The 55,235-nt window shown below is 59.1% G+C and carries 62 protein-coding genes and 1 pseudogene (2 of these 63 only partly in view); 8 read left to right on the top strand and 55 right to left on the bottom strand.

The window, feature by feature from the left end:
• Positions 1 to 1,732, bottom strand: partial view of a glycoside hydrolase family 94 protein gene (locus tag FPL22_RS14435; protein ID WP_144353692.1) — the 5' portion only. 668 nt of this gene lie to the left of the window's left edge; 1,732 of the gene's 2,400 nt are visible here — the first part of the coding sequence; its start codon is at positions 1,730 to 1,732; its stop codon lies beyond the left edge, outside the window.
• A gap of 396 nt (positions 1,733 to 2,128) precedes the next feature.
• On the opposite strand from FPL22_RS14435, the gene FPL22_RS14430 reads away from it, so the two are divergent.
• Positions 2,129 to 4,012, top strand: a complete 1,884-nt coding sequence (locus FPL22_RS14430) for a substrate-binding domain-containing protein (RefSeq protein WP_144353691.1) — start codon at positions 2,129 to 2,131, stop codon at positions 4,010 to 4,012.
• A 112-nt stretch (positions 4,013 to 4,124) separates the two neighbouring features.
• On the opposite strand, the gene FPL22_RS14425 is transcribed toward FPL22_RS14430, so the two are convergent.
• Positions 4,125 to 5,054, bottom strand: coding sequence for a UDP-glucuronic acid decarboxylase family protein (locus FPL22_RS14425; RefSeq protein ID WP_144353690.1), 930 nt, complete (start codon positions 5,052 to 5,054; stop codon positions 4,125 to 4,127).
• A gap of 66 nt (positions 5,055 to 5,120) precedes the next feature.
• Positions 5,121 to 6,257 carry a tRNA guanosine(34) transglycosylase Tgt gene (gene tgt / locus FPL22_RS14420; RefSeq protein WP_144353689.1) on the bottom strand — a complete coding sequence of 379 codons (1,137 nt, stop codon included), beginning with the start codon at positions 6,255 to 6,257 and terminating at the stop codon, positions 5,121 to 5,123.
• Between the two features lie 69 nt (positions 6,258 to 6,326).
• Between tgt and FPL22_RS14415 the strand changes: the two genes are divergently transcribed.
• The 6 genes and pseudogenes from FPL22_RS14415 to FPL22_RS14390 all read left to right on the top strand — a co-directional run.
• Complete coding sequence (locus tag FPL22_RS14415; protein ID WP_144353970.1) at positions 6,327 to 6,893, top strand: anthranilate synthase component II; 567 nt, start codon at positions 6,327 to 6,329, stop codon at positions 6,891 to 6,893.
• Positions 6,894 to 6,900: 7 nt separating this feature from the next.
• The gene (gene nrdR, locus FPL22_RS14410; RefSeq protein ID WP_144353688.1) at positions 6,901 to 7,368 is read left to right on the top strand and encodes a transcriptional regulator NrdR; all 468 of its coding nucleotides are present in this window, start codon (positions 6,901 to 6,903) and stop codon (positions 7,366 to 7,368) included.
• Positions 7,368 to 7,874 carry a hypothetical protein gene (locus FPL22_RS14405; protein ID WP_144353687.1) on the top strand — a complete coding sequence of 169 codons (507 nt, stop codon included), beginning with the start codon at positions 7,368 to 7,370 and terminating at the stop codon, positions 7,872 to 7,874. The genes nrdR and FPL22_RS14405 overlap by 1 nt, the downstream gene beginning before the upstream one ends.
• Positions 7,875 to 7,925: 51 nt before the next feature.
• Complete coding sequence (locus tag FPL22_RS14400) at positions 7,926 to 8,267, top strand: histidine triad nucleotide-binding protein (RefSeq protein WP_144353686.1); 342 nt, start codon at positions 7,926 to 7,928, stop codon at positions 8,265 to 8,267.
• 27 nt (positions 8,268 to 8,294) lie between these two features.
• Complete coding sequence (locus FPL22_RS14395; RefSeq protein ID WP_144353685.1) at positions 8,295 to 9,614, top strand: S8/S53 family peptidase; 1,320 nt, start codon at positions 8,295 to 8,297, stop codon at positions 9,612 to 9,614.
• Positions 9,615 to 9,638: 24 nt separating this feature from the next.
• Positions 9,639 to 10,355: pseudogene (locus FPL22_RS14390) on the top strand (hypothetical protein); the annotation flags it as partial.
• Here FPL22_RS14390 and dprA read toward each other — a convergent pair.
• The 5 genes from dprA to FPL22_RS14365 all read right to left on the bottom strand — a co-directional run bounded on the left by dprA (position 10,356) and on the right by FPL22_RS14365 (position 15,926).
• Positions 10,356 to 11,483 carry a DNA-processing protein DprA gene (gene dprA / locus FPL22_RS14385; protein WP_144353683.1) on the bottom strand — a complete coding sequence of 376 codons (1,128 nt, stop codon included), beginning with the start codon at positions 11,481 to 11,483 and terminating at the stop codon, positions 10,356 to 10,358.
• Positions 11,484 to 11,497: 14 nt separating this feature from the next.
• Positions 11,498 to 13,216 carry an NAD-dependent DNA ligase LigA gene (ligA, locus tag FPL22_RS14380; protein ID WP_238991448.1) on the bottom strand — a complete coding sequence of 573 codons (1,719 nt, stop codon included), beginning with the start codon at positions 13,214 to 13,216 and terminating at the stop codon, positions 11,498 to 11,500.
• Between the two features lie 66 nt (positions 13,217 to 13,282).
• Positions 13,283 to 14,746: an NAD(P)H-hydrate dehydratase gene (locus FPL22_RS14375; protein ID WP_144353681.1), complete on the bottom strand. Its 1,464-nt coding sequence runs from the start codon at positions 14,744 to 14,746 to the stop codon at positions 13,283 to 13,285.
• 11 nt (positions 14,747 to 14,757) lie between these two features.
• On the bottom strand, positions 14,758 to 15,138 hold the full coding sequence (gene acpS, locus FPL22_RS14370) for a holo-ACP synthase (RefSeq protein WP_343160876.1): 381 nt from the start codon (positions 15,136 to 15,138) through the stop codon (positions 14,758 to 14,760).
• Between the two features lie 38 nt (positions 15,139 to 15,176).
• Entirely contained in the window at positions 15,177 to 15,926 is a 750-nt protein-coding gene (locus FPL22_RS14365) for a pyridoxine 5'-phosphate synthase (protein ID WP_144353679.1), read from the bottom strand.
• Between the two features lie 98 nt (positions 15,927 to 16,024).
• Here FPL22_RS14365 and FPL22_RS14360 point away from each other — a divergent pair, with 98 nt between their 5' ends.
• Positions 16,025 to 16,747, top strand: a complete 723-nt coding sequence (locus FPL22_RS14360; RefSeq protein WP_144353678.1) for a VC0807 family protein — start codon at positions 16,025 to 16,027, stop codon at positions 16,745 to 16,747.
• A 90-nt stretch (positions 16,748 to 16,837) separates the two neighbouring features.
• Here FPL22_RS14360 and FPL22_RS14355 read toward each other — a convergent pair whose 3' ends face one another.
• From FPL22_RS14355 to nusG, 47 genes are all read right to left on the bottom strand, one after another.
• Entirely contained in the window at positions 16,838 to 18,130 is a 1,293-nt protein-coding gene (locus FPL22_RS14355; RefSeq protein ID WP_144353677.1) for a citrate synthase, read from the bottom strand.
• A gap of 172 nt (positions 18,131 to 18,302) precedes the next feature.
• Entirely contained in the window at positions 18,303 to 18,953 is a 651-nt protein-coding gene (gene hisH, locus FPL22_RS14350; protein WP_144353676.1) for an imidazole glycerol phosphate synthase subunit HisH, read from the bottom strand.
• 48 nt (positions 18,954 to 19,001) lie between these two features.
• Entirely contained in the window at positions 19,002 to 19,592 is a 591-nt protein-coding gene (gene hisB, locus FPL22_RS14345) for an imidazoleglycerol-phosphate dehydratase HisB (protein WP_144353675.1), read from the bottom strand.
• A complete protein-coding gene (gene hisC / locus FPL22_RS14340; RefSeq protein WP_144353674.1) occupies positions 19,577 to 20,677 on the bottom strand; it encodes a histidinol-phosphate transaminase in 1,101 nt (366 codons plus the stop codon). The genes hisB and hisC overlap by 16 nt, the downstream gene beginning before the upstream one ends.
• 22 nt (positions 20,678 to 20,699) lie before the next feature.
• Entirely contained in the window at positions 20,700 to 21,995 is a 1,296-nt protein-coding gene (gene hisD / locus FPL22_RS14335; RefSeq protein WP_144353673.1) for a histidinol dehydrogenase, read from the bottom strand.
• Positions 21,996 to 22,076: 81 nt separating this feature from the next.
• Complete coding sequence (locus FPL22_RS14330) at positions 22,077 to 22,844, bottom strand: hypothetical protein (RefSeq protein WP_144353672.1); 768 nt, start codon at positions 22,842 to 22,844, stop codon at positions 22,077 to 22,079.
• A 30-nt stretch (positions 22,845 to 22,874) separates the two neighbouring features.
• Positions 22,875 to 24,413 carry a glutamine-hydrolyzing GMP synthase gene (gene guaA / locus FPL22_RS14325; RefSeq protein ID WP_144353671.1) on the bottom strand — a complete coding sequence of 513 codons (1,539 nt, stop codon included), beginning with the start codon at positions 24,411 to 24,413 and terminating at the stop codon, positions 22,875 to 22,877.
• A 103-nt stretch (positions 24,414 to 24,516) separates the two neighbouring features.
• Positions 24,517 to 24,741: a hydrogenase nickel incorporation protein HypA gene (locus FPL22_RS14320; protein WP_144353670.1), complete on the bottom strand. Its 225-nt coding sequence runs from the start codon at positions 24,739 to 24,741 to the stop codon at positions 24,517 to 24,519.
• 118 nt (positions 24,742 to 24,859) lie between these two features.
• Positions 24,860 to 25,339 (bottom strand): 50S ribosomal protein L17, encoded by a 480-nt coding sequence (gene rplQ, locus FPL22_RS14315; protein WP_144353669.1) that lies wholly within the window; start codon positions 25,337 to 25,339, stop codon positions 24,860 to 24,862.
• A 104-nt stretch (positions 25,340 to 25,443) separates the two neighbouring features.
• The gene (locus FPL22_RS14310) at positions 25,444 to 26,451 is read right to left on the bottom strand and encodes a DNA-directed RNA polymerase subunit alpha (RefSeq protein WP_144353668.1); all 1,008 of its coding nucleotides are present in this window, start codon (positions 26,449 to 26,451) and stop codon (positions 25,444 to 25,446) included.
• Between the two features lie 39 nt (positions 26,452 to 26,490).
• A complete protein-coding gene (rpsD, locus tag FPL22_RS14305; protein WP_144353667.1) occupies positions 26,491 to 27,102 on the bottom strand; it encodes a 30S ribosomal protein S4 in 612 nt (203 codons plus the stop codon).
• 52 nt (positions 27,103 to 27,154) lie between these two features.
• Positions 27,155 to 27,760: a 30S ribosomal protein S11 gene (gene rpsK, locus FPL22_RS18185; RefSeq protein ID WP_144353666.1), complete on the bottom strand. Its 606-nt coding sequence runs from the start codon at positions 27,758 to 27,760 to the stop codon at positions 27,155 to 27,157.
• A 12-nt stretch (positions 27,761 to 27,772) separates the two neighbouring features.
• Positions 27,773 to 28,153, bottom strand: coding sequence for a 30S ribosomal protein S13 (gene rpsM, locus FPL22_RS14295; RefSeq protein ID WP_144353665.1), 381 nt, complete (start codon positions 28,151 to 28,153; stop codon positions 27,773 to 27,775).
• An 81-nt stretch (positions 28,154 to 28,234) separates the two neighbouring features.
• The gene (map, locus tag FPL22_RS14290) at positions 28,235 to 29,005 is read right to left on the bottom strand and encodes a type I methionyl aminopeptidase (protein ID WP_144353664.1); all 771 of its coding nucleotides are present in this window, start codon (positions 29,003 to 29,005) and stop codon (positions 28,235 to 28,237) included.
• Positions 29,002 to 29,370, bottom strand: coding sequence for a nucleoside monophosphate kinase (locus FPL22_RS14285; protein WP_144353663.1), 369 nt, complete (start codon positions 29,368 to 29,370; stop codon positions 29,002 to 29,004). Before FPL22_RS14285 ends, map begins: the two co-directional genes overlap by 4 nt.
• Before the next feature lie 115 nt (positions 29,371 to 29,485).
• Positions 29,486 to 30,988, bottom strand: a complete 1,503-nt coding sequence (gene secY / locus FPL22_RS14280) for a preprotein translocase subunit SecY (RefSeq protein WP_144353662.1) — start codon at positions 30,986 to 30,988, stop codon at positions 29,486 to 29,488.
• Positions 30,989 to 31,069: 81 nt separating this feature from the next.
• On the bottom strand, positions 31,070 to 31,516 hold the full coding sequence (rplO, locus tag FPL22_RS14275; RefSeq protein ID WP_144353661.1) for a 50S ribosomal protein L15: 447 nt from the start codon (positions 31,514 to 31,516) through the stop codon (positions 31,070 to 31,072).
• A gap of 71 nt (positions 31,517 to 31,587) precedes the next feature.
• The gene (gene rpsE, locus FPL22_RS14270) at positions 31,588 to 32,160 is read right to left on the bottom strand and encodes a 30S ribosomal protein S5 (RefSeq protein WP_144353660.1); all 573 of its coding nucleotides are present in this window, start codon (positions 32,158 to 32,160) and stop codon (positions 31,588 to 31,590) included.
• A 3-nt stretch (positions 32,161 to 32,163) separates the two neighbouring features.
• A complete protein-coding gene (gene rplR / locus FPL22_RS14265) occupies positions 32,164 to 32,526 on the bottom strand; it encodes a 50S ribosomal protein L18 (protein ID WP_144353659.1) in 363 nt (120 codons plus the stop codon).
• Between the two features lie 47 nt (positions 32,527 to 32,573).
• Positions 32,574 to 33,110: a 50S ribosomal protein L6 gene (rplF, locus tag FPL22_RS14260; protein ID WP_144353658.1), complete on the bottom strand. Its 537-nt coding sequence runs from the start codon at positions 33,108 to 33,110 to the stop codon at positions 32,574 to 32,576.
• A 16-nt stretch (positions 33,111 to 33,126) separates the two neighbouring features.
• Positions 33,127 to 33,519, bottom strand: coding sequence for a 30S ribosomal protein S8 (gene rpsH / locus FPL22_RS14255; protein ID WP_144353657.1), 393 nt, complete (start codon positions 33,517 to 33,519; stop codon positions 33,127 to 33,129).
• A 58-nt stretch (positions 33,520 to 33,577) separates the two neighbouring features.
• Positions 33,578 to 33,883, bottom strand: a complete 306-nt coding sequence (gene rpsN, locus FPL22_RS14250; protein WP_144353656.1) for a 30S ribosomal protein S14 — start codon at positions 33,881 to 33,883, stop codon at positions 33,578 to 33,580.
• A 12-nt stretch (positions 33,884 to 33,895) separates the two neighbouring features.
• Positions 33,896 to 34,489: a 50S ribosomal protein L5 gene (rplE, locus tag FPL22_RS14245; protein WP_144353655.1), complete on the bottom strand. Its 594-nt coding sequence runs from the start codon at positions 34,487 to 34,489 to the stop codon at positions 33,896 to 33,898.
• Between the two features lie 126 nt (positions 34,490 to 34,615).
• Entirely contained in the window at positions 34,616 to 34,885 is a 270-nt protein-coding gene (rplX, locus tag FPL22_RS14240) for a 50S ribosomal protein L24 (RefSeq protein WP_144353654.1), read from the bottom strand.
• 1 nt (position 34,886) lies between these two features.
• A complete protein-coding gene (rplN, locus tag FPL22_RS14235) occupies positions 34,887 to 35,252 on the bottom strand; it encodes a 50S ribosomal protein L14 (RefSeq protein ID WP_144353653.1) in 366 nt (121 codons plus the stop codon).
• Between the two features lie 27 nt (positions 35,253 to 35,279).
• Positions 35,280 to 35,612 carry a 30S ribosomal protein S17 gene (rpsQ, locus tag FPL22_RS14230; RefSeq protein ID WP_144353652.1) on the bottom strand — a complete coding sequence of 111 codons (333 nt, stop codon included), beginning with the start codon at positions 35,610 to 35,612 and terminating at the stop codon, positions 35,280 to 35,282.
• A 31-nt stretch (positions 35,613 to 35,643) separates the two neighbouring features.
• Complete coding sequence (rpmC, locus tag FPL22_RS14225) at positions 35,644 to 35,847, bottom strand: 50S ribosomal protein L29 (protein WP_144353651.1); 204 nt, start codon at positions 35,845 to 35,847, stop codon at positions 35,644 to 35,646.
• A 28-nt stretch (positions 35,848 to 35,875) separates the two neighbouring features.
• Positions 35,876 to 36,298: a 50S ribosomal protein L16 gene (rplP, locus tag FPL22_RS14220; RefSeq protein WP_144353650.1), complete on the bottom strand. Its 423-nt coding sequence runs from the start codon at positions 36,296 to 36,298 to the stop codon at positions 35,876 to 35,878.
• 44 nt (positions 36,299 to 36,342) lie between these two features.
• Complete coding sequence (gene rpsC, locus FPL22_RS14215) at positions 36,343 to 36,978, bottom strand: 30S ribosomal protein S3 (RefSeq protein WP_144353649.1); 636 nt, start codon at positions 36,976 to 36,978, stop codon at positions 36,343 to 36,345.
• Between the two features lie 9 nt (positions 36,979 to 36,987).
• A complete protein-coding gene (gene rplV / locus FPL22_RS14210) occupies positions 36,988 to 37,329 on the bottom strand; it encodes a 50S ribosomal protein L22 (protein WP_144353648.1) in 342 nt (113 codons plus the stop codon).
• Positions 37,330 to 37,396: 67 nt separating this feature from the next.
• Complete coding sequence (locus FPL22_RS14205) at positions 37,397 to 37,732, bottom strand: hypothetical protein (RefSeq protein WP_144353647.1); 336 nt, start codon at positions 37,730 to 37,732, stop codon at positions 37,397 to 37,399.
• 17 nt (positions 37,733 to 37,749) lie between these two features.
• A complete protein-coding gene (gene rpsS, locus FPL22_RS14200) occupies positions 37,750 to 38,028 on the bottom strand; it encodes a 30S ribosomal protein S19 (RefSeq protein ID WP_144353646.1) in 279 nt (92 codons plus the stop codon).
• Between the two features lie 18 nt (positions 38,029 to 38,046).
• Complete coding sequence (gene rplB / locus FPL22_RS14195) at positions 38,047 to 38,916, bottom strand: 50S ribosomal protein L2 (protein ID WP_144353645.1); 870 nt, start codon at positions 38,914 to 38,916, stop codon at positions 38,047 to 38,049.
• Positions 38,917 to 38,933: 17 nt separating this feature from the next.
• Positions 38,934 to 39,212 (bottom strand): 50S ribosomal protein L23, encoded by a 279-nt coding sequence (gene rplW, locus FPL22_RS14190; RefSeq protein ID WP_144353644.1) that lies wholly within the window; start codon positions 39,210 to 39,212, stop codon positions 38,934 to 38,936.
• Positions 39,212 to 39,847 carry a 50S ribosomal protein L4 gene (gene rplD, locus FPL22_RS14185; RefSeq protein ID WP_144353643.1) on the bottom strand — a complete coding sequence of 212 codons (636 nt, stop codon included), beginning with the start codon at positions 39,845 to 39,847 and terminating at the stop codon, positions 39,212 to 39,214. The genes rplW and rplD overlap by 1 nt, the downstream gene beginning before the upstream one ends.
• A 20-nt stretch (positions 39,848 to 39,867) precedes the next feature.
• Entirely contained in the window at positions 39,868 to 40,518 is a 651-nt protein-coding gene (gene rplC, locus FPL22_RS14180; protein WP_144353642.1) for a 50S ribosomal protein L3, read from the bottom strand.
• 123 nt (positions 40,519 to 40,641) lie between these two features.
• Positions 40,642 to 40,950 (bottom strand): 30S ribosomal protein S10, encoded by a 309-nt coding sequence (gene rpsJ, locus FPL22_RS14175; RefSeq protein ID WP_144353641.1) that lies wholly within the window; start codon positions 40,948 to 40,950, stop codon positions 40,642 to 40,644.
• Between the two features lie 21 nt (positions 40,951 to 40,971).
• Complete coding sequence (gene fusA / locus FPL22_RS14170; RefSeq protein ID WP_203235161.1) at positions 40,972 to 43,155, bottom strand: elongation factor G; 2,184 nt, start codon at positions 43,153 to 43,155, stop codon at positions 40,972 to 40,974.
• A 22-nt stretch (positions 43,156 to 43,177) separates the two neighbouring features.
• The gene (gene rpsG, locus FPL22_RS14165) at positions 43,178 to 43,651 is read right to left on the bottom strand and encodes a 30S ribosomal protein S7 (protein ID WP_144353639.1); all 474 of its coding nucleotides are present in this window, start codon (positions 43,649 to 43,651) and stop codon (positions 43,178 to 43,180) included.
• Between the two features lie 25 nt (positions 43,652 to 43,676).
• Positions 43,677 to 44,060 (bottom strand): 30S ribosomal protein S12, encoded by a 384-nt coding sequence (rpsL, locus tag FPL22_RS14160; protein WP_144353638.1) that lies wholly within the window; start codon positions 44,058 to 44,060, stop codon positions 43,677 to 43,679.
• 561 nt (positions 44,061 to 44,621) lie between these two features.
• Positions 44,622 to 48,761, bottom strand: coding sequence for a DNA-directed RNA polymerase subunit beta' (gene rpoC, locus FPL22_RS14155; RefSeq protein ID WP_144353637.1), 4,140 nt, complete (start codon positions 48,759 to 48,761; stop codon positions 44,622 to 44,624).
• Between the two features lie 48 nt (positions 48,762 to 48,809).
• The gene (gene rpoB / locus FPL22_RS14150; protein ID WP_144353636.1) at positions 48,810 to 52,604 is read right to left on the bottom strand and encodes a DNA-directed RNA polymerase subunit beta; all 3,795 of its coding nucleotides are present in this window, start codon (positions 52,602 to 52,604) and stop codon (positions 48,810 to 48,812) included.
• Positions 52,605 to 52,803: 199 nt separating this feature from the next.
• The gene (rplL, locus tag FPL22_RS14145; protein ID WP_144353635.1) at positions 52,804 to 53,184 is read right to left on the bottom strand and encodes a 50S ribosomal protein L7/L12; all 381 of its coding nucleotides are present in this window, start codon (positions 53,182 to 53,184) and stop codon (positions 52,804 to 52,806) included.
• Positions 53,185 to 53,328: 144 nt separating this feature from the next.
• Complete coding sequence (rplJ, locus tag FPL22_RS14140) at positions 53,329 to 53,820, bottom strand: 50S ribosomal protein L10 (protein WP_144353634.1); 492 nt, start codon at positions 53,818 to 53,820, stop codon at positions 53,329 to 53,331.
• 12 nt (positions 53,821 to 53,832) lie between these two features.
• Positions 53,833 to 54,528: a 50S ribosomal protein L1 gene (gene rplA, locus FPL22_RS14135; protein WP_144353633.1), complete on the bottom strand. Its 696-nt coding sequence runs from the start codon at positions 54,526 to 54,528 to the stop codon at positions 53,833 to 53,835.
• A 71-nt stretch (positions 54,529 to 54,599) separates the two neighbouring features.
• Positions 54,600 to 55,025 (bottom strand): 50S ribosomal protein L11, encoded by a 426-nt coding sequence (gene rplK, locus FPL22_RS14130; RefSeq protein WP_144353632.1) that lies wholly within the window; start codon positions 55,023 to 55,025, stop codon positions 54,600 to 54,602.
• A gap of 65 nt (positions 55,026 to 55,090) precedes the next feature.
• A protein-coding gene (gene nusG, locus FPL22_RS14125) for a transcription termination/antitermination protein NusG (RefSeq protein ID WP_144353631.1) crosses the window boundary here: on the bottom strand, positions 55,091 to 55,235 show its end. Its footprint extends 431 nt past the window's final position; the window shows 145 of its 576 coding nt (coding positions 432-576); its start codon lies off the right edge, out of view — the gene reads right to left on this strand; it ends in the stop codon at positions 55,091 to 55,093.

The raw sequence follows: 55,235 nt of genomic DNA, 5'->3' as shown, positions 1-55,235 counted from the left end.
AGCACTGCGTATTCAAATAAATGCGACCCTCCTTCGCCTTGGCCGATCCGTAAACCGTTCCGTCCTCGGCGATGGCCCAGATGAACCACTTGCCGTCCCAACAGGTTCGAGTGATGGCACGGTCGATTTTCTTGAGTTCGGCCAGTGCCCAAGAGCGTTCACGCGTGAGTTTTTTCGCACCGGCGATCTCCGCATAGGTCGCAAGACCGAGACGCACTTGGAACGCGACGAAGACGGACTCGCCCTTATAACCGAGCTTAAGGCAGTCGTTCCAGTCGGCGAGCAGTCCGCAGGGCAGACCGTTGCGACCGGTGCGCGCGAGGTTGAACTCCAGCGCACGGCGCAGATGACCGAGGACAGTCGCCTTGCCCTTATCGGCAAACGGCACGACTTCGTCATAAAAAGCGCTGTCTCCCGTCTCGGCGACGTAGGCAGGGATCGTATTGAAAAACCACAGGCAATCATCGCTGCGATAATTTCCCGGCGGAGTCGGTTTCATCTGGCCCGGCACATGCAACCACGGACGCACATCAGGCTGCGCGCCGCCGGAAGCATCCTGGCCCGAGAGCATGAGCACGAGGCGTTCGCGCACGATGTCCGGCACCATCGCGACCACCCCGAGCATGTCCTGCACGGTGTCACGGAAACCGAAACCGTCGCGGTGTTCACCGGTGTAAACGAGCGAGCACGAGCGCGACCACTCGAGTGTCACGAGCGCGTTGTAGGCGCCCCACGTGTTCGTCATGTGGTCGAAGTCGGCATCGGGCGTTTCAACATGGAGCGTTTCGAGCAATGCGTGCCAATGAGCCTTGAGCGCGGTGAATTCCTTTTCGCACGCGGCGGCGGTGCCGAACTTGCGGCGCGTGGCACGGCCTTCGCGTTCGCTTTTACCGATGCCGAGCAACACGAGCACCTCGCGTGTTTCACCGGGCGCAAGCTCGATGTCGCTCTGGATGACGCCACAGGTGTTGTCAGAAAAACCGGCACTGTTGCCGCAGGTGCCGCGTTCGACTGCAAGCGGCCGGTCGTAACTGCGATAAGAACCGAGAAAGGAATCGCGGTCGCAGTCGTGGCCGGCGATGTCGCCGCCGACGAGAGTCATCCACCACCAGCGCGATTGGTCGCGATTGGCGAAGTTGGCTTTATCCTCGGGGAGACGCGAACAGGACGAAGCGCGGATGAAGCCATCACGCCAGGCGGCCTCGCCGATATATTGGGTGTATTGAAGATTAAGCAGGTCGTTGAGCAGGTTCCACTCGGTGGTGAACTCGGCACAGGCAAATACGCTCAGACGGCGGGGCTTGGTGCCGGTGTTCGTGACGCGTAAACGCCAGTATTCAAATTCCTGATTCAGCGGAATGAAGTAGAGCGACTCTGTTTTGATTCCCGCGTAATCACTGGTGATATCGGCGTAACCGGGGCCGAAGCGTGTCTCGGTGCGATAGCGGTCCAGCGGCTTGGCGACCGGTTGCCAGGCGGACGACCAGTAATCGGCACTGTCCCGATCGCGCAGATAGAAAACACGTCCGGGTTGCTCCGCCGGAACGGAGTTGTAGCGATGACGGAGGATGCGACCTTCGGCCGGCGAACGGGTGAAGGAATAACCGCCGGCATTGTTAGTCACGATGCCGCCGTAGCGACGAGAACCGAGGTAGTTGGACCAGGCCCGCGGCGTGTCGGGACGGGTGACTACGTATTCATGGGCGGCGGAATCAAAGCGTCCGTAATTCATCGAGAAGGCTGAGTGTTGTTATATAAAAATTACTGAGAGCTTAAGGACGTCCGGCAGCCCGTCGCTGGAGCTTCAGGCCGAAACCCCACACACGACCGGCAAGTCACCGGGATGGGCGACGTGCATGAAACGTGCAGCCAAAAGGCCGGCGATAAGCAGACGGGAAAGGGGCATGGGGTGAAGGGTCGAGCCAGCGATTTAAAGCGGCACGAATTCACGTTAAGCCGTAAGCATCACTCCTCGGCATGGCGGATAAATTTTTCGGCCAAACTCGATTATTTAATCTATTTGTTTGAACAACCGGCCGCCCGCCTACGTGAAATCATAATAGCATAAACAATTCCTTCGCGCGCGTTGACACCGGCTGCGACTCCCTTGTTTAAACATTATACCCCTATGTCCTTTGGCCGTCTTGTTAACGAAGCCGATACCCGCCTGCGCGAATGGCTGGATACTTCCGCCCAAAAACCCGGCACCCGCCTGCCTTCAGAACGTGCGCTCGCCGTGCAGCTCGGCATTCAACACTACGCACTCAATCGCGCGATGGCCCGTCTCATATCGGAGGGGCGCGTCGAGCGTGAAGGCTACAAGCTCACGGTCGCCGCCAGCACCCGCATCGACGCCGGTCTCACCTGCCATCTGGTGATTGCCCAACGATCCGTTCATCTCCCGAGCTACAAGCGCGTCGCCAAGGAAATGGGCGTCAAACTCGTTGTGCACACCTGGCAATCCGCCGACGAAGCTGCCTTGGCACTCGACCGTCTGGATAGCCGCGACACCGAGGCCGTCATCTTCGATCCGCCCTATGTGGCGCCCGTATCGTTGTGGGAACCGATTGCCGCCCGTCTGCTCAAACACGGCATACCGGTGGTTGGCATCGGCCAGTCGTCGGCCGCCATTTATTCGGTTAACAGTGACAATCTTCATGATCTGGAAATCGCCATCAACCACCTGCTCAAGCTGGGGCATCGCGAAATAGGTTTCGTCACCGCACCGCCCACCAATCCCGGAGCCATTGAGGTGCTTTATGGCTGGGAGCAGATATGCCGGCGTAACCAACTCAATAAATCCGCCAGTCGCATCTACCTGCAAACGAATGCGCGCCTGAAAGAGGAAGCCGTCGAGGTCGCCGATCTGCTGGTCAACTCATGGAGGGAAATCACCGCTTTGATCGTGTTCTCCGGATTGGATTACAACGTCCAGTTGCTGCAGGAACAGTTACACCAGAAAGGACGGCGCGTGCCCGCCGAGTTGTCGCTCCTGTTTATCGGCGCCTCTAAATCTCCGGCACACGCCACAATTCCGGTCACCAGCCTGACCATCGACGTGGCACTCTTGCAGGAAACCGCTTTCAATCTGGCCCAGCGCGCGACCCGAAAGAAAAAAAATCTAGGTATCCTGCCCCCACCCTGCTCCGTGCTCATCCAGTCGCAGTTCATAGCACGCAACTCCACTCGGCCCCCGGCAGTCCTCAACGATACATCTCCTGAACCAAAGGAAGACCCCTCGATCGCGTCACACACGGCCAGCCGAAAACTCCAGCCTCCCGCCGAGATCGCACGCGCACTCGAATCCTGCCTGCGCATGGCCTACCCGCTGGCAGCAAAAGCATCATTGTCCGAACGCCCGCGTTTCGCGCCGATTGATCTGGGAACGCTTGTAAACCGTCCGCTCAACTTTCGCCGCGGCTGGCTCGGCGATCTGCCGCTCAAACAATTCCCCCCCGGCCCTCACGAAATCCATGGCGTGCCGTTTAACATCCTTGGCGGCCCGCGCCGCTCGGATTGCGGAGCCATTGTTTTCCACTCGGCGGTCAACACCACGGGGAACTCTCAAAAATTGCCCGACACATTGATCATCCCGATCAAACAAAAAGTCCGTGCCGTCTACATCCTCCACGGCTGCGGTTACGCGAAATTTCTGCATCCCTTCGCCCGTTACCGTTTCCTCAATCGCAAGACCTGCCTCGGAAATGTGCCGCTGGTTTCCCTCGGTCAGCCACCGCCCGACTACAACCCCTCGCAACAGACCACCGACGCCGTCACTCCCAACATTCAGGACTGGTGGCCCGATTTCCCGCACATGGATTTCCCTGGCGCACGCATGGCGCCTATCATGGAAAGCGAGGAGGCCGGCCATCTGCCGAGACACGTCTATCTCTACACGCTCGAATGGATCAATCCGTCGCCCGACAAGATCGTCGACAGCCTCGAAGTGTCCGTCGACGCCACGCTTTCCACGACTCTCGGCGTGCTCGCCGTGACGGTGCTGAAACCTTAGTCCACTGCCCCAACCCTGCCGCGCACGCGGCCAATCCGCACACCCGACATTCTGTATTTAATTTATAGATACAGAATAAAACCACCGGCCGCCGCCCCACCAGCCCGTTCGTTCAAACCTGTGTTTTAAAGTAGGCGATGGTGCGCTTCAGGCCTTCTTCAAGCTGAACGTTGGGCGACCAGTTGTTCAGGTATTTTTGCGCGAGCGTGATATCGGGGCGGCGTTGTTTCGGGTCGTCGGAAGGCAACGGACGATAAACGATCTTCGATTTTCCGCCCACGAGTTTGAGGGTGAGCTCGGCCAGTTGCAGCATCGTGAATTCACCGGGATTGCCGATGTTGATCGGGCCGACGGTCTCGGTCTGGTTCATCAGGCGCACGAAGCCCTCGATCAAATCGTCCACGTAGCAGAACGAACGCGTCTGCAACCCGTCGCCGTAAATGGTGATATCTTCGCCCTTGAGCGCCTGCACGATGAAGTTGGAAACGACGCGGCCGTCGTTCGGATGCATGCGCGGGCCGTAGGTGTTAAAAATACGGACGATGCGGATATCGACTTTGTTCTCGCGGTGATAATCGAAGAACAACGTCTCGGCGACGCGCTTGCCTTCATCGTAACACGAGCGTTTACCGATCGGGTTCACATTGCCCCAATAGCTTTCGGGCTGCGGATGCACGCTAGGATCGCCGTAAACTTCCGAGGTGCTCGCCTGAAACACGCGCGCCCGCACGCGCTTGGCGAGACCGAGGGCGTTGATCGCACCCATGACCGAGGTCTTGGTGGTTTTGATCGGGTTGAACTGGTAGTGCGGAGGCGAGGCCGGGCAGGCGAGATTGTAGATCTGGTCCACCTCGAACTTGAAGGGATCGATCACATCGTGGCGCACGAGTTCGAAGTCGGGGCGCCCGTGAAGATGCGCGATGTTGCTCTTCCGGCCGGTGAAAAAATTATCGAGACAGATGACATCGTTGCCGTCTTTGAGCAGACGATCGCAGAGATGAGATCCCAAAAAGCCGGCGCCGCCAGTCACGAGAATACGCATGATGGCGACAGTCGATAAGTTGGCCGCACCTAAGTCGAAACCAAACTGGCGCAACCGCGCCAGTGATTACCGGGCGGCCGCACCCGTTTCGTAACGTTCCACCCAGGCGCGATACCATGTCCCATAATCGCCCGCCTCGATGTGCGCGCGGGCCTGCGCCATCAGATCGAGGTAGAAATGCAGGTTATGCAGCGTGCACAACGTGCAGGCCAGGATCTCGCCGGCGACGGTCAGGTGGCGCAGATAAGCGCGGGAAAACTGCGTCGTGTAGTTATTGATCTCCTCGCTGATCGGCCGCGGATCCGCGCGATACTTTTCGTTCTTCAAATTCATCGGTCCGTCGGGCGTGAAGACGAGGCCGTTGCGGGCCACGCGCGAAGGCAGCACGCAGTCGAACATGTCCACGCCGAGCGCAACCATCTTGAGCAACTGCGGCGGCGTCCCGAGGCCCATCGTGTAGCGCGGTTTGTCCACCGGCATGAACGGCGTGGTGGCGCCCACCTGTTTCAACATCTCGGGCTCCGGCTCGCCCACGCTCACTCCGCCCACCGCATAACCGGGAAAGTCCAAGGCCGCGAGCGACTCGGCCGCTTCGCGTCGCAGGTCGTCGTAAGTCGAACCCTGCACGATCGCGAAGACATGGTGACCGGCCGCCAGAAAGCCGTTGTCCGTGGCGATCTCCTTGCACTTCACCGCCCAACGCAGAGAACGCGCGCAGGCCTCGGCCGTCGCGTCACGGTCGCAAGGCCAAGGCGGACATTCGTCGATCACCATCGCGATATCGCTGCCGAGATTTTGCTGGATCGTCATGACCTCGCGCGGGCCGAGAAACAGTTTTTTGCCATCCAGGTGCGACTGAAACTCCACGCCGTCGTCGTGCATCTTTCGAAGCTTCGCCAAGGAAAAGACCTGAAAGCCGCCGCTGTCCGTGAGGATCGGTCCGCTCCAGCCCATGAATGCGTGGAGGCCGCCCAGCTCTTTGATCAACTCACTCGTTGGACGCAGGTTGAGGTGATAGGTATTCCCGAGAATGATCTGAGACCCGATTTCGCGCAGGTGCGCGGGCGTGAGAGACTTGACCGTGCCTTGGGTGCCCACCGGCATGAAGATAGGCGTCTCGATCACACCGTGCCGGGTCTGCAACCGGCCGCGTCGGGCTGCGGTCGCCGTGTCGGTCTTCAAAAGTTGGAAATGGTCGGGCATCTCCCAAACCTACCGCCATGCTTGACCCAAGTGTCAACCCGCGAGGATAGTAGGTTACTTACATCCGCCGTGCTGCTCGTCATCGACAACTACGATTCGTTCACTTTCAACCTCGTCCAATACTTCGGTCAATTGGGCGTGGAGCAACGCGTGTTTCGCAATGACGAGATCACGCCCGCCGAAGCGCTCGCCCTCAACCCCGACCGCGTGCTCATTTCCCCCGGCCCTTGCTCCCCCGTGGAGGCTGGCGTCTCGCTCGACATGATCGGCGCTTTTGCCGGCAAAAAACCCATCCTCGGCGTCTGCCTCGGCCATCAGTCCATCGGCCACTACTTCGGCGGAAACGTCGTTCGCGCCGACCGTCTGATGCACGGCAAGACATCCCCCATTCTCCATAAGGATACCGACGTCTTCAAAGGCCTGCCTCAGGGTTTTGCCGCCACTCGCTATCACTCCCTGCTCGTCGAGCGCTCCACATTCCCGGCTTCCTTGGAAATCACCGCCGAGACCAAGGAAGGTGAAGTCATGGGCCTGCGCCATCGCGAGCTCCCCATCTGGGGCGTGCAATTCCACCCCGAGTCCATCGCGACCGAGGGCGGCATGAAGATCCTCGAAAACTTTCTCAAACTGAACTGACCCCACCATGCGTTGCCCCAAGTGCACTTCCATCGAGGACAAGGTCATCGACTCCCGCATCAGCAAGGAGGGTAGTTCCATCCGCCGTCGTCGCGAGTGCCTTGAGTGCAGCCATCGCTACAGCACCACCGAGTTCATCGTGCGCGAAGGTATTGTCGTCATCAAACGCGATGGACGCCGCGAGGATTTCGACCGCGAAAAGCTGGTGCGTTCGGCCCAAGCAGCGTGCCAGAAACGCCCCGTCGATGCCGAGCAGATCAGCATGTTGATCGAGGACGTGATCGACGCACTCGAAGCCCAATACGACACCGACATTCCTTCCCGCGCCATCGGCGACGCCGTCATGCAGCGCCTCCGCAAGATCGACGAGGTCGCCTACGTGCGCTTCGCCAGCGTGTATAAGGAATTCCGCGACGTCTCCGAATTCATGCACGAGATAAACGGGCTGGATAAAAAGGTGCCGTCTCACGACTGATGGCCGCCCCCGCCCGCGACGACCTCCGTCGCCTGCATTTCATCAACGCGCTCTTCGCGCATGTCACCGGCCACGACCTCTATCTGGCCGAGCAAATCAAAGAAGCCATCGCCTTCAGTCTAGGCGAACTGGAGAAACAAACCGCCGAGCACCCCGAGTTCGCCGTCAAATACGACGTCGCCTTCAACGCCTCAGCCGCCCGCCTGCTTGAAAGCCTGTTCTCCGGCCAACCGCGCCACGGCTTTTTCCATTGGGACGCGCTGAGCACGCTGACCTCGGCCACGCCGCTGTTTGCACGAGCCGAGCTGATGACGGGGTTAAAGCGCCTCACGCCCTTCCGCGAATCCACGCTACTCGTCACCAACCTGCGCCCCGCCCTCATGCCGCCCGAGAAACGCGCCACCCCGCGTCGCCAGCGCGAATACGAGGACGCCCTCGCCTACATCCGCGACCTCACCGCCGCCCGCACTGCTCCCAGCGCGGATCTCCGGCTGTTGTTTTTGTAAGATCATATTCCGAACTTTGCGCCTTCGCGTCTTTGCGTTTAACTCCGTCCCATGTCGAAGACCCTTTTCCAACGCATCATCGACCGCGAAATCCCCGCCAAAATTGAGTATGAGGACGACCGCTGCATCGTCATCCACGACATCGCCCCCGCCGCACCCGTTCACCTGCTGATCATCCCCAAGTCGGTGATCCCGCGGGTGGGAGAAGCCACAGACTCCGACGAAGCCGTGCTAGGACATCTGCTGGTCACGGCCGGTATCGTGGCAAAAAAAATCGGTATCCCCAAGGGCTTCCGGCTCGTCATCAACCACGGTCCCGATGCCTGCGAAACCGTTCCCCATCTACACGTCCACCTTCTTGCCAAGCGCCAACTCACCTGGCCTCCCGGTTGAGCCGGTCTCCTTTTTCATTCCCCAGGCGTGAACCCCTTTCGCACACGCTTTTTATCCTTCTTGGTTTTCGCGGCCTTTTCCGCGCTTTCGCTCCGCGCCGATTGGAAAGATGACGTCGGCTACACTCGGCTGCAGCAAACGTTCACCGGTGGCGTGCCCACCTCCGTGGCAGATGGAATCACGCAGGCGGAGGCCGGTGATGCTAATGGCAACTTTTACCAGCCTGACTTCACCCACCCCGAGTTCAGCGGAAAAACCCTGACCGTAAAAAGCCCCACCACGGGACTCTCCGGCCACGCCACGACGGTGGGTGCTTACTTTTACGGTGGCTACACCAGCCTGATCGCAGGCACCACAGCCATCGATTCCTACAGTGCCAACGGCTGGCTTAATGCCGACTTCCTGAACTACGGCACGGCCAGCGCACCGCTGCCGGAAACCCGCCGCGTGCAAAACCACAGTTGGATAGGATCCCTCAGCGGAAACAATCCGAGCATCAGCAACGTCAACCAACGCCTCGACTTCGCTATCAATCGCGACGGCTTCACCAGTGTCGTGGGCATGAACAACGGCGCGAGCACCATCCTCCCTGATCTGCTCGGACAAGGTTACCACTCGCTCTCCGTTGGTCTCGTCAACGGCAACCACAGCGCCGGCCTCACGGCTTACGATGGCGCTGGACGCATGAAACCCGACCTCGTCGCCTTCGAAGGAGTAACCAGTTTTTCCACGCCCCAAGTCGCGAGCGCCGCCGGCTTGATCTCGGAAAAACTCCGCAACACTTACTCTGCATCTCTCCTCACGGCCGATTATCCCCGCCTCACCAAAGCACTCCTTCTCGCCGGTGCCGCCAAAGAGCCGCTCAGTTCATGGAGCCGCGAAGATACCGCCAAACCCTACGATGCCGTTTACGGTGCAGGCGCGCTGAACGTCCTGCTCTCCTACCGCATTCTGATGGGCGGCAAACAAAGCGCGTCCGAGACCACCACCGTGGCAGACACCGGCTGGAACGTTACCACTGTCAGTAACTCTACAACCTCAGCCAGTCGCACCTACTACTTTGACGTTCCCGCCGGAACCGCATCGACCCGCTTTTCCGCCGCCCTCACGTGGCATCGTCCTCTTACCTTTTTTTCCGGCTCTTTTTACGTGCCCACTTTAGCCAACCTTGATCTTAAACTATACGAGGTTTCATCCGGCACCTTCACCCTGGGCACTCAACTCGACGCCAGCCTCAGCACCGTCGACAACGTAGAGCACATTTATCAAGCCACGCTCGCCCCGGGCCGTTACGCACTTCAAGTCACGTCCGCCGCCGGCTCTTCCACCAACTACGCGCTCGCCTGACGCACCTCACCCACGGTCACCGTCGCCGCCACGACATCCATCACCAAGGAAATCGACGGCTCCACCGGCCTCTTCACGATCACGCGCACGGGACCAACCTCGTCTCCCCTGCTGGTTCCCCTCAACTGGAGCGGAACTGCCGTATCCGGTATTCACTACAATACACCTCCATCGACGTTGTTGATACCCGCCGGTAGCTCGACCGGCACCATCACGATCACCCCGATCGCCGACTCCCTGGCCCAAGGCGACCGCACCGTCACGTTGCTCGTCTCCAACGACTATTCGTTATCAGCCGGCACCCCTGCGCACGCCGACATCACTATTCAGGACAAGCCCTACGATCACTGGCGTTTCTCACGTTTCAGCACCGAAGAACTCACCAACGATGCCATCAGTGGCCCTGCCGCTGATCCCGACTCCGACGGACAACCCAACCTCCTGGAATATGCGCTCAACGCAGAGCCCAAATCAGCCGATGCCGTCCAACATACGCCCGTCGTCACTCTCGCCGACAACCACCTCACGCTCACCTACCAACGCCCCACCGCCATCCCCGATGTCACCTACATCGTAGAATGGTCTGGCGATCTTCAGACATGGAGCTCGGGGCCAACCGTAACCGCAACCTACACGACCAGCGAAAACGGCGATGGCACCACCACCGTGACGGAAAGATCGCTCAACCCGCAGTCGTCGATGCCCCGCCAGTTTTTGCGCCTGCGTGTGACCCGTCTCTGATTATCGCGCTTCGAAGGTTCCATCTGCCCGTTTCACGATGAGTCGCTTGAGCTCCAGCATCATCAATGTCGCGGATAATTGAGACGTGGGCAGACCGGTTTGTCCGGTAATCGCATCAATCGAAACCATCGCACCACCCGAGAAACACGCGTAAACCTTCTGTTCTTCAGCGGTAAGATTCGAAGCAGCCAAAGCCGTGCCGCCCGTGGTCTTTTCCGGAATCGCCGACGGTCGCAGTCCATCGAGATAGTTCAACTCGCTCAAAATATCGTCCACGCCCGTCAGCAACGTCGCCCCATCACGAATCAATTGATGGCACCCCGCGCTCGTCGCCTGATCGATACGCCCCGGCACCGCAAAAATCAACCGCCCCTGCTCTCCCGCGAAACGCGCCGTGATCATCGAACCACCCGCCACGTCACTCTCTACCACGACGACCGCATCGCAGATGCCCGCCACGATGCGATTGCGCATAGCGAACGATTGCTTGTCCGCGCGTCGGGTAAACGGGAACTCCGACAACACCGCTCCCGTTTCCGCAATCTGCCGGTAAAGATTCAAGTTTTCGGCCGGATATATGATGTCGATTCCGTTACCCAGCACCGCCGCCGTTTTTCCTCCCACCGATAACGCACCTTCATGCGCCGCCGTATCGATGCCGCGCGCCAGTCCGCTCACCACGCAGAACCCCATTCGCGCCAGATCCGCACCCAGCTTTTTGGCCACGCTTTGACCGTAAAGCGTCGTCCGCCGGCTGCCGACAATCGCCACGCTCGGCTGCGAAAAATCATAAGGCCCCTTTCGATATAAACCGATGGGCGCACTATCAATCTCGCGCAACAACCGCGGATAATACCCGTCCCGCTGCGTCACAAAATCCGTGTCGGCCTGCGCCATCCGCTCCTCTTCGCGCGCCAGATCAAAATGCTCGGCCCAACCCGCAATCGTCCCGCTGATCGCCGGTCCGACCCCGCGCACTTCCTCCAGCCGTTGGGCGCCCGCCGCAAACACCGCGCGCGGATCATCACCCAGTTCCGCCAGCAAGCGAGTCAGCGTGATCGGCCCGATATTCGGCAGCGCATTCAACACCAAAAACGCCTGCCGTTCGGTAAGCTCACCTGCATTCATAATCATTATTGGGGTTATTTTTTCTCCAGCACGCCCGGCACCGATGAAGTCACTCCCGCCGCCATCAAGTCCTTCAGCAGCGTTCGCGACTCCTCGCTCAACTCTTCAGCCTGCACCAATTCATCCAAGGTCCGGTAACGAACCGCAAGCGCCGTCGCCCCCTTCTTTCCGACACCGGGCAACCCCATCGCACCAATCAATCGCGCCAGATCCACGCGCCGGCTCTTCTCGATCTCAGCCAGCACGCGCGCCGACACGCCGTCTTCACTTCGCAACCGGTAAATATCCGCCACGCCGGTCAGTTTCTTTTTCGCCACGAGCGTATCAATCAGCGCCGGCCCCAGTCCGCCGATACCCACGCCCGATGGAGAAGCAAAATACTCAATCCGTCTCCGCACCTGCGCCCCGCACTCATTATTCGCACATCGCACCGACGTGCCTTCACGCACGAAAGCCACGCCGCACTCCGGACACTTTTCTGGTAACACATACGACTTCACCTCACTGCCTCTAAGTTCCAAATCTACGCCGACAATTGCCGGAATGATTTCACCGGCTTTTTCCACATAGACAAAATCTCCGACGCGCAGATCACGTCGCTTGATCTCCTCCAGATTGTGCAACGTCGCCCGCGTAATCGTGGTGCCGCCGATCTTCACCGGATCCAACTCCGCCACGGGCGTGATCGCTCCCGTGCGCCCCACCTGCAACGTGATCGCCTTCAATCGTGTCGCGACCCGCTCGGGTGCAAATTTATAGGCAACCGCCCAACGCGGCGCATCCTCGCCCGCGCCCAATTCAAGTTGCTCTGATCGTGAATCGATTTTCACCACCACTCCATCGGTCGGATAACTGAGCCGTGATCGTTCACGACCGAACTCCTCCACCGCAGACCAGACTGCGGCTTCTTTCACCACCGTAACTTTATCAACTCCCGGCAATCCCCACGCCTTGAACCGTGCATGCAAGGCCTGCTGCGTGGCCGGTGGTTTCTCCGCTCCTTCCCACACACCCAAACCATAAAACACCGCGCTCAACCGGCGCTTGCCGACTTCTGCGGGGTCCTTCGATTTTAATGTCCCTGCTGCAAGATTCCGCGGATGCGCGAACGACTCCTCCCCCGCAGCGTCCCGCTCCACATTGATCCGCGCAAATTCTGCGTAATCGATAAACACCTCGCCCCGCACTTCGACCACAGCGGGAGCACCGGCCGGCAACTGACGCGGGATTGCCGTGATCGTCAGCACATTCGCGGTCACATCATCGCCCTCAAGCCCATTACCACGCGTCACCGCGCGCACCAAGTTTCCGCCTTCGTAGGTCACGCTGATAGCCAGTCCGTCAAACTTAGGCTCGATCACCCAGACGACGTCCTCGCGCCGCAGTGTGCGCTCGGCTTTATTGATGAACGTCCGCAACTCCTCCGCGGTGTAGGCCTTCTCCAAACTGAGCATCGGCTGTCGATGGCGCTGCGTCGCAAAGTCACCGCTGCGATCATCACCCATCACGGGTTGCTGCGTTTTTTCGAGCGTCCGCAATTCACGTTTCAACGTGTCGTATTCGGAATCAGTGATCTCCGGTGCCGCCTTCTTAAAATACAGCTCATCGTGCCGCGCGATCTCTGCCCGCAACCAAATCAACCGCTCGTTCGAGTCAGCCGCCGAGAGTCCCTGACTTCCCAATCCTATCAGGACCACCAGCAAAGCCAGCGTGAGAAACCAGCGCCTGATCACCCCGCTCAATGAAATTGCCATTACCCTGCATATGCAGATTGCACGCCACTTAAGCAAGTTAACGCATCATGATCGCAAAACTGCCGGCAAAAAATCGATTAATTGTGTGATGGTGACCGCCACCTGGCCATGCGTTCGCGCCAGATGATCAGCCGCCATTCCGTGCCAGACCACCGCGCGCGCCGCAGCTCCCGTCAAATCCGCCGGAGCCTGGGCCAGCAGTCCACCCGTAAGCCCTGCCAAGATATCACCACTGCCTCCCCTCGCCAGCACCGGACCGCCAAAGAAACCATGATACCGTGTCGTGCCGGAGTGAATACACGTCACCGGATCTTTTTTAATCGTGATGGCCTCCTTCGTGATCGCACGTTCGATGCGCGCGAACTCCCCGGCATGAGGAGTCAAGATACGCGGAGCGGTTCCCGCCGCGACGATGTCCGGTTGCAATGCATCCGCATCGATCACCAACGGCACCGATGATTGCCCTACGATATCTTTCACCAAAGCCATCGTCTCCGCTTCACGACCGAGTCCCGGACCGATCAACAACGCCGTCGCCCGTGCGATCCTGGCCCGCAGCAGATGGCTGCCTTCGAGTGCGAGTCCGCCTTCGGGCGTCTCCGGCCAGCCAACCCACATGGCCTCGGGTGCCCGCGCGGCAAACGCCGCGACCAGAGACTCCGGCACAAACGCCGTGACCAACCCCGCGCCGCTGTGCAAAGCCGCCAGCACGCTCATCAACACCGCACCCGGATAACCGCGCGAACCGCCCACAATAAAAAGATGCCCGTAAGTGCGTTTATCCGACCGCGACGCTCTCAACCCACGCAACGGATCGAGCACCTCGGACGTGAGCACTCGATCGAGTTTGTCACTTATTAAGTTACAAACGGATTTTCCGCCTATCTGGAAAAAACCGAGATCGAGGTAACGTAGGCGGCCGGCGTTGGGTAGCGTGAGAAGCGGTGTTTTCACGATACCAGTCGCATAGGTGAAATCGGCACGGAAGGCATCCGCCTCATCAAGTCCGCTCGGTAAATCCACCGCTGCGCGCAGGCGCACCGGCAGCTCATTTACATCGTGCAGCACCTTGGCCACCGACTCATCCAATGGCGCGCGAAATTGGAAACCAAACACACCGTCAATCACGACGTCGTAGGAGCGCATCTTGGCCGCAGTGCGCTTGGCAGCAGTCGGCTGAAGATCGCGCCACGCGCGTTGAGCCAGCGGACGCAGCGTGCGTTCCCCCAATAAAAAAACCACTTCCACACAGGTCAGCGGATACCGCTCAACTATCCGCTGCGCGGCGATCATCGCATCGCCCGCATTGTGACCTTTTCCCGCGAGCACCAACACCGTGCCCTCATTGGGAAACCCACAGATCTCTTCAAAGTCTTTCAGAATCGCGTCCGCCACCGCACGTCCGGCCTGCTGCATCGCAGCCCACTCCGCCACTTCGTTGCCCGCAAAAAGCGTCGCCTCGAATTCTTTCGCTTCAGCGCAGGTGAGGATCGGGTGCGCGGCGTTCATGACTGAAAGACTCAGACCGCTTTCACGATCGCCGCAACCGCCATTGCCGCCGTGTCCGTGTGCGAAAGCGTTAGCAGCACACTCGTGCCGCCGACCTGCTTGAGCAGCCCTTCACCTTTTTCATCGAGTCGCACCAGCGGTTCGTGGCGGCTGCCGTGATAAACTGAAATCGACTTCCACCCAAGCTCCGCACCGATGCCCGTCGTGAACGCCTTGGACACGGCTTCCTTCGCGGCAAAACGCGCCGCGAGGTGCTTGTGCGGATACTTCATGCTGAAGCAATACGCGCGCTCCTCATCGGTGAATACGCGGTTGAGAAACCGGTCGCCCTGTCGCTCCAACACACCCGCGATGCGATCGACGTCGATAAGATCGGAACCGAGGCCGAGCAGCATGCCCCCAGGCGGCAACGTGATGATGCGTGCTTCGCTCATGTGGCGGGATTCATGCGCTTTTTCATTTCACGGACCGCTTCATCAATACCCGTGGTCAACGCACGACTGATGATCGTGTGGCCGATGTTGAGCTCGTGAACGTGCGGCAGCGTGCGGATCTCCGCCACGTTGTCGTAATTGATACCGTGCCCCGCATTGACCACGACTCCGGCGGCGTGTGCGCGCAACGCGCCGTCACGCAAACGGGCAAACTCCTCAGCACGGCGAGGCGTGTGCCAGACATTGGCCCACGCACCGGTGTGCAGCTCAATCCACGGCGCACCGAGTTCGGCGCTCAAATCAATCTGCGCGGCGTCCGCATCGATGAAGAGGCTCGTGATAATTCCAGCGGCATTCATCGCATCAACGCAGGCTTTGACCTGGGCGCGGCGTGCGACGACATCCAGACCACCCTCGGTGGAAATCTCCTCGCGACTCTCCGGAACCACGCACACCGAGGCGGGTTTCACTTTCAATGCGAAGTCGATCATCCACGGCGTGCACGCCATCTCGAGGTTGATACGTGTCTTGGACGCAGCCTTCAGCCGCCAGACATCGTGCTCCTGAATGTGCCGGCGATCCTCGCGCAAGTGGATGGTGATGCCATCCGCGCCGGCGCGTTCGGCCAGCACGGCCAACGCAACAGGATCGGGCTCCACGGGACCGGGAGCCGTCTGGTCATAACCCCGGTAACGCGCCTGCCGGACGGTGGCACAGTGGTCGATATTGACGCCGAGAAGAATCATGGGATGCGGTAATAAAGCACGAATGAGGAAATCAGGAAATCAGGAATATGACCTGAATTTTCTTCCTGCATCCACGAGTTCCGGATTGGTTGGCCTTTATGGCCACGCCCGCCCCCAAGAAGGAAAACCTGCTGCTCAACCTGGTTTTCAACATTCTCATTCCCACGCTGGTGCTTTCCAAGCTCAGCAAGGACACGCTGCTCGGGCCGGTCGTCGGACTCGTCGTCGCCCTCGCCTTCCCGCTGGGTTATGGCGTCTGGGATTTTCTCGAGCGCAAGAAGGCCAATTTTATTTCGATCATCGGCTTCGTGAGCGTGCTGCTCACCGGCGGACTCGCGCTCATGCATATCGGCGGAATGGGCTTCGCCATCAAGGAAGCCGCCGTGCCCACCGTGATCGGCATTGCAGTGCTCTTATCCTTGAAGACCAAGACGCCGCTCGTGCGCACCATGCTCTACAACGAACAGGTGATCGACGTGGAACGCGTCGACACGGCCCTCAACCTCAAAGGTAACCGCAAGGACTTCGACCGGCTGCTGTTCAATGCGAGCTGCCTGCTCTCGCTGTCGTTTCTGGTAAGTGCCGCGCTCAACTTCGGGCTCGCCCGCTACCTGTTGAAAAGCCCCGCGGGCACTGCGGAGTTCAATGCCGAGCTCGGCAAGATGCACTTCCTCAGCTGGCCGGTCATCGTGATCCCCAGCATGGCGATGATGATGTTCGCCCTCTGGCGATTACTGAGCGGTATCAAAAAACTCACCGGCCTGGAGCTCGACGCCATTTTCAAAACACCGCCCGAAAAGCCCAAAACCAAGAAAGCCTGAGTCTCCCTTCAGACACAAAAAAGCCGGACGATTTTCGTCCGGCTTTTTTGTAGACGTCAGCGAAGGTCACGCCCCGGCGAAAACCTGCGATCAACGCAGGTTCATCGGCGTGTAATCACGCTGAGGATGGCCGTTGAAGATCTGACGCGGGCGGTAGATGCGGCCCTTGGCATTCGAAGCGACTTCGCGCCAGTTGGCAATCTGACCGGGCGCACGACCGATCGCAAAGATCACCGTGAACATGCTCGTGGGAATACCGAGCGCGCGCATGATGATGCCGCTGTAGAAATCGACGTTCGGGTAGAGTTTGCGCGAGATGAAGTAGTCTTCGTTGAGCGCGGCGTGCTCGAGGCGTTTGGCGATATCAAGGAGCGGGTCCTTGATGCCGAGCTTGGCGAGCACCTCATCACACGCCTTGCCGATGATCGTCGCGCGGGGATCGTAGTTGCGGTAAACGGGATGGCCAAAGCCCATCAGGCGGTTGCTCTTGTTGCCCTGCTTGGCGGCTTCGACGAAACGGGTGCCGTCATCGCCTTCGTCATGGATCGACTGGAGCATCTGCATGACCGCGGTGTTGGCGCCGCCGTGAAGCGGGCCCGAAAGCGCGCCGATACCGGAGGAGAGCGATGTGAAAATATTCGCGGCGCTGGAGCCCACCATGCGCACGGTCGAGGTGGAGCAGTTCTGCTCGTGGTCGGCGTGGAGGAGGAGCAGCAGGTTGAGCGCGTGGGAAACCTCAGGGATGATTTTATAATCCTCGTAGGGCTCCGAGAACATCATGTGAAGGAAGTTGTCGGCGAACGGCAGATCCTTCGGGAAAATGAACGGCAGGCCTTTTTGATGGCGGTAGATCATCGCACCGATCGTGCGGATCTTCGAAATGAGAACGGCGGCGGACTGGTCGAAATTCTTGAGGTCGGTCTCGAAATTATTGGTGGCGAGTTCGGGATGATAGGAAGCGAGGGCACCCACCATGGAGCTCAGCATGACCATCGGAGGAGCATCCTTCGGGAAGGCGTCAAAAAACTTCTGCATCTGCGGCGCAACCGTCGCATTTTCGCGCAGGAGCTTGCCGAATTTCAGGCGCTGTTCGGCGTTGGGGAGTTCACCGTAGATGACCAGGTAAGCCGTCTCGACGTAGTTAGAATGAGCGGCGAGTTGCTCGATGGGATAACCGCGGTGACGAAGGATGCCATTGTCCCCATCGAGGTAAGTGATGGTGCTCTCGCAAGAGCCGGTGTTGCCGTAGCCTTGATCGTAGCAGATGTAGCCGGTGTCGGCGCGCAGCTTGCGGGTATCGATGGCTCTTTCACCTTCCGAACCGATCAAAATGGGCAGGGTGATTTCTTTGTCCTCCAACTTCAGGGTAGCAGTATTAGCCATATCCGTTCGAACAGAGCAAAATCCGCACCGGATGCAAAGCAAAGTGTCATGCCATTGCGTGACTTTACTGCAGCAATAAGTGCACGACGTGCGGCTTGTTAGCAGATGTATTCACCCTGGGCGCGGGAATCCCCGCCCACCCTTGATGCAAAACCGACGCAGGCCTCAAAAATTAACGCGCAGCCGACGCGGTCATCGCTGCGACGGCCGTGAAACTACGATAGATTTGCAGCCCTTTGGCCTGGCTTTTTTCAGGATGGAACTGCGTGGCGAAGCACCGTCCGCGCGCGATGGCGGCGGTGAAGACTTGGCCATAATCACACTCGGCCAGCACCAGCGACCGGTCATCCGGCACGCAGTGGAAACTATGCACGAAATAAAACGCTTCACCTTCCGAATGAAGCCCCGCCTGAAGCGGAGAGCCGCACTGGAGGAAACGCACGGTATTCCAGCCCATGTGCGGAATCTTGAATTCCGACGGCAACTGGAAGCGCACAACCTTGCCCGGGAAAATACCGAGGCCTTCGGTTTTCCCGCCCTCTTCGGAATAATCGAAGAGCGCCTGCATGCCGAGGCACACGCCAAGGAAGGGCCGATCCGCGGCGATCCATTCACGAACCGTATCGGCAAGTCCGCTGGCCTTGAGCGACGATACACAATCAGCCAGTGCGCCGACGCCCGGCAGCACGAGCCCATCGGCACCGGAAGCGATCACCTCGGCCGGAGTGCGCACGACCTTCACCTCGGCGCCCACGACCTCGAAGGCCTTGGTAACGCTACCGAGGTTGCAAAGTCCGTTGTCGATGACGGCGATGATGGGCATGACGGCGAAAACGCTAACCGCGGCGGCTGAAAACCGCCAGCGGTTGAATTAGATCTTACCCTTGGTCGAGGGCAGCTGGCCCGCCGTGCGCGGGTCAATCTGCGTGGCGGCGTCAAGGGCGCGCGAAAGGCCTTTGAAGATCGCCTCGGCGACGTGATGCGGCTCCTCGCCGTATTCGAGCGTGATGTGCAGGTTGCAACCGAGCGCGTTGCTAAACGCACGGGCGAATTCCTTCACGAGAATGATGTTAAAATCGCGCACGAACTGCGTGGGCGCCTCGACCTGGTAAACGAGGTGCGGGCGTCCGCCGATGTCCACGGCGACGCGCGCCAGGGATTCATCCATGGGCAGCAGGAAGAAGCCGTAGCGTTTGATACCGAGCTTGTCGCCGAGCGCCTGTTTGAAGGCGTCACCGAGCACGAGGCCGACGTCCTCAACGGTGTGGTGATAATCGACCGCGACATCACCGACGCATTTCACGTTAAGATCGAACAAGCCGTGCTTCGCGAACAGCGTGAGCATGTGGTCGAAGAATGGCACGCCGGTGTCGATTTTCGACACGCCGGTGCCGTCCACTTCGAGCGTCAGCTGGATGTCGGTTTCGGCGGTCTTACGGGTGAGTGTTATGTTGCGAGCCATGCTTCGATTGCTTTGTTGACGGAGAACATTTCGTCGTCGCTGCCGACGCTGATGCGCAGGAATGGCGCGGTCAAGGCGTGGCTGGGGAACGCACGCACGAGGATCTTCTGCGCGAGGAAGAAATCGTAGAGCGACTTCGCGACGGCGGGACCGGTTTCGCCTTTGGAGTTTTTTGGCTCCGCGAAAATGAAGTTGGTCTGCGTCGGGTAGATGAACCAGCCGAGACGGTCCGACCAGTCGCTCACCCAATAATCACGGGTGTAGATGATCTTTCCGATGATGGCGTCGTAGTAGCCGGTGTCGCTCAGTGCCGCGAGCGCGGCGGCCTGCGAGAGGCGGTTGACGTTGTAGCTGTCGCGCACGCGGTCGAGCAGCTCGATGATTTCCGCACTGGCGAGTGCGTAGCCCACGCGAAGACCGGCGAGCGCGTGCGCCTTGGAGAGCGTGCGCGTAATCACGAGGTTCGGATAACGCGCGAGGAGCGACACGGCATTCTCCTTTGCGAACGGCGCGTAAGCTTCATCCACGACAAGCACGCCCGGGAATTTATCGAGGACGGCGGAGAGTTCGGCATTGGTGAACGCGACGCCGGTGGGCGCATTGGGCGACGTGAGGAAAAACGCGCGCGCGCCGGACGATACGATTTTTTCCACGGGCAACTTCATCGAGCGGTCGAACTCGATGATCGTGGTTGTGCCGTCGTTGATCGCGACGAGCACGGGATACAGCGAGTAGCTCGGCAGCGTGAAACCGGTCGCCGCGGAGGGTCCGCCGAAGACGCGAACGAGCAGGTTGAGCACGTCGTCGGAACCGTTGCCGATGAGGACGTTTTCTTCACGTAAACCGTGAAGCTTGGCGACGAACTGACGGAGAGGCGTGCTCTTCGGATTCGGGTAAAGCCGGAGCAAATCGCCCTCGTCGGCGAGCTCGTGCTTGATGGCCTCGGCTGCGCGCGGGCTGGGACTGTAAGGGCACTCGTTGGTGTTGAGCTTCACCCAACCGGGGCCAGTCGGCTGAAGACCGGGCGTGTAGGCGTGAAGCTTCTGGATGTGCGGGAGGGCCGGAACGGAAAAAGAAGAGGACATGGACTAAAACGATCCCGACAAATCAGAGGGCGCGGATCTTCACACTGCGGCCGTGCGCGTCGAGTTTCTCCATCGCGGCGAAGGCGGAAACAACCGGTTCGGCCTTTTTGACGGAGGCTTTGTCGTAACGCACCACACTCGTGCGGCGCATGAAGTCGGCGACCCGCAGGCCGCTGAAGAAACGGCCGGCTCGGGCGGTCGGCAGCACGTGGCTGGGACCTGCGGTGAAATCACCGAGGGCGGTCGCCGTGTAGTTACCGAGCATGATCGCACCGGCGGTCGTGATGTCGCGAAGGAGACCTTTGTGCGCGGACTCCTTGACGAGTAATTCGAGATGCTCGGGCGCGACGTAGTTGGCCACCTTCACGGCTTCGGCGAGGGTCTTCACTTCGATGGCGAGGAAACCGTTGGCGAGCACGCGCTGGGTTTTCTCGGAACGGGAGATAAGCTTCAACTGCACCTGCACTTCGTCGGAGATCTCTTTGATGATCTCGGCTGAGGTCGCCACGAGGTAGATTTTTTCGCGACCGGAACCGTGCTCGGCTTGCGCGAGAAGATCGGCGGCGGCGAAGGTAACGTTGGTCGATTCGTCGGCGATGATCATGACCTCGCTCGGGCCCGGAAGCGAATCGACACCGACGGTGCCGAACACCTGGCGCTTGGCTTCGCACACGTAAGCGTTGCCGGGTCCGAAGACCTTATCGACGGCCGGAACCGTGAGCGTGCCGAAGGCGGCGGCGCCGATGGCTTGCACGCCGCCGATGCGGTAAACTTCGTCGATGCCGATGAGATCGAGAGCGGCAAGAACACCATCGGCAATCTTGCCCTGCGAATTGGAAGGCGTGAAGACGGCGATCTCGGGGCAGCCAGCGATCTTCGCGAGCGTGGCCGTCATGAGGACGGTGGATACAAGCGGGACTTCGCCGCCGGGGACGTAGAGACCGACGCGGCGGATCGGGTGGTTGATCTCGCCGACCTGCGCGCCGTGTTTGTTTTTGCCGAGCCAGTCCTTGGGCAGGCTCTGCTTGTTGAAGGCGACGATGTTCTCGTGCGCGGCGACGAGGGCCTTGCGCTCGGCGGCGGGCAAACGCTTGGCGGCAGCGGCGATCTCGGCGGGCTTTACGCGGAAATCACGGGCGCGGAGCTTGGCGCCGTCGAACTTCGCGGCGTAATAGCAAACGGCTTCGTCGCCACGTTGGCGGATGTCGGCCAGGATGGCGGTGACGGTGTCCTGAATGTCCTTGGGAACGGATGCTCCCTGACAAAAGCCGGCCAGATCGGAATCAAAGGTTTTAGAGGCAAACTGGATGACGCGCACGGTGAAAGGATTAGTCGGAAAGCACTACCCTGCCCCGCTTACGGGCGCCAGTCGGAAAACCATCAAACCGCCCCAGCGCGCTCAGCGGTTCATCGAGGGCACCAAAAACAAACTGTCTGCAAACGTCTCATTAACCTGAATCTTATCAAAATTAATCGAAACCGTGCGCTCACTGCCGTCAGGCAACTTACTTGTGCTGATAATTTTACGCGGGAATCGAATGCCTTCAACCACGGCTTCGTCTTCTTCGCGGATGGTGATGCCGTTTTCCGTCTCGGTCAGCACGAGACGACCTGATGCATCGTCAAAATATCGGGTGAACACGATGCCGTCGTCGTGGTGGAACGCGAGTTTGCGGGCGGGCTTGCCGTCGACCACAGCCTTGCCGAGGTCTTCAACGTGGCCGCGGCGGTGTTCGATTCCGCGGAAGAATGAAAGGTTCTCCCATGTGTTGGCGCGAAGCCGTTTGATCTGCTCGTTCGAAAGCAACGTCATGCGCCAACGACTGGAGTCGGACGGATCCTGCTCACGCTGCCAGCCCTCGTAACCATCAAGAGCGGTGATCTCGATTTTATTAACCGAGGTGGCCACGATGCGCTGGCGATACGGCGATTGAAAAATGATCTCGATCGCCACCTCGATAGGACGGGCAACCCCTTTGTCATCCAGGGTCGTGGTCGTGAGCGTGCCCGTGTAATGCAACGACTGCAACGCAGTCAGCGCCGCCTCCGTCCCCACGCCCGCACGCGCACGCGCGATCACCTGATCGACATCCGCGGCGGCATGAACCGTAAACGCGGAGAGCAAACAAACGGTGATGACGGCGAGATGACGGAACGGTGTTTTCATGGGGTGATGAAGGACGTCGAGGAATCGGGATTATTCCCACTCGATGGTCGCGGGTGGCTTCGAACTGATGTCGAGGAGCACGCGGGAAACTCCGCGGACCTCGTTGGTGATGCGCGAAGAAATTTTCGCTAGCAGGTCGTAGGGCAGACGAGCCCAGTCGGCTGTCATGGCGTCGCGGCTTTCGACAATGCGGAGCGAGATGACGTCGGCGTAGTTGCGCTCGTCACCAATGACGCCGACCGATTTAACGGGCAGGTAAACAGCGAAGGACTGCCAGACTTTCCAGTAGTAACCGGAGGCCATCATCTCGTGTTGGAGGATGGAATCGGCGGCCTTGAGAACGTTGAGCTTTTCCTGGGTGATGTCACCGGCGACACGAACGCCAAGGCCCGGGCCGGGGAACGGCTGGCGCCAGACAACCTCGCGGGGGAGACCGAGCGTCTCGCCGACGGCGCGCACTTCGTCTTTGAAGAGTTCGCGCAGAGGTTCGAGGAGTTTGAGTTTCATACGATCAGGCAAGCCGCCCACGTTATGGTGTGACTTGATGAGCGCGGCAGGGTTCCCTGCGATGGCAACGGACTCGATGACGTCGGGATAGAGAGTGCCTTGGGCGAGCCACTTGGCGCCGCCGACGGAGCGGAGGGATTTCTCGAAGACCTCGACGAAGGTGTTACCGATGATCTTGCGCTTCGCTTCGGGCTCGCTGACGCCCTTGAGGCGCTTGAGGAAAAGCTTCGAAGCATCGACCACGCGGAGGTCGATGTTGAAGTGATCAGCGTAGAGTTTTTCGACTTGTTCGCGTTCGCCGGCGCGGAGGAGACCATTGTCCACGAACACGCAGGTGAGCTGCTTGCCGATGGCCTTGTGAATGAGTGCGGCGGCCACGGAACTATCGACGCCGCCGGAAAGGCCGAGGAGCACGCGTTCCTTGCCTACCTGATCGCGGATGGTCTGCACCGAGTGCTTGATGTAGTCCTTGGTCGTCCAGTCCTGCTTCGCGCCGCAGATGCCGAGAAGAAAGTTGCGAATGACATCGATACCGCGTTCCGAGTGGAAAACCTCGGGATGAAACTGGATGCCGTAGAAGTTGCGCTTCCGGTCTTCGATGACGGCGAACTCGGAGTTCTCGGTCGTGCCGATGGCGGTGTAACCGGGAGGCAACGCAATGAGACGGTCGCCGTGGGAGTTCCAAACCTTGAGCTTCTTCGGCAGGCCCTTGAAGAGACGGCCGGGCTTCTGAAGCGTGAGCACGCCGTTGCCGTATTCGCGGTGGGTGCTCTTGGAGACCTTCCCGCCGAGCAAGTGGCCTTGGAGCTGAATGCCGTAGCAGATGCCGAGAACAGGCACGCCGAGCTCAAAGAGGGCTTTGTCGGGCATCGGCGCGTCCTTGGCGAACACGCTGCTCGGACCGCCCGAGAGGATGATGCCGATGACGCCGTCGGCCTTCAGCTGCGCGGCGGGCGTGCTGAAGTGGTAGATTTTGGAGAGGACCTGGCACTCGCGGATGCGGCGCGCGATCACTTGCGTGTATTGGGAACCGAAATCGAGGACGGCGATGATCTGGGACATGTAGAGAAAAGGTGCCGGAAACGGGTGAATCGGGCGGATTAAAGCAGGAAAAGTGCGCGGACGGGGCCGGACGTGTCAATGCGGCGGGAAGCCTCGGGGAACGTTAAAATTTAAGGCGGCTGTTTTCCTGTCCGCAACGAGGACAATTCCCCTCCTGAACTTCGCCCCGAACCACGTAGAGGTGGTTGCAACGCATGCAGCGAAACGTGGTGCGCCGGCGCTCGCCTTCAAAACGGGCGTGGTCACGACGGTCGTAGTAAAGCCACAGGCCGAGGAAAAGGGCGGCGACCAGCAGGCAGTAGATTAAGGCGGCGATTTGCAGACCCATGAGGCAGGCAATCAGGAAGGCAAAGCGGAGGTGGAAGGGCCAGAAAACAAAAACGCGCCGAAGATTACTCTTCGGCGCGTCGCGAAACGTGGAAGACGCCCTGAGGCGCCGTCACGCTTTAGGCCTGGGCGGCAGGAGCGGCATCCGCAGCGGGAGCAGCGGCGGCCTTCTTACCCTTGGCAGGCTTCTTGGACTTCTTGTAGCCCTGGTCGTCAGCCTTGACGAACTCGATGATGGCCATCTCGGCGGCATCGCTCACGCGGGGGAGAGCGAGCTTGTAGATGCGGGTGTAGCCACCGGTGCGGTTGGCGAACTCTTTGACCTTCTCGTTGAAAAGGAGGGTGACCATGTCTTCGTTGCGAACGTCCTTGAGGGCGAGGCGGCGGAGATGGACGGCATCCTTCTTATCGGTCTTCAGGGAAGCCTGTTTGGCTTTCGTGATAATCTTTTCGACAAAGGGACGGAGGGCCTTGGCCTTGGCCAGGGTGGTTTCGATACGGTCGTGCTCGATAAGCGAGGCGGCCATATTGGAGAGCATGGCCGCGCGATGCGGGCTGCTGCGTCCGGCGAGTGAGTGACTGTGTTTTTTGTGGCGCATTGTGGTGTTGTGTTAAGAGCGGCGCCCGATCGGCAATCCCTGTCGCAGCGTTGGGCGAAGGGACGGCGCGAGCGCCGCAAGAGTAGTTATCTAGCGGATACGGTTCAGGCGTCCTTCTTCGCGGCGTCGAGGAGGCGCTCGTCGAACTTCATGCCAAGCGAGAGACCGAGGGCCTCGAGCTTGTCCTTGATTTCGTTGAGCGACTTCTTGCCGAAGTTGCGATACTTGAGCATCTCCTGCTCGGTCTTCATGGCGAGTTCGCCGACCGTGGTGATGTTGGCGTTGTTCAAGCAGTTCGCGGCGCGAACGGAGAGCTCGATTTCGTTGACCGACATGTTGAGGAGCTTGCGGAGCTTGTTCTGCTCCTCGCTAACCTCGGACTGCTGGTTTTCGAATTCGAAAGCTTCGTCGCTGACGCGATCGAACACATCGAGGTGGTGCTTGAGGATCGAACCGGACTGCTTGAGGGCGTCGTCCGGATTGATGCGGCCGTCCGTCCAGATCTCGAGGATGAGCTTGTCATAATCGGTGATCTGGCCGACGCGGGTGTTCTCGACGGCATACTTGACGAGACGAACAGGCGAGAAGAGTGAGTCGATCGGGATGACACCGATGGCCTGCTCTTCTTTCTTGTTCTGCTCGCCGGGATAATAGCCGCGGCCGGTCTTGATCTCGATCTCGGCCTCGAAGGAGGCGCCCTTTTCCAAGGTCGCGATGACCTGGTCGGGGTTGACGATCGTGACGTTGGAATCGGCTTGGATGTCGGCGGCGGTGACGGCACCGGCGCGGTTCTTCACCTTGATCGCGAGCGTGATGGCTTCGCGCTTGGTGGAGACGATGAGGACTTTCTTCAGGTTGAGGACGATGTCGGTGACATCTTCAACAACGCCGTCGATGCTCTGGAACTCGTGCTGGACGCCCTCGATCTTGATCGAGGAGATGGCGGAGCCTTCAATGGAGCTCAGGAGCACGCGGCGCAGAGAATTACCGATGGTGTGTCCGTAACCGGCCTCGAAGGGCTCGGCGATGAACTTGGCGTAGGTCGGCGTAGAGCCTTCCTCGACCTTGGTGAGCTTATTGGGCAATTCGAACTTTCCGAGGCGTTTGGGCATGTGGGCGAGTGATTGCTGCGTTTAAGGAGAAACTCCAGCTTAGAAGCGGGAGTAGAATTCAACGATGAGCTGCTCGTTGATGTCGGAAGCGATTTCGTCGCGGTTGGGCAGACGGGTCACGGTGGCCTTGAACTGCTCGGCGTTGAGCGTCAGCCAGCCCGGAACGGGGCGGGCGCGGTTCTCTTCCAGGTTGCGCTGGGCAAGCTGGCGGGAGGAGGCGAGATTCTTGATCTCGACTTCGTCACCGGCCTTCACGACAGCGGAGGCGATGTCGAGCTTGTGACCGTTGACGCGGACGTGGCCGTGGCCGACGAGCTGGCGGGCGGCGGCGCGGCTCTTGGCGAAGCCAAGGAGGTAAACGACGCTGTCGAGACGGGTCTCGAGGAGCTGGAGGAAACGTTCGCCGGTGACGCCGCGCTCGCGCTTGGCGGTCTCGAAGGTGCGGCGGAACTGACGCTCAAGCAGGCCGTAGGTGTAACGGAGCTTCTGCTTTTCGTTCAGACCGACGGCATACTCGGAGAGCTTGCGGCGGAGCTTGGGGCCGTGCTGGCCGGGGGGGAAGTTGCGCTTTTCAAACGCCTTCGTGGCGCCGAAGATCGGCTGACCGAAACGGCGGCTGATGCGGGTGGTGGGACCTGTGTAACGAGCCATGGTGGGTTACTTGTTTTAAAATTGAATCCGATTTGTGGATACGCGCGTCAGATTAGACGCGGCGACGCTTGCGAGGACGGCAGCCGTTGTGCGGCACCGGGGTCACGTCGATGATGGTGGAGATTTCCAGACCGATGGCCTGGAGGGCGCGGATGGCGCTGTCACGGCCGAGGCCGGGACCGGAGACCTTGATGACGACGTCCTTCAAGCCATGGGACATGGCGTTGCGGGCGGCATCCTGGGCGACGACCTGGGCGGCGTAGGCGGTGGACTTGCGCGAACCGCGGAAGTTGCACTTGCCGGCGCTGGACCAGGAGATGACGGCACCCTTGCCATCGGTGATCGAGACGATCGTGTTGTTGAAAGAAGCGAGGATGTTGGCGACGCCGGAGGTGACGTTCTTGGAGCCCTTGGCCTTGCGGATCTTGATCGTGCCGAGCTCTTCCTTGAGGAGATCTTCAGCGGTGGGCTGCTTGGCGACGCCACCGATGAGCTCGACGGGCTTCTGATCAGCCGCGGGAGCGGGAGCAGCGCCTTCGGCACCTTCGGTTTTGGGAGCCTTAGCCTTGACAGGCTTTTCAGCAGCGGGAGTAGAAACCTCGGCGGCGGGAGCCTTCGGGGTCTTCTCTTTCTTAGGAGCGGACTTTTCTTCAGCCATGGTAGTAAATGATTATTTGGTGGGAGCCTTGGTAACACCGACGGTGCGACGCGGGCCCTTGCGGGTGCGGGCATTGGTGCTCGTGCGCTGACCGCGGACGGGCAGGCTCTTGCGGTGGCGGACGCCACGGTAGCAGTTGATCGCCTGAAGGCGCTTCAAGTTACCGGTGTGCTCGCGGCGGAGGTCACCTTCAACGACCCACTTGTTCTCAGTGATGACGTGGAGGATCTTGTTCATCTGCTCCTCGGTGAGGGCTTCGGCGCGGGAGTCAGGATCGATACCGACTTCTTTGACGATCAGGTCGGCCCGGATGGGACCGATACCGTAGATGTAACGGAGGGAATACGCGATTTTTTTCTTCGCGGGGATATCAACACCGAGGATACGTGGCATGGATGTGGTTTAGTTTAACTTTACTGTGGAAATGTGGAGGAAACAGGACCCGTGAGGGTCCGGAAAGTGGGAGGAAACAAATCAGAGGGGCTTCGGGATCGTCAGGATCTCGGGGCCATTTTCTGTGGTGAGCACGGTGTGTTCGAAGTGCGCGGCGGGCAGATTGTCGGCGGTGACGATGGTCCAGCCATCACTCAAGGTCTTCGTGCGATAGGTCCCCAAGTTTACCATGGGCTCTATGGCGAGCGTCATGCCGGGCTTGATCTTATCACCTGAATTCTTGCGGCCGAAGTTCGGGATCTGCGGATCTTCATGCATCGAAATGCCAACTCCGTGTCCGACGAGATCGCGAACAACACCGAAGCCATGGGCTTCAACATATGTCTGGATCGCGTGGGAGATGTTGCCGATGCGATTGCCAACAACAGCCTCTTTGATCCCGAGATAGAGGGCCTCTTCGGAAACCTTTAGCAATTCAGCCACACGAGGTGAAACCGAGCCGAGGGGGACCGTGGTGGCATTGTCGCCGATGTAGCCGTTATATTCGATAACGACATCCAAGGAGACGACATCGCCGTCGTGCAGGACGCGCTTCATTGACCCGATGCCGTGGACCACCTCTTCGTTAACCGAAAGACAGGTGTAGGCAGGAAACCGGCGGTTGCCGATCTGGTAGCCATAACAGGCACTCTTAGCTCCGTGCTGGGCGATGAAATCGCGTGCAGCCTGATCCAAGTCATAGGTCGTGATCCCCGGGCGAACGAGCTCTTTAAGCTGTTTTAACACGAGGGCGGCAATCGCACAGGACTCACGCATCCGCGCGATCCCTTCTTTGTTTTTAATGGGAATCATGCGGCGGAGAGTGCCTCGCCTTCCAAAAGAAGACCGAGGGTGCGATAGTGTTCGACGAGTGACTCCGAGGAGTCGGCGGCAGCGATGACACCAGTGAGATTTTCATCACGGGCATCGAGCCATTCATCAAACACTTTGGCTTGGAGCAACGTAGCCGGGAAGCCGGTCAGGGCGAATCCCGCATCGGGTTTGCGCGACCAAAACCAACGGCGCGCGAGCGCGATGCTGGTTTCGTCCGAGAGGAGTGATTCCTGACGGAGCGTCCGTTCGACTGTTGAGCCGAGGGACGAGCCACGCGAAATCTCCTGCCGTATCAGTTCGGCAAGAGAGACGTGCTCAATATTCAAAGAACGAAGCTGATTCATCGCGTTTTCCGAGGAGAACGGGGACAAACCGAGCAGTAAGAACTTCTGTTTGGCCGGAGGGCCAAAAGAAGAAAAGAGGTCAGAGCGTGCAGACACCGCAGCCGAAGTAAAGCCCTTATTGGCTAATAATCTTGTAGGCCCAGATAGCAACGCCGAGGAGGAGCAGGCCAAGCATCGGGAGCGCGATTTTCATCACGGCTTCAGTGCTGAGGGCATCGCCGGTGGCGCTGGCAGCATTCGCGCTGCGCGAGCGAACGCGTCCCTTCTTCAAGAAGCCGTCATAGTGACGCTGCAACAAGAATGTCTCGATCTGCTTCATCGTATCCAAGATGACGCCCACCGTGATCAACATACCGGTGCCACCAAAGAACACCGCGATACGCTGGGGAACGTTGAGTTCGAAAAGGAACACATCGGGCATGACGGCGATGATCGTAAGGAAAATCGCGCCGGCCAGAGTCATGCGGGTCATGATGAAATCGAGGAATTTCGCAGTCGGCTCGCCGGGGCGAACGCCCGGGATATAGCCGCCGTATTTCTTCAGGTCATCGGCGATCTGGATGGGCTTGAACATGACGGAGACCCAGAAGTAGCTGAAGAAAAGAATGAGCGTGCCCATGGACACGTAATAAACCCAATGTCCGCGGAGGAGGTTCTGCGCGAAATCGGTGAGGAACGGCATGTTGAAAGCCGCACCGACCTGGGAGAAAATCTGCTGAGGGAAAAGTAGGATCGCGCTGGCGAAGATCACCGGCATGACGCCCGAGTAGTTCACCTTGAGCGGCAGGAAGGAGCTCTGGCCGCCCATGACTTTATTACCCACCACGCGCTTGGCGTATTGAACAGGAATCTTTCTCTGCCCCTGCACCACGAGGATAATACCCATCGTCACAAGCACGAAGAGCAGGATCATCACGATCGCCTGCGGCAGCCCGAGTCCCTTCACACCGATAGCTGGGAAGAAGAGCTGATACGCCGTGGCGGCGGCGCCAGGAATGTCAGCCAAAATGCCGATGGTGATAAGGAGGGAAACACCGTTACCGATACCGCGGGCGGTGATCTGCTCACCCAGCCACATAAGGAGCAGCGTGCCGGCGGTCATGAAGATGACGGACGTCACCAAGAACCAAGCCTTAGGCGCGATCACGATCGAACCGTAAAGGTTGACGTCGAAATTAGGACCGAAGAGACGGGCGGGATTTTCGAGTGCGAGGATCAGTAGCGTGCCCTGGACCAAGCAGATGATGAGCGTGGCGTAGCGGGTATACTGCGTGAGCTTCTGGCGACCGACGTCGCCTTCCTGTTGAAGACGGCTGAGCGCGGGGACCACCGCAGTCATCAGCTGGAAGATAATCGAGGCACTGATGTAGGGCATGATGCCCAGCGCGAAGACGGCACCCTTCACGAGCGCACCGCCGGTGAACATGTTGTAGAGGCCCACCAGTGCACCACCGGTGCTGCCGGCCTGATCCTTGAAGAAGGCGGCGAGCGGCGCAGGGTTAAGACCAGGAAGCGGGATGTGCGCACCGACGCGCGCGACAAACAGCAGGGCAAGAGTGTAGAAAATGCGCGAGCGGAGCTCAGGGATCTTCAGGGAGTTCGTGAAAGCGGAAAGCACAGCGATGGAAACGAAGGACGAATGAAGTCGGAAAGAAAAAAAAGGCCGCGCGATTTAATGTCGCGCGGCCTCAACCTAATATTAGGCGACGATGGCCTGGCCGCCGGCCTTCTCGAGTTTGGCCTTGGCCGACTCGGAGAACTTGCCAGCAGTGACCTTGAGGGCACGGCTGATTTCGCCGTCACCGAGGACCTTCAAGCCCGGCTGACCGTTGCGGATCAGACCAGCCTTGACGAGGACTTCGGCGTTCACCTCGGTGATGCTGGCGTCCAGCTTGGCGAGGTCACCGACGTTGATCACAGCGATCTCGGTGCGGAATTCGTAGTTGTTAAAACCACGATGGGGGAGCTTACGGTAAAGGGGCATCTGGCCGCCTTCGAAGCCGGGACGGATGGAGGAGCCGGAACGAGCCGACTGACCTTTGCCACCGCGACCGGAGGTCTTACCGTGGCCGCCGCCTTCGCCGCAGCCGACGCGCTTCTTGCGATGAATCGCGCCTTTAACGTTCTTGAGTTCGTGAAGTTTCATGTGGGTTCCTTTTGGGAGGGTCGCCCCACCCTGCTTTAGCGCAGGGCGGGACTCGGATTATGGTTTCTAAATCAGGCCGAACGGATGGCCTTGATGTCGGCAGCCAGACGAAGCTGTTGCAGACCGTTCAAGGTGGCATGAACCACAGCGATGTGGTTGCTGGAGCCGCTGGACTTGGTGAGGATGTTCTTGATGCCGGCCGCTTCGAGCACGGCGCGAACGGCACCACCGGCGATGAGGCCAGTGCCGGTCGAGGCGGGCTTGAGGAGAACCTTGCCGCCGTCGGCAACGCCCATGACGTCATGGGGAATGGTGTCGCCCTTGAGCTTCACGGTAACGAAGTTCTTCTTCGCGTTTTCGGTGCTCTTCTTGATGGCGTCAGGGACCTCGTTGGCCTTGCCGTAACCGATGCCGACGCGACCTTTACGGTCACCGACAACGGAGAGTGCGGCGAAGCTGAAACGACGGCCACCTTTGACCACCTTGGCGCAGCGATTGATGAAGACGATCTTTTCAACGAGCTCGTTACCGTGTTCGTCGAGGGACTTCGGAACCTCGCGGGGACCGCGGTTTTCACGACGGGGCGCGCGTTCAGAGCGATGCTCGGAGGAAGGGGCGGCGGGAGGAGTGGTGCCAGTGCTCATATATTAGAATGCAAGACCACCTTCGCGGGCGGCATCAGCGAATACTTTGACTTTGCCGTGGTAACGGGCGCCGGAGCGATCGAACACGACGGAGGAGATACCGGCGGCCTTGGCCTTGGCGGCAAAGGCGACGCCAAGGGACTTGGCACCGGCGATGTTGGCGGACAGCTTCTCTTTGCGCAGATCGGCATCGAGGCTGGAGAGGAACGCGAGCGTGGTGCCGGCCTCGTCGTCGATGGCTTGGGCATAGACGTGCTTGCTGGTGAAACGGACGGCAAGACGAGGACGTGCGGCGGTGCCGAACACCTTCTTGCGGATGCGCCAACGGCGCTTCTGAAGAAGGTCTGCTTTGCGAGTGGTGGACATTTAGTTTTGAGCTCTTGCGAGCAGGTAGAGTGTTATAAAAAGAAACGTTAAGCGACGGTCTTGCCTTCTTTGCGACGGACGCGCTCGCCAACGATGCGGACACCCTTGCCCTTGTAAGGCTCGGGCGGATAATAGCTGCGGATTTCCGCGGTGACTTTACCGACGAGCTGTTTGTCAGCGCCCTCGACCTTGACCTTGGTCTGGTCGACGACGGTGATCTTGATGCCCTCGGGGATGTCAAAAAGGATGGCGTGCGAGTAGCCGAGCGCGAGGTCGAGGACCTTGCCCTTGAGGTTGGCCTTGAAGCCGACGCCTTGGATTTCGAGGTCCTTGACGAAGCCTTCGGAAGCGCCTTTGACCATGCCGGCGATCACCGAGCGAACGGTGCCGAACATGGCGCGGGAGAAGCGGCTGTCATCCTTCGGAGCGATGGTGACTTTTTGGTCAGCAAGGGTGATGGAAACAACGGGCGCGAAAGTCTTGGAGACCTTGCCCTTGGGGCCTTCGACGGAAACGGTGTGTCCCTTGACGTCGACCTTAACTTTGTCGGGGATGATAACGGGAATTTTGCCTACGCGTGACATGTGGTGATTCTCCGGGTTACCAAACGTTGCAGAGCAGTTCGCCGCCGACCTTCTGGCGACGGGCGTCCTGATCCTTGAGCAGACCCTTGGAGGTCGAGAGGATGCTGATGCCGAGACCGTTCAGCACGCGAGGGATTTCGGTGTAGCTGTAGTAGAGGCGACGACCGGGGGTCGAAACGCGCGACAGGTTCGTGATAGCAGGAGCCTTGTCGACATACTTGAGCTTAACGATGACGGTCTTGTGACCACGATCGTCGATGCCAGTGGAGACTTCGGAAACGAAGCCTTCGGTTTTAAGGATCACCGCGAGGCTCTCCTTGAGGGTGGAGTGCGGCGATACGCACTCGGCAAGACCGGCCTTCGACGCATTGCGCAGGCGGGTCAAGAAATCGCTGACGGGATCTGTCATGTGGATGTTGTTTAGATTAGGCGCTCGGGTCATATCCGACCCCCGTGGCCCGAAAAGTTTACCAGGAGGACTTGGTCACGCCCGGGATCTTGCCGTTAAGGGCGAGTTCACGGAAGGTGATACGGGAAACGCCGAACTTGCGGATGAAGGCGCGAGGACGACCGCTCATGGAGCAACGGTTGCGGATGCGGATCTTCGACGAGTTGCGGGGCAGTTTCTGAAGCTTCTTCTGCGCGGCGAAGAACTCTTCGTCGTTGGTGGCAGGATTGGCGAGGGTCGCCTTGAGTTCGGCGCGGAGGACGGCGAACTTGGCGGTGAGGGCTTTACGCTTCTCGTTACGATTGATGGCTGAGGTCTTCGGCATGGCGAAAAGTGATTAGGCTGCGTTGGTCTTGGCGGCGGCGTCAGCAGCAACCTGCTGTTCGGTGCGGCGGAAAGGCATACCGAGGAGCTTAAGAAGCTCGCGGCCTTCTTCGTCAGTCCCGGCGGAGGTGACGATGGTGACATCGAGGCCCATGGCCTTCTTCACGTTTTCAACGGTGATTTCCGGGAAAATGGTGAAGTCGGAGATACCAAGGTTGTAGTTACCCTGGCCGTCGAGCTTGGAGGGAACGCCGCGGAAGTCGCGGATCGTGGGGAGAGCAACCGCGAGGAGGCGGTAGAGGAAATCCCACATGCGCTCACCGCGGAGGGTGACGTGCGCGCCAACGACCTGGTTTTCGCGAAGTTTGAAGTTCGAGATGGCCTTCTTGGACTTGGAGAGGACCGGCTTTTGACCGGCGATGGCGGCAAGATCGCGCTGGATGTCGGCGATCTGATTTTTGTCGGCTTCGGAATCGATACCGGTGTTGAGGGAGATCTTGACGATCTTCGGCACCTGGTGGGTGTTCTTGTAGCCGCGGCTCTTCACCAAAGCGGGGGCGACCTGCTCGGTGTAGTGCTGTTTAAGGAAGGGAGTTGTTTTGCTCATTATGGTAAGAGCCACCGGATTACCGACCCGGATGGCAATTTGAGAGTGTGTTATAGGGCGAAAAGGGTCGAAGTTACATGATGTAGCTTCGACCCTGGCAAGCGCTATTTTAAGTTATGACGTTGATCAGGCCTTGGCGGCGCGTTTTTTGGACGCATCGAACACGGCTTTCTTCTGGAGATTCGAGACGTGGATGGAACCCTCGCGCTCGATGATGGCACCGTTCGGGTTTTCCTGGGACTTCTTGGTGTGGCGCTTGATCATGCCGACGCCTTCGACGCGGACGCGATCTTTGGCGGGAAGGATCTCAAGAACCTTACCAGTCTTGCCCTTTTGGGAGCCGGCGATGACGACGATCTCGTCGCCGCGTTTAACGTGATATTTGGTGGTAGCCATTTTAGAGAACCTCCGGAGCAAGCGAGATGATCTTCATGAAGTTCTTCGCACGCAGTTCGCGAGCGACAGGGCCGAAGATACGGGTGCCCTTGGGATTGCCGTCAGCGGTGAGGATGACGACGGCGTTGCTGTCGAAACGCAGATAGCTGCCATCGGCGCGGCGAACCGGAGCCTTGGTGCGGATAATGACGGCCTTGGCGACTTCACCCTTCTTCACGGAAGCATCTGTGGAGCTTTCCTTGATGTGAATGGTGACGACATCACCCACGCCGGCGGTGGTGGTGTTTTGGCCTTTTTTGCTGATGAACATGGCGCGACGGGCGCCTGTGTTATCAGCCACTTCTACCCATGAACGGAGTTGTAGCATGACGGATCTTTTTAAATGTTAATGGGCTCAGGCCTTGGTCTTCTTCGTGGGAACGAGCTCGGCGACGTCCTTCTCGGTGATGGCGGCACCATCAGCGGCGACGGCGGCCTCGATCACTTTGACGATGCGCCAGCGCTTGAGGCGGCTGAGGGGACGGGTTTCCATGATCTCGACCTTGTCGCCGACCTTCGTCTCGTTCTTCTCGTCGTGCACGTGCACAACAGTCTTACGATTGATGGTCTTCTGGTAGCGGGGATGCGGGATCTTGTAAGGGACGGTGACCTTGATGGACTTGTCACCAGAGCGGCTGGTGACGAAACCGGTGAGGTCCTTGCGGGAATTACGGGTCGTGGTGGACATGTTCTTTTACGGGTTGAGGGCGCGTGCCGGATTAAGCGGCAGCCTTCTTGTTCTTGGCGGTGCGCGCAGTCTCGAGACGGGCGATGTCCTTGCGGAGGGTGCGCAGCTCGGAGGTCTTCTCAACCTGGCCGGTCTGCTTGCGCAGGCGGAGGTGGAGGAGTTTCTCGCGGGTTTCGTTAAGCTTGGTGGCGACCTCGGCTGGGGAGAGTTCGCTGATTTCTTTGTAGGTGCTCATGACGTGTAGGATTGCCGTTGGGCGGTTATTAGACGGCGGTGCCTTCACGCACGATGAATCGGCAGTGGAAGGGCAGTTTGGCGTCGGCCAAGCGGAAGGCTTCCTTCGCGACGCTCACCGGAACACCGGCAAGTTCGAAAAGGACGGCACCGGGCTTGATCTGTGCGACGTAGTATTCAACAGGGCCTTTACCGGAACCCATGCGCGTCTCGGCAGGTTTCTTGGTGATAGGCTTGTGGGGGAAAACGCGAATCCAGAGTTTACCTTTGCGCTTAAGGTGGCGCGAGATGGTAACACGGGCGGCTTCAATCTGCTGGCCGGTCATAGGACCACGGGTCAGGGACTGGAGGCCGAATTCACCGAAGGAAATCGTGTTGCCACGTTTAGCGTTACCCTTGCGGGAACCCTTCTGGGATTTGCGGTATTTAGTGCGTGCTGGAGCGAGAGCCATGATGGTTTCTCTTTAGTTAATTGGTTAGAGGTCGAACGACGGGATTAGAGCGTCGTGTCGGCTTCCTTTTTGCAGATCCAGACTTTGACGCCGATCTTGCCGAAAAGGGTTTTCGCTTCGGCAAAGCCGTAGTCGATGTTTTCGCGGAGGGTGTGCAATGGCACGCGGCCCTTGCGCTGCCATTCGCGGCGGGCGATGTCGGCACCGCCGAGACGGCCCGAAGACTGGATACGGATACCTTCGGCACCGAGAGCCATCGCCATTTCCACGGCCTTTTTCATGGCGCGACGGAAAGCGATACGACGCTCGAGCTGGAGACAGACGTTCTCAGCGACGAGCTGAGCTTCGATCTCGGGCTTCTTGACCTCCTGGATGTCGAGAAGGATGTCCTTGCCGGTGAGCTTCGCGAGCTCGGCCTTGATGTTTTCGATCTCGGCGCCCTTGCGGCCGATAACGATGCCGGGACGGGCGGTGTAGATCTTGACGCGGACGCGGTTCGAAGCGCGCTCGATGAAGATGCGGGGAACGGAAGCTTGCTTCAGCTTCTCCATGAGTTTCTCACGGATAATCTGGTCCTCGAGGAGGAGCTTCGCGAAATCCTTCTTGGAGGCATACCAGCGCGACTGCCAGTTACGGCGGACAGCGAGACGGAAGCCGATCGGATTGGTCTTTTGGCCCATGGTGGTAAATTAGTTGGAGTTACCGTCGGAGAGGACGATGCGGATGTGGGACATCTTCTTGCGGCGGGGCATCGCAGTGCCGCGGGCACCGGCCTTGAAGCGCTTGAGGACGGGTCCGTTTTCAACGAGCGCGCTCTTCACGATGAGGGAATCAGCGGAGAGGTTGTTGTTGTTTTCGGCGTTGGCGATGGCGCTCTTGAGCGTCTTGACGATCAGACGCGCGGATTTGCGCGGGATGAGCGTGAGGAGATCGACAGCATCGTTGGCTTTACGGCCTTGGATGGTGCGAACGACTTCGCGCACCTTTTTAGGGGACATACGCGCGTAGCGGGTGAGGGCTTGGACTTCCATGTTGATTAAAGATTCCCTTTTGGGGCGACAGCAGGACCGTGAGTCCCCTGCCCTTTTGAGTTATTGATTATACCTTGAGAGTTTTGACGGTGGCGGTGTCGCCGGCCCGGATCGATTGACCGGGCGCGAGCTGGAGAATGAGGCTGGCGGAGGCGCGGGGACGAAGGTCGACGAGAACAATCTCGGCAACCTCGATGCCATCACGCACAACGCTGAACACCATTCCCTGACGGAGGCCGGCTTCGAAACCGGCGCCGAGCAGAACGACATCCGCAACGCGGGTCGCCTGCACGGCCACCACCGGAGCCGCCTCGACCGAACGGCTCGCCACCAACTCGGCCGCATGCAGGCCGGTCGTGGAAACGACGGCGAACAGAGCGAGAGTGGTGACGAGACGGATCATGGCGGCGAGTAGACGGCTTAGATTTCCTTGCGGGTCATACCGCCGTGGTTCTTGAACACGCGGGTGAGCGCGAATTCGCCGAGCTTGTGGCCGACCATGTTCTCGGTGACGTGCACCGAGATGAAGGACTTGCCGTTGTGAACGCTGAACGTGTGTCCGATGAAATCGGGGGTGATCGTCGAGCGGCGGGACCAGGTTTGGATGGGCTTCTTGGAGCCACCGGCCTTAATGGCCTTCTCGATTTTCTCGAGCAGGTGGTAATCAACGAAGAAACCTTTTTTGATGGAGCGTGCCATGTTGGTAAGGTGTAGAAATTACTTCTGACCGCGCGGCTTGCGACCGTTATGGCGGACAAGGATCTGGGCGCTCGAAGGCTTCGAGCGTTTGCGGGTCGGGAAGCCCTTGGCGAGCTGGCCCCACGGGGATACGAGGTGCTGGCGACCGCCACCACCCTTGGACTTGCCCTGACCACCACCGTTGGGGTGGTCGACCGGGTTCATAGAAACACCGCGCTGACGGGGACGGTTGCCGAGCCAACGATTACGACCGGCTTTGCCGAGCGAGGCGTTGATCTGGTCACCGTTACCGACTTCACCGATGGTGGCGCGGCAGTTCGGGTTGACCAGGCGGACTTCGCCGGAGGGCAACTTTATCTGCGCGGCTCCGTTCTCGACGTTGACGAGCTCGATCGAGGTGCCGGCGGTGCGGCCGAGCTGGGCGCCACGGCCCGGGACAAGCTCGACGTTGTGCAGCTTGGTGGAAGGAGGGATGATCGACAGGGGGAAGTTGTTGCCGACATTGAAGTCGTTCAACGAAGCCTTGTTCGAGGTGACGATGGTGTCGCCAGCCTTGAGGCCCTTAGGAGCAAGGATGTAGCGCTTCTCGCCGCTGGAATAAGCGATGAGGGCGATGTGCGCCGTGCGATTCGGGTCATACTCGATGGCCTGCACGCGGGCAGGCATGTCGAGGATGTCACGCTTGAAGTCGATAATGCGGTAAAGCTGTTTGTGGCCACCGCCGCGACGACGCGAGGTGATGCGACCATAAACGTTACGACCACCGGTCTTGGGTTTCGGCTCAGTGAGCTTGGCCTCGGGGCGTTTTTTGGAAAGACCCTCGGGCTTGTTCAGCTGCGTAAAGCGCTGGGAAGGCGTGAGGGGACGACGAATGGGAGTGAGAGGCATGGTGTGTGTTCTCCGGATTAGACGAGCTCGATCTTGTCGCCAGCCTTCAGGGTCACGACGGCCTTCTTATAGTCGGCGGTCATGCTCGGGCGGCCTTGACGGCTCTTTTTGTTTTTACCGCGGTAAACAGCGGTGTTGACGCGGGTCACGGAGACCTTGAAAGCCTTTTCAACGGCTTCCGCGATCTGGTGCTTGTTGCTGTTGATCGCGACCTGGAAGCTGTATTGACCAAGCTCGGAAGAGAGCTTGTTGGACTTCTCGGTCAGACGAACGAGTTTAAGGACGTTGGCGCTCATTAGTTCTTACCTCCGTTGACGCGGGCGATGATGGTTTCGAGCGCGGTGAGGCTCACGATGATCTTCTTGTATTGGGCAAGATCGAGGGTGTTGAGCTCGTTGGCTTCCTGGACGGAAATGCGCTGGATGTTGGCGACGACACGGGCGGTGTCGGCAGTGAACTCTTTGTCCACGATGAGAATCTTACCCTTGGGCGCGATGCGCTCAATGATCTGGCTCATGACCTTGGTCTTTACGGGATTGGCCTCGAAGGTCTCGATGAGATCCACTTCGCCAGCGGCGAGGCGGTCAAAAAGAGCGCGGCTGAAAGCAAGTGCCTTCACCTTGGAGTTGATCTTCTTGGAGTAGTCGCGGGGCTTGGGGCCGAAGACGACGCCACCGCCAACCCAGATCGGGGAGCGGGTGGAACCGGCGCGGGCGCGACCGGTGCCCTTTTGACGCCAGGGCTTCTTGCCGCCGCCAGACACTTCGCCACGGGTTTTCGTGGAGTGGGTGCCGAGACGGTTGTTGGCGTTGATAGCGACGATAACTTCCTTAACGGCCTGGAGGCCCTTGTCGCCTTCGAAGGTCGGGAGACCGTCGAAATCTTGTTCGCGGGAGGTCTTACCGTCGGAGCTGAAAACTTTGAGTTTCATGTGCAGTGTTCTCTTAAGGGTTAGGCTTTCTTGGGCTGACCCTTGATGGCGGTGCGAACGATCACGTCGTCACCGTTGGCGCCGGGGATGGCACCCTTGACGAGAAGGATGTTCTTCTCGGGGAGGATTTTCACGACCAGCAGGTTCTGCTGAGTGACGCGGAGCTGGCCCATGTGGCCAGGCATCGCCTGATTCTTCCAGACGCGGCCAGGGGTCTGGCGCATACCGATGGAACCGATACGGCGGTGGAACATGGAACCGTGCGTGGCGGGACCGCCACCGACACGGAAACGTTTCACAACGCCTTGGAAACCTTTGCCCTTGGTGACGCCGATGACGTCAACGAGCTGGCCTTCAGTGAAGTCAGCCACGGTGAGAATATCACCGATCTTAAGGGTGGAAGCCTCAGTGAGGCGAACTTCGCTGAGAACGCGGGGGGCATCTTCAAGACCAGCCTTGGCGGCGTGGTTCTTTTCAGCCTTGGAGGCGTTCTTGGACTTCTGCTTGGAGAAGCCAAGCTGAACGGCGTTATAACCGTCAACCTGAGTTGTCTTGATTTGGACGACCGGGCATGGGCCGGCTTCGACCACGGTGACGGGGACCAAGACGTTTTGAGCGTCATAGACCTGCGTCATCCCGATTTTTTTACCGAGTAGGGTGCTGATGGACATGGCTAAGTGGTAGGTGGAAAATATTTCCGTTTAACGACCTACATTAGAGAAACCCAGAGGTGCACGGGGTGCACATGGGATACTGCTAAAGTAAAGTATGTAAGAACAGAGTCGGTGGTTAACTCAAACGTTGATGGTGATGTCAACGCCCGAAGGCAGATTTAATTTCTTGAGCTCATCGACCGTCTGAGCGGTCGGCTCGATGATGTCGATGAGGCGCTTGTGCGTGCGCGTTTCGAACTGCTCCATGGACTTCTTGTCGACGTGCGGCGAACGGTTGACCGTAAGCTTCTCGATGCGAGTGGGAAGAGGGATCGGGCCAGAAACACGAGCGCCGGAGCGCTTGGCGGTCTCGACGATTTCCGAAGCGGACTGATCGATGACGCGATAGTCGTAGCCTTGGAGTTTGATGCGGATGCGTTGACCTTTCATGACGATAAAAAGAACGAAGTATTAGGTGCGAGCGGGAGCCTTGGTGGAGGACTCGACGATCTTGGTGAGGAGCGAGTTCGGAACCTGCTCGAAATGGGAGGGGGAAATGGAGGCGCTGGCGCGGCCCTTGGAGAGCGATCGGATGTCGGTGACGTAACCGAAGAGCATCTCAAGCGGAACGTGCGAGTTGATGATACAAGCAGCGTTCTTGGACTCCATGCCGTTGATACGGCCGCGACGACGGTTGATATCGCCGATGAGGTCGCCCTGATACTCTTCAGGAGTGGTCACCTCGACGAGCATGATAGGCTCGAGGAGGATCGGCTTGGCCTCTTTCATGGCATCCTTGAACGCGAAGATGCCGGCCATCTTGAACGCCATTTCGGACGAGTCTACGTCGTGGAAGGAACCGTCAACGATACGGATGATGACATCGACCACCGGATAACCGGCGACGACACCATTGTTCGCAGCTTCGAGAATACCTTCCGTCGAGGGCTTGATGAATTCCTTCGGGATCGAACCACCAACAGTCTCGTTAATGACTTCGACGCCCTTGCCCTTTTCGTTGGGCTCCATCTTGACGACGACATGGCCGTATTGGCCCTTACCGCCGGACTGACGGATGAACTTACCTTCGCCATCTGAGGAAGTGGTGATCGTCTCGCGATACGCGATCTGCGGCTTGCCCGAGGTCGCCTCGACCTTGAACTCGCGCTTCATGCGATCGATGATGATTTCGAGGTGAAGCTCACCCATGCCGGCGAGAATGGTCTGGCCGGTGTCGGTGTCGGTCTTGACGCGGAGAGTCGGATCCTCAGCGACGAGGCGCTGGAGAGCGGTGCCGAGTTTCTCTTGGTCAGCCTTCGAGTTCGGCTCGATGGACATTGCGATAACCGGCTCAGGGAAGGACGGGGGTTCGAGACGAACGTCGTAATCTTCGTTGCAGAGCGTGTCACCGGTGATGACTTCCTTGACGCCAACGAGGGCGCAAATGTCACCCGAGTAAGCGGCGTCGATTTCCTCGCGATCCATGGCGCGCATGAGCACAAGACGGCTGACGCGCTCGGAACGGCGGGTGCGGGGATTGTAGAGGGAGGTGCCCTTCTGGAGAGTGCCAGTGTAAACGCGGTAGAACACCAGCTTGCCGACGAACGGGTCGGTCCAGAGCTTGAAGGCGAGGCCGGCGAGCTTGGCATTGTCGTCAACGACAACTTCAACCTCTTTGCCATCGCTGTCCTGACCCTTCATCGGGGGAACGTCGATCGGGCTGGGCAGATAGTTAACCACGCAGTCCAGAAGACGCTGCACACCCTTCTTCTTGAAGGCGGAACCGGGGATCACGCCGGTGAACTTCATGGAAACGGTGGCCTTGCGGACCGCAGTCATGAGAGCGTCGGAAGTGATCTCTTCGCCATTGAGGTAGTCCTCGGCGAGCTTGTCGTCGAAATCGGACGCAGCCTCGATCAGCTTTTCGCGATACTCCTTGGCCTGAGCAGCATACTCGGCAGGGATCGGGTGGCGCGTCGGGTTAAGATCCATGTCAGCCGGATCGATGAACATGTAGGCGATGTTCTGGACGAGGTCCACAACACCCGCGAAGTTCTCTTCCTTACCGATCGGAATGAAGAGGGGATGGGCGTTGGCACCAAGCTTCTCGCGCATTTCAGACACAGCGCGGAAGAAATCGGCACCGGTGCGGTCCATCTTGTTGATGAAGGCAACGCGGGGAACGCCGTATTTGTTGGCCTGACGCCAAACGGTCTCGGACTGGGGCTGCACGCCGGCGACGGCGCAGAACACAGCAACGGCACCGTCGAGAACGCGCATGGAGCGCTCAACCTCGGCCGTGAAGTCCACGTGTCCGGGCGTGTCGATGATGTTGACGCGCTGCTTGATTCCCTTCCACGGACCGCACGAAGCGTTCCAGGCGCAGGAAATAGCGGCGGCGGTGATCGTGATACCACGTTCACGCTCCTGCTCCATCCAGTCAGTCACGGCAGTGCCTTCGTGCACTTCGCCCATCTTGTGAACGCTGCCCGAGTAAAACAGGATGCGTTCAGAAGTGGTCGTTTTGCCGGCGTCAATGTGCGCGGCAATACCGATGTTACGGGTCCACTCGAGGGGGAAGGGACGGTTCTTGGAGTTAACCGGAGAAACCTTCGACTTGTCGGTGACGATAGTGATGACGGGAGCGTCGGACATGAGCAGCAATTAAACTAACGGCTTACCAGCGGAGGTGGGCGAAGGCGCGATTGGCCTGGGCCATCTTGTGAGTATCTTCCTTCTTCTTAACGACGCTGCCCGTGTTGTTGTAGGCATCGACGATTTCGGAAGCCAAGGCGTCCTTCATGGGAGTGCCCTTGCGGCCAGTGGCGGCTTTCACGATCCAACGGAGAGCAAGGCTCTCCTGGCGCTCGTAGGAAATTTCCACGGGAACCTGGTAGGTGGCACCACCGACGCGGCGGCTCTTCACTTCAAGACGAGGACGGGCGTTTTCGAGAGCACCGATCATCAGATCAACCGGATCACCCTTTTCGAGTTTCTCGGAGACCTTCTCAAAGGCACCGTAAACGATGCGCTCGGCGGTGTTCTTCTTACCATCCTGCATCACCACATTAACGAGGTGAGCGACGAGGGTGCTGTTGTAGCGGATATCGGGCGTCGTTTGACGCTTAACTGCTTTGCGGCGGCGTGACATGGTCTAGGTGTTCCTTAGGGTTGGTTTACTTCTTGGCGGCCTTAGGACGCTTGACGCCGTATTTGGAACGGCTGCGACGGCGCTTTTCGACGCCGGTGGCGTCGAGGGTGCCACGGACAATGTGGTAGCGAACACCAGGCAAGTCCTTAACGCGGCCACCGCGCACGAGCACAATGGAGTGCTCTTGGAGGTTGTGGCCCTCGTCGGGAATGTAGGAGATCACTTCGCTGCCATTGGTCAGACGAACCTTCGCGACCTTACGGATAGCGGAGTTGGGCTTCTTGGGGGTGCGGGTCATGACCTGCACGCAAACGCCACGGCGGAAGGGGTTACCCTCGAGAGCGGGCGACTTGGACTTCGCGCGAATTTGACGACGTCCCTTGCGCACGAGTTGGTTGATGGTTGGCATATCGAAGTGTTGCTATGAAATGAGGAAAAGAGGCGGAAGCTACCAAGCCGGGAAATGTCGGCAAGCAGATTCTAGGAAAAATAATTGACGCCCGGAAAAACCAACGTTTTGGCGCGGTTTTTTTCGGATTAAAGCGTTCGCCCGTGCAACCGGACAACGCGCAAGAAGGGAATGTGAGGTTTAAGCCAACCGGAAGCCTCTCACCGCCACAAGGGCAAAGTAGCGACGCGCGTGGCGAGGCCCTACCCCACCCCGCCTACCAGACCAATCCGCTTACACCGCACGAAACCAGATAATGAAAACAACCCCAGGAATACCAAAATCCAACCGTGATCACTCCCACCCTTGATGATGCGCACAGGCCACCCCCAATGAGGATTCCCCCTCCCCGCAGGCCCGCCACGCGCAACATCAAACCCGCAGCGATACACAAACCACAGAAAAACTTATAACGTATTCAAAATTTGAATATGTATCCATTTTTAAGATACCAATACTCGATTCATGGGTGCACAAAAAAGCCGCGGGCTTTTGGCCCGCGGCTTTGAGGTTTTCACCAGATCAACCGGCCTGGGAAGCGACAGGCTCCTCAGTAGGGAGCTCTTCGCCAAACGGCAGACTGATACGGAGGTTCTTGTAGGCAGGCAGACCGGTGCCGGCAGGGATCAAGTGACCCATGATGACGTTTTCCTTGAAGCCCTTCAAGAGGTCCACCTTGCCTAGGGTTGAGGCGTCGGTCAGCACGCGGGTCGTCTCTTGGAACGACGCAGCAGAGATGAACGATTCGGTCTCGAGGGAGGCCTTGGTGATACCGAGGAGGATCGGCTCGGCTTCAGCAGGCTTGCCGCCGGCTTCGTCGAGACGCTTGTTGTCGGCCAGGAAGGCGGCGCGATCAACCTGCTCACCCCAGAAGTATTCGCTGTCACCCGGATCGGTGATGCGAACCTTGCGGAGCATCTGGCGGATGATGATTTCGATGTGCTTGTCGTTAATCGTCACGCCCTGCAGGCGGTAAACCTCCTGCACCTGGCCGATGAGGAACTCATACAGCGCGGACGGCCCGAGGATTTCCAAGATCTCGTGCGGATCGGCGGAGCCTTCCGTGAGATGCTGGCCCTTGTGGACGACGTCACCCGGCTGCACGATGATGTGCTTGCCGGTCGGGATGAGATGCTCCTCTTCCTGGGCGGTCTCTTCGTTACGAACGACCAGCTTGCGCTTGCCGCGCAGCGTGCCTTCGAACGAAACAACGCCGTCGATACGGGCCATCTCGGCGGCATCCTTCGGACGACGGGCTTCGAAGAGCTCGGCGACGCGGGGAAGACCACCCGTGATGTCCTTGGTCTTGGACGCCTGACGCGGCGTCTTGGCGAGCAAGGAACCGGGAGCGATGATATCACCTTCCTGAACCGCGATCTGCGCGCCGACCGGAATGGCGTAGGCAGCGATGGCCTTGCCCTTCTCGTCGCGAACCTCGATCTGCGGATTGAGGTCTTCCTTGTGCTCGATGACGACCGTGGCGATGCGGCCCGACGATTCGTCGAGTTCGCGCTTCACGGTGACACCGGGGATCATGTCCTTGAACCCGAGCGTGCCGCCCTTTTCAGAGAGCACGGGGATGTTATACGGATCCCACTGGGCGAGCACGGCACCCTTCTCGATCTTGGCGCCATCGCCAACATGCAGGAAGGAGCCGACCACAATGTTGTAGGTCTCGAGTTCGCGATCATCGGTATCCAGAATCTGGATAGTGCCGGTTTTGTTGAGCACGATGGCGGCACCGTCGGCCGTTTCCACCAGGCGCAGGCCCTTGTAGCGAACGGTTCCGGAGCTGCGGACGCGGATCTCGGGCGTTTTGAATCCGCCGGAAGCGACGCCACCGATGTGGAACGTGCGCATCGTGAGCTGCGTGCCGGGTTCGCCGATGGACTGGGCGGCGATGATGCCGACGGAGTCACCCTGCTTGGCGAGACGGTTGGTGGCGGGGTGAATGCCGTAGCTCTTCGCATCGATGCCATTGGGGCTGATCGAAGTAAGGGGCGACATGATCTTCACGCGCTCGATGCCGCAATCAATGATCTTGATCGAGAGCTCTTCGCTGATGAGGTCACCGGAAGCGACCAGCAGCTCGGACGGGTTGAGCGGGTTGTAGATATCATCGGACGAGCAACGGCCGACGATACGTTCACGAAGGTTGATGATTTCGTCGTCACCTTCGAAGATCGACTTCTTCCAGATGCCATCACGGCTGCCGGTGTCTTCTTCGGAAATGATCACGTCCATGGCGACGTCGCACAGCTTACGGGTGAGGTAGCCGGCGTCGGCAGTCTTGAGCGCGGTGTCGGCGAGACCCTTGCGGGCGCCGTGGGTCGAGATGAAGTATTCGAGAACCGTGAGGCCTTCGCGGAACGAGGACAGAATCGGGCGCTCAATGATTTCGCCCGAAGGCTTGGCCATAAGACCGCGGGTGCCGCACAGCTGACGAACCTGCTGTTTGTTACCGCGCGCGCCGGAGTCCATCATGATGTAGACCGGGTTAACCTCGGTCTTGCCATCGTTGTTCTCCAGCTTGGCGAATACGGCCTTGGCGATCTTGTCGGTCGCACCGGTCCAGATATCGACGACCTTATTGTAGCGTTCGCCGTCGGTGATGATACCCTTATTGAACTGGGCTTCGACCTCGGTGATCTTCTTACGGGAATCGATGACGATGTCTTTCTTATCCTCAGGGATAATCATGTCGTCGATACCGATGGAGATACCGGCGTGCATGGCGGTCTGGAAGCCGAGCTCCTTGAGCTTGTCGAGGGTCTCAACGGTGACGCTGTCGCCGGCCACCTTGTAGGTGTTCAGGATGAGGTCGCCGAGCTTGCCCTTCGGAACAGGGAAGTTCACGAAGCCGAGACCGGCGGGCCAGATCTGGTTGAAGATCACGCGACCCACAGTGGTGCGGATCGTGCGTTTTTCGGGGTTGCCGAAAACGGTTTCGCGCTGGAAGTCGGGATTAGGAACCTCGACCCAGTCATGCATCTTGAGCGCGCCATCAGCCTTAACGAAGAGAACTTCCTGGAGGCCGGAGAGCAGCGGAACATGCACGCCCTTTTCGGGCTTTTTGCGCGGCTCGATCGTGAGGTAGTAGGCACCGAGAACGATGTCCTGCGAGGGCGTCAAAATCGGCTTGCCGGAGGACGGCGAGAAGATGTTGTTCGTCGCCATCATGAGGAGTTTGCACTCCATGACAGCCTCGAGGGACAACGGAACGTGCACGGCCATCTGGTCACCGTCGAAGTCAGCGTTGTAAGCTGTGCAGACGAGCGGGTGAACGCGGATCGCCTCGCCCTCGATCAGGACGGGTTCGAACGCCTGAATGGACAGACGGTGAAGGGTCGGCGCACGATTCAGGAGAACCGGGTGGCCCTTGGTGACTTCTTCCAAGATGTCCCAGACTTCAGGGGACTTCTTCTCGATCATCTTGCGGGCACCGCGGACGGTGTGCACGAAGCCGAGTTCCTTGAGGCGGCGAATGATGAACGGTTCGAAGAGAACCAGCGCCATCTTCTTGGGGAGACCGCATTGGTTGAGCTTGAGCTCGGGACCGATGACGATGACGGAACGGCCGGAGTAGTCCACGCGCTTGCCGAGCAAGTTTTGGCGGAAACGACCCTGCTTGCCCTTGAGCATGTCCGAGAGGGACTTCAAGGGACGGTTGCCGGCGCCCGTGACGGGACGACCGTGGCGACCGTTGTCGAACAGAGCGTCAACGGCTTCCTGCAACATGCGCTTTTCGTTATGGATGATAACGTCAGGCGTCTTGAGCTGCATCAGGTTGCGCAAACGGTTATTGCGGTTGATGACGCGGCGATAGAGATCGTTCAGGTCGGACGTCGCGAAACGGCCGCCTTCGAGGGGAACGAGGGGACGGAGGTCGGGCGGGATGACGGGCAGCACTTCGAGGACCATCCACTCGGGACGGGACTGGGAGTGGATGAAGCCCTGGATGACCTTGAGACGCTTCGAGAGCTTCTTTTTGATCTGCTTGGACTTGGTGGCGCGCATCTGCTCCTGGAGCTCGGCGACGGTCGCCTCCATGTCGGTCTTGACGAGGCAGTCACGGACGGCCTCGGCACCCATCTTGGCGACGAAGGAGTCGTCACCGTATTCGTCGAGGGCCTGGCGGTATTCGACGTCGGTGAGGAGCTGCTTCAGTTCGAGCGGGGTCTTGCCCGGATCGACGACCATGTAGTTCTCATAGTAGATGACGCGCTCGAGCGAACGAGCGGTCATGTCGAGGAGAAGGCCGAGGCGCGAAGGCATCGACTTGAGGAACCAGATGTGGGCGACGGGCACAGCGAGTTCGATGTGGCCCATGCGCTCGCGACGAACGCGGGAGATGGTCACTTCGACGCCGCAACGATCGCAGACGACGTCCTTGTATTTGATGCGCTTGTATTTTCCGCAGGCGCACTCGTAGTCACGGACCGGTCCGAAGATCTTTTGGCAGAAAAGACCACCCGGCTCGGGCTTGAAGGTGCGGTAATTGATCGTCTCGGGGTTCTTGACCTCGCCCTTGGACCAGGCGCGGATCGTCTCCGGAGAGGAGACGGTGATGGAGACGCAGTCGAACGGGCTCTCTTCCAGACCGAGCGCGGCGCGAGTTTCTTCGCGGGCACCGGCGGCAACTTCGTTGGGTTGAATGCTCATATTGAGTTATATCCCTGATGTATTCGTTAAATGGTGACGTGAACCGGATCAGGCGGTGAGACCGCCGAGGGCATCGCGCTTGTTGAGCTTGATATCCAGACCGAGGGACTGGATTTCCTTGATCAACACGTTGAAGGACTCGGGCGTGCCCGCGACCAGCGTGTTGTCGCCCTTGACGAGCGACTCGTAGATCTTGGTGCGACCCTGCACGTCGTCGGACTTGACGGTGAGGAGCTCCTGGAGGGTGTGCGCCGCGCCGTAAGCTTCGAGCGCCCACACTTCCATTTCGCCGAAACGCTGACCGCCGTATTGGGCTTTGCCGCCCAACGGCTGCTGCGTGACGAGGGAGTAAGGACCGACCGCGCGGGCGTGGATCTTGTGGGACACAAGATGGTTCAGCTTCATCATGTAGATGTAGCCGACCACGACCTCTTGATCGATCTTCTCACCGGTGCGTCCGTCGAAGAGCGAGCTCTTACCAGAGGTGGGGAGCTTCGCTTCCTTCAGATATTCGCGGATTTTCTTTTCAGGAATACCATCGAACACCGGCGTCGCGATCTTGAGACCGAGCTTTTTACAGGCCCAACCGAGATGCGTTTCAAGAACCTGACCGATGTTCATGCGCGAAGGCACGCCCAAGGGGTTCAAGCAGATTTCGATCGGGGTGCCGTCCGGAAGGAACGGCATGTCTTCCTGGGGAACGATCTTGGCGACCACACCCTTGTTACCGTGACGACCGGCCATCTTGTCACCGACCTCAAGCTTGTGCTTGGTGGCGATGTAGACTTTGACCTGCTTGATAGCGCCGTTGCCGTTGTCTTCACCGGCTTCGATGCTGTTGACCTTGCGCTCGCGGTCAGTTTCCAGCTCGTCGAACTTCGACTGGTAGGAACCGATGATTTCCATGATCTTGATACGAACCGGGGACGGATCGATCTCGACGTGCTTGGAGACGGCGGCGAGCTTGCGGAGCAGCGTCTTGGTGATCTTACGGTTGGCCGGGATGATGATCTCGTTTGTCTCGCCGTTGATGACGTCGAGCGGGATCTTTTCGCCGAGGAGGATGTTGGAGAGGGCCTCGGTGAGACCTTCGCGCAACTTGTCCATCTGCGTTTTGTAATCTTCTTGGATCTGCTTGGTCTGACGGCGGCGATCGGAAGGAGAAAGCTTCTCCTTCTCGAAGTCGACGCGGCTGGAGACCTTGACGTCCATGATGATGCCGGCGACGCCGGACGGGACGACCAGCGAGGTGTCCTTAACATCAGCGGCCTTCTCACCGAAGATCGCGCGGAGGAGCTTCTCCTCAGGAGCGAGCTCGGTCTCGGACTTCGGGGTGATCTTACCGACGAGGATGTCACCAGGTTTCACTTCGGCACCGATGCGAATGACGCCGTTGTGGTCGAGGTTCTTGAGAGCCTCTTCGCCCACGTTAGGGATATCGCGCGTGATTTCCTCCGGCCCGAGCTTGGTGTCACGAGCAGTGACTTCAAACTCCTGGATGTGGATGGAAGTGAAGATGTCTTCCTTGAGCACCTTTTCGGAGATCAGGATAGCGTCTTCGAAGTTGTAACCGTTCCAGGGCATGAACGCCACAAGCACGTTACGGCCGAGGGCCATTTCTCCCTTTTCGGTCGAAGGACCGTCAGCGATGATGTCGCCGGCTTTGATCTTCTGGCCCTTGTCGACGATCGGCTTCTGATTGAAGCAGGTGCCGGCGTTGGAGCGCATGAACTTGCGGAGCTCGTAAACGTAAACGCCGTTCTTGGCGTCGGTCTTCGGGCTCTTGTCAAAGTTGCGCGGGAGTTCGCCGTCTTTGGTGATGACGACCATCTTGGCGTCGGAGTAGGCAACGATGCCCGAATCCTCGGCGACGACGACGATCTTGGAGTCGCGAGCGACGCGCTCTTCGATACCGGTGCCAACAAACGGCGACTCGGCTTGGAGGAGAGGAACGCCCTGACGTTGCATGTTCGCACCCATCAGCGCGCGATTGGCGTCGTCGTGCTCAAGGAACGGAATCATGCCGGCCGCGATCGAGATGACCTGCTTGGGCGAGACGTCCATGTAGTGGACTTCGGCGGCGACGACTTCAAGGAACTCGCCGTCCTGACGGACGGTGACCTTGCCCACGAAGTGGTTCTTGTCGTCGAGTTCGGAGTTGGCCTGAGCAATGACCTTGGCCTCTTCCTGGTCGGCGGTGAGATAGTCGATCTTGTCGGTGACCTTGCCGTCTTTAACCTGGCGGTAAGGCGTCTCGATGAAACCAAACTCGTTGACGCGAGCGTAGGTCGAGAGCGAGTTGATCAGACCGATGTTCGGACCTTCGGGCGTTTCGATCGGGCAGATGCGGCCGTAGTGGGACGGATGAACGTCACGCACTTCGAAGCCGGCACGCTCACGATTAAGACCGCCCGGTCCGAGCGCAGAGAGACGACGCTTGTGCGTGACCTCGGCGAGGGGATTGATCTGGTCCATGAACTGCGACAGCTGCGAACGGGCGAAGAAATCGCGGATGACCGTGGTGAGAGCCTTCGGGTTGATCAGCTTCTGGGGCGTGATCGAATCGACGGACTGGTCATACATGGTCATGCGCTCGCGAACGAGACGCTCGGTGCGGCTGAGGCCGACGCGGCACTGATTGGCGAGGAGCTCGCCGACGGTGCGGACGCGGCGTGAACCGAGATGGTCGATGTCGTCCACGACGCCCTCGCCGCGCTTGAGGCGGACGAGATACTTGGTGGCGGCGGTGATGTCACCGGACTCGAGAATGCGCTGCTCAAGGTCAACCTTGAGGCCGAGCTTCTGGTTGATCTTGTAACGGCCGACGCGACCGAGGTCGTAGCGCTTCGGGTCGAAGAACAAACGCTTGAGGAGGGCCTTGGCGTTGGCGGTGGTCGGGGGCTCGCCCGGACGCAGACGCTTGTAGATTTCCTTGAGGGCCTCTTCTTCGTTGCGGGTCGGGTCCTTCTTGAGGGCGCGGATGATGGCGCCTTCGTCGGAGGACGTATCGATCACGCGGATACTCGAGATGCCGTGCTTCTCGAAGGTGCGCACGATCTGCTTCGTGAGGGGCTCAAAGGCACGGGCGAGAACGACGCCCTTCTGGGCATCGATCGCATCCTCAACGAGGACGAGGGTGGAGACGTTCTCGAGGTCGAGGGCTTTGGAGATCTTGATGTCCTTGATCTCATAGAAGAGGTTCAGGATATCGATATCAGAGCTGTAACCGATGGCGCGGAGCAGGGTCGTGATGAGGAACTTGCGGCGACGGCGACGGCGGTCGAGATAGACGTAAAGGAGATCGTTATTGTCGAACTGGACCTCGAGCCAGGTGCCGCGGTCAGGAATGACACGGAAAGAATGGAGGGGCTTGCCGTTGGCATGCGGTGCCACTTCGAAGGCGATGCCGGGCGAACGGTGGAGCTGGGAGACGACGACGCGCTCGGCGCCGTTGATGATGAAGGAGCCGCGCTCGGTCACCATGGGGATCTCGCCCATGTAGATTTCTTCATCCTTGATGAAGTCTTCCTCGCGGAGGCGGAGCTTCACGTAGAGGGGCACCGAATAGGTGATGCCTTCCTTGATACACTCGAGCTCGGAGTTCTTGGAATCACCGAGCGTGTAAGAGACGTATTCGAGGACGAGGCGGGCATCGTAGGACTCGATGGGGAACACCTCGCGGAACACAGCCTCAAGACCCTGGGGCTTGCGTTGCTTCTCAGGGATTCCCTTCTGAAGGAAATCGAGATATGACGTGATCTGGATTTCGATCAGGTTCGGCGGAACAATAACTTCACGGAGTTTGCCGAAGTTGATGCGGTCAGGTTGATTGCGAACGGCCATGGGTGATCCCGGTTAGGTGGAGAGAATGGACAGAATAATCGCGGGTTTAGACGCGATAAAATCAGGGCGCACCGCTTGAAAAGCGGAGGCAGAAAACGGAAACAAAGAACGAAATGCGAAAAAGGCAAAGGACAGGCCGCGCAAATGCACGGCCTGTCCTGAAAACTGAAGACGATTTAGATCGTTAAACGCCAAGTGCTTACTTGAGTTCGACCTTGGCGCCAGCGGCCTCGAGCTTCTTCTTGATGTCTTCGGCGTCGGCCTTGGAGGCGCCTTCCTTGATGGGCTTGGGAGCGCCTTCAACGAGGTCCTTGGCTTCCTTGAGGCCCAGGCCAGTAATGGCGCGGACTTCCTTGATGACGCCGATCTTGTTCGCGCCAGCCTCGGTGAGGATGACGTTGAACTCGGTCTTCTCCTCGGCGGGAGCAGCGGCGGCGCCACCAGCGGCGGGACCGGCAGCGACGGCAGCGGCGGCGGAAACGCCCCACTTGCCTTCGAGATCTTTAACGAGGGCGGCGAGTTCGAGAACGGGCTGGGCGGACAGCCATTCGATGACTTGGTCTTTGGTGAGGTTGCTCATGGTATTAACTTCCTGGGGCGGACTAGCGGTTTCGGGAATGAAACACGTTTAAGAGACGTATCCCCTACTCTACCCCTTTGGATTTTTTGGCTTTTCGAAGATGCCGGCCGAAGCCGGCATCTTCTCAAAATGGTTGGTTGTGGATCAGGCGGCGGGTTGCTCTTTTTTGACCTTGGCGTCGAGGACGCGAACGAAGGCCGCAGCGTTGCTGGTAAGCAAGCTGAGGAACTGCGAGCGCAGCACGTCGAACGGAGGCAGGTCGGCGATCACCGCGAGTTCTTTCGCAGAGAAAACCTTCTTCTCCAGCACGCCGACTTTCACCTCAAGCTTCTGCTTCTTATCGAAGAAGGTCTTGAGAATCTTCGCGACGCCGGCCGGGTTCTTGCCGCCGACGAGGATGGCCGTGGGGCCAGCCAGCGAAGCAGCGTCGAACTCAGGCAGACCGAGGGCCTTGGCGGCCACGCGGAGGGAGCTGTTTTTGACGACGTGGAACTCGGCGTTCTCAGCGGCGAGGCTGGCGCGGAGCTCAGCGACGTCGGAAACGGTGACCTTCGAGAAATTGGCGAGGATGACGTAGTCGGACTTCTTGAGGTGCGACTCTACTTCGCTGATCAGGTATTGTTTTTCGGCTCTCATGTTGGGTTCCGATTAGAGTTTGGTGAACTCGGTTGAGGCGACGCGGACGCCGGGGCTCATCGAAGACGAGAGACCGACGCTCTTGATGTAGGTGCCCTTGAACGAGGCCGGCTTGGCCTTGCTGATGGCTTCGAGAACCGCCTGCGCGTTCTCGACGAGTTGTGCGCTCGTGAAGGAACGCTTGCCGATGCCGACGCCGATGTTGGCGGCTTTGTCCATCTTGAACTCAACACGGCCGGCCTTGACGGCCTTGATGCCAGCGGCGATGTCGTCGGTGACGGTGCCGGACTTCGGGTTGGGCATGAGGCCCTTGGGACCGAGGACGCGGGCGAGGGTGCGGACCTGCTTCATTGCTTCGGTCGTCGCGATGGCGACGTCGAAATCTAGGTAGCCTTCGCTGACCTTCTTCATGAGCTCGGCGAGGCCGGCTTCGTCGGCACCGGCCTTGAGAGCGACCTCAGGGGCATCGGTGAAAACGATCACACGGACCTTCTTGCCGGAACCATTGGGCAACGGCGTGGTGCCGCGGACCATCTGGTCACCCTGCGTCGCGTCGACGCCCAGGCGGATGGAGAGCTCGACGGTCTCGTCGAACTTGGCCTTCGGGAATTTGGAAAGGACTTCCGTGGCTTCAGCCAGGGAATAACCTTTCGTGAGATCGGCGCTCTTGACGGCGCTGACGTAGCGTTTGCTTTGTTTTACGGGCATGTATTACTCCTTGCGGTGCGAACGTCCTTGGTAGGACTCCCGCTTTGAGTGGTTGTGGTTTCTAACGAAAATTAGTCGACGACTTCGATGCCCATGTTACGGGCGGTTCCGGCGATGGTCTTGATACCAGCGGCCTCGTCCTTGGCATTCATATCGGCCTTCTTCAGCTTCCAGATCTCGGCGAGCTGCTTGGTGGTGACCTTGCCGACCTTGTCTTTGTTCGGAGCGGCGGCGCCCGAAGCGATGTTGGCGGCCTTCTTCAGGAGAACAGACGCAGGAGGCGACTTGAGGATGAAGGTGAAGGACTTGTCCGAGTAAACGGTGATGACGACCGGCAGAATCATGCCGTTCTGGTCCTTGGTCTTGGCGTTGAACTCCTTACAGAACGCCATGATGTTGACGCCTTGGGCGCCGAGCGCGGGACCGACGGGGGGCGCGGGATTGGCGGCGCCGGCGGGCAGTTGGAGACGGATGTAACCTTGGATCTTCTTGGCCATGTGAGTAAAGGAGTGGGTGTTTGGTTTTAAATTCGAACGACTGTAGGTTTAGAGAGGGCGTCGACTCACTCAGTGAGGCGCTGCACCTGCCAGTATTCGAGCTCGACCGGCGTGAACCGGCCGAAAATTGAGACGGAAATCTTGAGTTTGCCACGGGCGGGATCGATCTCGTCGATGCGGCCGGTGAGGTTGGCAAACGCACCGTCGGTG

Source organism: Rariglobus hedericola (assembly GCF_007559335.1).
Lineage (GTDB): Bacteria > Verrucomicrobiota > Verrucomicrobiia > Opitutales > Opitutaceae > Rariglobus > Rariglobus hedericola.
The sequence above is the reverse complement of the archived record's forward strand: the minus strand, read 5'-3'. Positions and strand labels throughout refer to the sequence as shown.

What these genes read in the sequence shown, in the direction of transcription:
- rplJ (WP_144353634.1), bottom strand. Translation starts at nt 53,820, where the DNA reads ATGAGAGCCGAAAAACAATACCTGATCAGCGAAGTAGAGTCGCACCTC.
- rpsQ (WP_144353652.1), bottom strand. Translation starts at nt 35,612, where the DNA reads ATGTCCACCACGACCCGTAATTCCCGCAAGGACCTCACCGGTTTCGTC.
- tgt (WP_144353689.1), bottom strand. Translation starts at nt 6,257, where the DNA reads ATGCCCGACCATTTCCAACTTTTGAAGACCGACACGGCGACCGCAGCC.
- rpmC (WP_144353651.1), bottom strand. Translation starts at nt 35,847, where the DNA reads ATGAGCACCTACAAAGAAATCAGCGAACTCTCCCCAGCCGAGGTCGCC.
- rplX (WP_144353654.1), bottom strand. Translation starts at nt 34,885, where the DNA reads ATGGCTACCACCAAATATCACGTTAAACGCGGCGACGAGATCGTCGTC.
- rpsM (WP_144353665.1), bottom strand. Translation starts at nt 28,153, where the DNA reads ATGCCACGTATCCTCGGTGTTGATATCCCCGCGAAGAAAAAAATCGCG.
- rplA (WP_144353633.1), bottom strand. Translation starts at nt 54,528, where the DNA reads ATGCCCGTAAAACAAAGCAAACGCTACGTCAGCGCCGTCAAGAGCGCC.
- FPL22_RS14285 (WP_144353663.1), bottom strand. Translation starts at nt 29,370, where the DNA reads ATGAATCAGCTTCGTTCTTTGAATATTGAGCACGTCTCTCTTGCCGAA.
- rplB (WP_144353645.1), bottom strand. Translation starts at nt 38,916, where the DNA reads ATGCCTCTCACTCCCATTCGTCGTCCCCTCACGCCTTCCCAGCGCTTT.
- rpsD (WP_144353667.1), bottom strand. Translation starts at nt 27,102, where the DNA reads ATGGCTCGTTACACAGGTCCCACCACCCGCATCAGCCGCCGTTTCGGT.
- FPL22_RS14320 (WP_144353670.1), bottom strand. Translation starts at nt 24,741, where the DNA reads ATGGGTCTGCAAATCGCCGCCTTAATCTACTGCCTGCTGGTCGCCGCC.
- rpsN (WP_144353656.1), bottom strand. Translation starts at nt 33,883, where the DNA reads ATGCCGAAGACCTCAGCCATCAATCGTAACGAGAAGCGTAAAGCCCTC.
- rpoC (WP_144353637.1), bottom strand. Translation starts at nt 48,761, where the DNA reads ATGAGCATTCAACCCAACGAAGTTGCCGCCGGTGCCCGCGAAGAAACT.
- rpsE (WP_144353660.1), bottom strand. Translation starts at nt 32,160, where the DNA reads ATGAGCACTGGCACCACTCCTCCCGCCGCCCCTTCCTCCGAGCATCGC.
- rplL (WP_144353635.1), bottom strand. Translation starts at nt 53,184, where the DNA reads ATGAGCAACCTCACCAAAGACCAAGTCATCGAATGGCTGTCCGCCCAG.
- rplO (WP_144353661.1), bottom strand. Translation starts at nt 31,516, where the DNA reads ATGAAACTTCACGAACTCAAGAACGTTAAAGGCGCGATTCATCGCAAG.
- hisH (WP_144353676.1), bottom strand. Translation starts at nt 18,953, where the DNA reads ATGCCCATCATCGCCGTCATCGACAACGGACTTTGCAACCTCGGTAGC.
- hisC (WP_144353674.1), bottom strand. Translation starts at nt 20,677, where the DNA reads ATGTCCTCTTCTTTTTCCGTTCCGGCCCTCCCGCACATCCAGAAGCTT.
- rplQ (WP_144353669.1), bottom strand. Translation starts at nt 25,339, where the DNA reads ATGCGCCACAAAAAACACAGTCACTCACTCGCCGGACGCAGCAGCCCG.
- map (WP_144353664.1), bottom strand. Translation starts at nt 29,005, where the DNA reads ATGATTCCCATTAAAAACAAAGAAGGGATCGCGCGGATGCGTGAGTCC.
- rpsG (WP_144353639.1), bottom strand. Translation starts at nt 43,651, where the DNA reads ATGTCACGCCGCCGCAAAGCAGTTAAGCGTCAAACGACGCCCGATATC.
- FPL22_RS14360 (WP_144353678.1), top strand. Translation starts at nt 16,025, where the DNA reads ATGGCCACGCCCGCCCCCAAGAAGGAAAACCTGCTGCTCAACCTGGTT.
- rplN (WP_144353653.1), bottom strand. Translation starts at nt 35,252, where the DNA reads ATGCTACAACTCCGTTCATGGGTAGAAGTGGCTGATAACACAGGCGCC.
- rpsS (WP_144353646.1), bottom strand. Translation starts at nt 38,028, where the DNA reads ATGGCACGCTCCATCAAAAAAGGTTTCTTCGTTGATTACCACCTGCTC.
- fusA (WP_203235161.1), bottom strand. Translation starts at nt 43,155, where the DNA reads ATGTCCGACGCTCCCGTCATCACTATCGTCACCGACAAGTCGAAGGTT.
- FPL22_RS14425 (WP_144353690.1), bottom strand. Translation starts at nt 5,054, where the DNA reads ATGCGTATTCTCGTGACTGGCGGCGCCGGCTTTTTGGGATCTCATCTC.
- rplR (WP_144353659.1), bottom strand. Translation starts at nt 32,526, where the DNA reads ATGTCCACCACTCGCAAAGCAGACCTTCTTCAGAAGCGCCGTTGGCGC.
- rplK (WP_144353632.1), bottom strand. Translation starts at nt 55,025, where the DNA reads ATGGCCAAGAAGATCCAAGGTTACATCCGTCTCCAACTGCCCGCCGGC.
- rplP (WP_144353650.1), bottom strand. Translation starts at nt 36,298, where the DNA reads ATGGCTCTCGCTCCAGCACGCACTAAATACCGCAAATCCCAGAAGGGT.
- nrdR (WP_144353688.1), top strand. Translation starts at nt 6,901, where the DNA reads ATGCGTTGCCCCAAGTGCACTTCCATCGAGGACAAGGTCATCGACTCC.
- hisB (WP_144353675.1), bottom strand. Translation starts at nt 19,592, where the DNA reads ATGGCTCGCAACATAACACTCACCCGTAAGACCGCCGAAACCGACATC.
- rplW (WP_144353644.1), bottom strand. Translation starts at nt 39,212, where the DNA reads ATGAGCGCCAACGTCCTTAAACTCGTTCGTCTGACCGAGAAGTCCAAC.
- guaA (WP_144353671.1), bottom strand. Translation starts at nt 24,413, where the DNA reads ATGTCCCAGATCATCGCCGTCCTCGATTTCGGTTCCCAATACACGCAA.
- FPL22_RS14205 (WP_144353647.1), bottom strand. Translation starts at nt 37,732, where the DNA reads ATGATCCGTCTCGTCACCACTCTCGCTCTGTTCGCCGTCGTTTCCACG.
- rpoB (WP_144353636.1), bottom strand. Translation starts at nt 52,604, where the DNA reads ATGGCCGTTCGCAATCAACCTGACCGCATCAACTTCGGCAAACTCCGT.
- rplV (WP_144353648.1), bottom strand. Translation starts at nt 37,329, where the DNA reads ATGGAAGTCCAAGCCCTCACCCGCTACGCGCGTATGTCCCCTAAAAAG.
- FPL22_RS14430 (WP_144353691.1), top strand. Translation starts at nt 2,129, where the DNA reads ATGTCCTTTGGCCGTCTTGTTAACGAAGCCGATACCCGCCTGCGCGAA.
- FPL22_RS14355 (WP_144353677.1), bottom strand. Translation starts at nt 18,130, where the DNA reads ATGGCTAATACTGCTACCCTGAAGTTGGAGGACAAAGAAATCACCCTG.
- rplF (WP_144353658.1), bottom strand. Translation starts at nt 33,110, where the DNA reads ATGTCACGCGTAGGCAAAATTCCCGTTATCATCCCCGACAAAGTTAAG.
- dprA (WP_144353683.1), bottom strand. Translation starts at nt 11,483, where the DNA reads ATGAATGCAGGTGAGCTTACCGAACGGCAGGCGTTTTTGGTGTTGAAT.
- rplC (WP_144353642.1), bottom strand. Translation starts at nt 40,518, where the DNA reads ATGTCCATCAGCACCCTACTCGGTAAAAAAATCGGGATGACGCAGGTC.
- FPL22_RS14405 (WP_144353687.1), top strand. Translation starts at nt 7,368, where the DNA reads ATGGCCGCCCCCGCCCGCGACGACCTCCGTCGCCTGCATTTCATCAAC.
- FPL22_RS14400 (WP_144353686.1), top strand. Translation starts at nt 7,926, where the DNA reads ATGTCGAAGACCCTTTTCCAACGCATCATCGACCGCGAAATCCCCGCC.
- rpsL (WP_144353638.1), bottom strand. Translation starts at nt 44,060, where the DNA reads ATGCCAACCATCAACCAACTCGTGCGCAAGGGACGTCGTCAAATTCGC.
- rpsK (WP_144353666.1), bottom strand. Translation starts at nt 27,760, where the DNA reads ATGGCTGAAGAAAAGTCCGCTCCTAAGAAAGAGAAGACCCCGAAGGCT.
- rplD (WP_144353643.1), bottom strand. Translation starts at nt 39,847, where the DNA reads ATGAAACTCAAAGTTTTCAGCTCCGACGGTAAGACCTCCCGCGAACAA.
- rpsC (WP_144353649.1), bottom strand. Translation starts at nt 36,978, where the DNA reads ATGGGCCAAAAGACCAATCCGATCGGCTTCCGTCTCGCTGTCCGCCGT.
- FPL22_RS14375 (WP_144353681.1), bottom strand. Translation starts at nt 14,746, where the DNA reads ATGAACGCCGCGCACCCGATCCTCACCTGCGCTGAAGCGAAAGAATTC.
- FPL22_RS14310 (WP_144353668.1), bottom strand. Translation starts at nt 26,451, where the DNA reads ATGCCCAAACGCCTCGGAAAGTTCGAATTGCCCAATAAGCTCACCAAG.
- rplE (WP_144353655.1), bottom strand. Translation starts at nt 34,489, where the DNA reads ATGAGCAAAACAACTCCCTTCCTTAAACAGCACTACACCGAGCAGGTC.
- rpsH (WP_144353657.1), bottom strand. Translation starts at nt 33,519, where the DNA reads ATGACAGATCCCGTCAGCGATTTCTTGACCCGCCTGCGCAATGCGTCG.
- FPL22_RS14330 (WP_144353672.1), bottom strand. Translation starts at nt 22,844, where the DNA reads ATGAAAACACCGTTCCGTCATCTCGCCGTCATCACCGTTTGTTTGCTC.
- rpsJ (WP_144353641.1), bottom strand. Translation starts at nt 40,950, where the DNA reads ATGAAAGGTCAACGCATCCGCATCAAACTCCAAGGCTACGACTATCGC.
- FPL22_RS14365 (WP_144353679.1), bottom strand. Translation starts at nt 15,926, where the DNA reads ATGATTCTTCTCGGCGTCAATATCGACCACTGTGCCACCGTCCGGCAG.